Annotated in this window: 53 protein-coding genes and 1 tRNA gene (1 of these 54 running past the window's edge); 48 read left to right on the forward strand and 6 right to left on the reverse strand. The window is 32.5% G+C overall.

Going from position 1 to position 57671, the window contains the following annotated elements; translation table 11 throughout:
- Window positions 1–188: 188 nt before the first annotated feature.
- Window positions 189–617, forward strand: coding sequence for a ribose 5-phosphate isomerase B (rpiB, locus tag AC9UFV_RS02505; protein ID WP_509572436.1), 429 nt, complete (start codon window positions 189–191; stop codon window positions 615–617).
- 43 nt (window positions 618–660) lie between these two features.
- On the opposite strand, the gene tatA is transcribed toward rpiB, so the two are convergent.
- Complete coding sequence (gene tatA, locus AC9UFV_RS02510; protein ID WP_509520070.1) at window positions 661–834, reverse strand: twin-arginine translocase TatA/TatE family subunit; 174 nt, start codon at window positions 832–834, stop codon at window positions 661–663.
- 193 nt (window positions 835–1027) lie between these two features.
- Here tatA and AC9UFV_RS02515 point away from each other — a divergent pair, with 193 nt between their 5' ends.
- From AC9UFV_RS02515 to purD, 24 genes are all read left to right on the forward strand, one after another.
- Window positions 1028–1516, forward strand: a complete 489-nt coding sequence (locus AC9UFV_RS02515; RefSeq protein ID WP_509572438.1) for a peptidase — start codon at window positions 1028–1030, stop codon at window positions 1514–1516.
- 25 nt (window positions 1517–1541) lie between these two features.
- The gene (locus AC9UFV_RS02520) at window positions 1542–3029 is read left to right on the forward strand and encodes a GH3 auxin-responsive promoter family protein (RefSeq protein WP_509572440.1); all 1488 of its coding nucleotides are present in this window, start codon (window positions 1542–1544) and stop codon (window positions 3027–3029) included.
- Between the two features lie 7 nt (window positions 3030–3036).
- On the forward strand, window positions 3037–3912 hold the full coding sequence (locus AC9UFV_RS02525) for a carboxypeptidase-like regulatory domain-containing protein (RefSeq protein WP_509572442.1): 876 nt from the start codon (window positions 3037–3039) through the stop codon (window positions 3910–3912).
- Between the two features lie 43 nt (window positions 3913–3955).
- Window positions 3956–5635, forward strand: coding sequence for a DUF6909 family protein (locus tag AC9UFV_RS02530; RefSeq protein ID WP_509572444.1), 1680 nt, complete (start codon window positions 3956–3958; stop codon window positions 5633–5635).
- 8 nt (window positions 5636–5643) lie between these two features.
- A complete protein-coding gene (locus tag AC9UFV_RS02535) occupies window positions 5644–6654 on the forward strand; it encodes a hypothetical protein (RefSeq protein WP_509572446.1) in 1011 nt (336 codons plus the stop codon).
- Complete coding sequence (gene rfbA, locus AC9UFV_RS02540; protein WP_509572448.1) at window positions 6651–7508, forward strand: glucose-1-phosphate thymidylyltransferase RfbA; 858 nt, start codon at window positions 6651–6653, stop codon at window positions 7506–7508. The genes AC9UFV_RS02535 and rfbA overlap by 4 nt, the downstream gene beginning before the upstream one ends.
- Window positions 7509–8060, forward strand: a complete 552-nt coding sequence (gene rfbC / locus AC9UFV_RS02545) for a dTDP-4-dehydrorhamnose 3,5-epimerase (RefSeq protein ID WP_509572450.1) — start codon at window positions 7509–7511, stop codon at window positions 8058–8060. It begins immediately after the preceding gene.
- Window positions 8054–8911: a dTDP-4-dehydrorhamnose reductase gene (gene rfbD / locus AC9UFV_RS02550; protein ID WP_509572452.1), complete on the forward strand. Its 858-nt coding sequence runs from the start codon at window positions 8054–8056 to the stop codon at window positions 8909–8911. The genes rfbC and rfbD overlap by 7 nt, the downstream gene beginning before the upstream one ends.
- A complete protein-coding gene (locus AC9UFV_RS02555) occupies window positions 8908–9969 on the forward strand; it encodes an NAD-dependent epimerase/dehydratase family protein (RefSeq protein ID WP_509572454.1) in 1062 nt (353 codons plus the stop codon). Before rfbD ends, AC9UFV_RS02555 begins: the two co-directional genes overlap by 4 nt.
- A gap of 1 nt (window position 9970) precedes the next feature.
- A complete protein-coding gene (locus tag AC9UFV_RS02560; RefSeq protein WP_509572456.1) occupies window positions 9971–11878 on the forward strand; it encodes a hypothetical protein in 1908 nt (635 codons plus the stop codon).
- Between the two features lies 1 nt (window position 11879).
- Window positions 11880–12944, forward strand: a complete 1065-nt coding sequence (locus tag AC9UFV_RS02565) for an NAD-dependent epimerase/dehydratase family protein (RefSeq protein WP_509572458.1) — start codon at window positions 11880–11882, stop codon at window positions 12942–12944.
- Complete coding sequence (locus AC9UFV_RS02570) at window positions 12945–13670, forward strand: FkbM family methyltransferase (protein ID WP_509572460.1); 726 nt, start codon at window positions 12945–12947, stop codon at window positions 13668–13670.
- Complete coding sequence (locus AC9UFV_RS02575) at window positions 13667–14401, forward strand: glycosyltransferase family 2 protein (RefSeq protein ID WP_509572461.1); 735 nt, start codon at window positions 13667–13669, stop codon at window positions 14399–14401. Before AC9UFV_RS02570 ends, AC9UFV_RS02575 begins: the two co-directional genes overlap by 4 nt.
- 62 nt (window positions 14402–14463) lie before the next feature.
- Window positions 14464–15000 (forward strand): hypothetical protein, encoded by a 537-nt coding sequence (locus AC9UFV_RS02580; RefSeq protein WP_509572463.1) that lies wholly within the window; start codon window positions 14464–14466, stop codon window positions 14998–15000.
- Between the two features lie 60 nt (window positions 15001–15060).
- On the forward strand, window positions 15061–15720 hold the full coding sequence (locus AC9UFV_RS02585) for a class I SAM-dependent methyltransferase (protein WP_509572465.1): 660 nt from the start codon (window positions 15061–15063) through the stop codon (window positions 15718–15720).
- 27 nt (window positions 15721–15747) lie between these two features.
- Window positions 15748–17022 (forward strand): flippase, encoded by a 1275-nt coding sequence (locus AC9UFV_RS02590; protein WP_509572467.1) that lies wholly within the window; start codon window positions 15748–15750, stop codon window positions 17020–17022.
- Between the two features lies 1 nt (window position 17023).
- Complete coding sequence (locus AC9UFV_RS02595; protein ID WP_509572469.1) at window positions 17024–17836, forward strand: glycosyltransferase family 2 protein; 813 nt, start codon at window positions 17024–17026, stop codon at window positions 17834–17836.
- 33 nt (window positions 17837–17869) lie between these two features.
- Complete coding sequence (locus AC9UFV_RS02600; protein WP_509572471.1) at window positions 17870–19111, forward strand: O-antigen ligase family protein; 1242 nt, start codon at window positions 17870–17872, stop codon at window positions 19109–19111.
- 13 nt (window positions 19112–19124) lie between these two features.
- Window positions 19125–20240, forward strand: coding sequence for a glycosyltransferase family 4 protein (locus AC9UFV_RS02605; protein ID WP_509572473.1), 1116 nt, complete (start codon window positions 19125–19127; stop codon window positions 20238–20240).
- Window positions 20241–20303: 63 nt separating this feature from the next.
- Complete coding sequence (locus AC9UFV_RS02610; RefSeq protein ID WP_509572475.1) at window positions 20304–21410, forward strand: DUF1972 domain-containing protein; 1107 nt, start codon at window positions 20304–20306, stop codon at window positions 21408–21410.
- A gap of 172 nt (window positions 21411–21582) precedes the next feature.
- The gene (locus AC9UFV_RS02615) at window positions 21583–22683 is read left to right on the forward strand and encodes an O-antigen ligase family protein (protein ID WP_509572477.1); all 1101 of its coding nucleotides are present in this window, start codon (window positions 21583–21585) and stop codon (window positions 22681–22683) included.
- A gap of 65 nt (window positions 22684–22748) precedes the next feature.
- Complete coding sequence (locus AC9UFV_RS02620; protein ID WP_509572479.1) at window positions 22749–23732, forward strand: UDP-glucuronic acid decarboxylase family protein; 984 nt, start codon at window positions 22749–22751, stop codon at window positions 23730–23732.
- 1 nt (window position 23733) lies between these two features.
- Window positions 23734–25101: an undecaprenyl-phosphate glucose phosphotransferase gene (locus AC9UFV_RS02625; protein ID WP_509572481.1), complete on the forward strand. Its 1368-nt coding sequence runs from the start codon at window positions 23734–23736 to the stop codon at window positions 25099–25101.
- A gap of 127 nt (window positions 25102–25228) precedes the next feature.
- A complete protein-coding gene (gene purD, locus AC9UFV_RS02630; protein ID WP_509572483.1) occupies window positions 25229–26500 on the forward strand; it encodes a phosphoribosylamine--glycine ligase in 1272 nt (423 codons plus the stop codon).
- Window positions 26501–26518: 18 nt separating this feature from the next.
- On the opposite strand, the gene AC9UFV_RS02635 is transcribed toward purD, so the two are convergent.
- Window positions 26519–26749: a DUF6341 family protein gene (locus AC9UFV_RS02635; protein ID WP_509572485.1), complete on the reverse strand. Its 231-nt coding sequence runs from the start codon at window positions 26747–26749 to the stop codon at window positions 26519–26521.
- Between the two features lie 48 nt (window positions 26750–26797).
- Here AC9UFV_RS02635 and AC9UFV_RS02640 point away from each other — a divergent pair, with 48 nt between their 5' ends.
- Complete coding sequence (locus AC9UFV_RS02640) at window positions 26798–27727, forward strand: DUF6427 family protein (RefSeq protein ID WP_509572487.1); 930 nt, start codon at window positions 26798–26800, stop codon at window positions 27725–27727.
- On the opposite strand, the gene upp is transcribed toward AC9UFV_RS02640, so the two are convergent.
- Window positions 27722–28375, reverse strand: coding sequence for a uracil phosphoribosyltransferase (gene upp / locus AC9UFV_RS02645; protein ID WP_509572489.1), 654 nt, complete (start codon window positions 28373–28375; stop codon window positions 27722–27724). The two genes, AC9UFV_RS02640 and upp, sit on opposite strands and share 6 nt — an antisense overlap.
- 67 nt (window positions 28376–28442) lie before the next feature.
- On the opposite strand from upp, the gene AC9UFV_RS02650 reads away from it, so the two are divergent.
- Both AC9UFV_RS02650 and AC9UFV_RS02655 read left to right on the forward strand, forming a co-directional pair.
- Window positions 28443–29048: a DUF4254 domain-containing protein gene (locus AC9UFV_RS02650; RefSeq protein WP_509572491.1), complete on the forward strand. Its 606-nt coding sequence runs from the start codon at window positions 28443–28445 to the stop codon at window positions 29046–29048.
- Window positions 29049–29091: 43 nt separating this feature from the next.
- Window positions 29092–30093: a glycosyltransferase family 9 protein gene (locus AC9UFV_RS02655; protein WP_509572493.1), complete on the forward strand. Its 1002-nt coding sequence runs from the start codon at window positions 29092–29094 to the stop codon at window positions 30091–30093.
- A 42-nt stretch (window positions 30094–30135) separates the two neighbouring features.
- On the opposite strand, the gene AC9UFV_RS02660 is transcribed toward AC9UFV_RS02655, so the two are convergent.
- A complete protein-coding gene (locus AC9UFV_RS02660) occupies window positions 30136–31188 on the reverse strand; it encodes a 2Fe-2S iron-sulfur cluster-binding protein (protein WP_509572495.1) in 1053 nt (350 codons plus the stop codon).
- 175 nt (window positions 31189–31363) lie between these two features.
- Between AC9UFV_RS02660 and AC9UFV_RS02665 the strand changes: the two genes are divergently transcribed.
- The 15 genes from AC9UFV_RS02665 (at window position 31364) to AC9UFV_RS02735 (ending at window position 44571) form a co-directional block, all read left to right on the forward strand.
- Complete coding sequence (locus tag AC9UFV_RS02665; RefSeq protein ID WP_509572497.1) at window positions 31364–32848, forward strand: DUF5687 family protein; 1485 nt, start codon at window positions 31364–31366, stop codon at window positions 32846–32848.
- Window positions 32849–32890: 42 nt separating this feature from the next.
- The gene (locus AC9UFV_RS02670) at window positions 32891–33586 is read left to right on the forward strand and encodes an ABC transporter ATP-binding protein (protein ID WP_509572499.1); all 696 of its coding nucleotides are present in this window, start codon (window positions 32891–32893) and stop codon (window positions 33584–33586) included.
- 86 nt (window positions 33587–33672) lie between these two features.
- Entirely contained in the window at window positions 33673–34458 is a 786-nt protein-coding gene (locus AC9UFV_RS02675; protein ID WP_509572501.1) for a DUF2490 domain-containing protein, read from the forward strand.
- A gap of 47 nt (window positions 34459–34505) precedes the next feature.
- Window positions 34506–34754 carry a hypothetical protein gene (locus tag AC9UFV_RS02680; protein WP_509572503.1) on the forward strand — a complete coding sequence of 83 codons (249 nt, stop codon included), beginning with the start codon at window positions 34506–34508 and terminating at the stop codon, window positions 34752–34754.
- 301 nt (window positions 34755–35055) lie between these two features.
- A complete protein-coding gene (gene porW / locus AC9UFV_RS02685) occupies window positions 35056–37827 on the forward strand; it encodes a type IX secretion system periplasmic lipoprotein PorW/SprE (protein ID WP_509572553.1) in 2772 nt (923 codons plus the stop codon).
- A 4-nt stretch (window positions 37828–37831) separates the two neighbouring features.
- Window positions 37832–38191 (forward strand): bactofilin family protein, encoded by a 360-nt coding sequence (locus AC9UFV_RS02690; protein ID WP_509572505.1) that lies wholly within the window; start codon window positions 37832–37834, stop codon window positions 38189–38191.
- 3 nt (window positions 38192–38194) lie between these two features.
- A complete protein-coding gene (locus tag AC9UFV_RS02695) occupies window positions 38195–38425 on the forward strand; it encodes an AtpZ/AtpI family protein (RefSeq protein ID WP_509572507.1) in 231 nt (76 codons plus the stop codon).
- Window positions 38426–38430: 5 nt separating this feature from the next.
- Window positions 38431–38829 (forward strand): hypothetical protein, encoded by a 399-nt coding sequence (locus AC9UFV_RS02700; protein ID WP_509572509.1) that lies wholly within the window; start codon window positions 38431–38433, stop codon window positions 38827–38829.
- A gap of 116 nt (window positions 38830–38945) precedes the next feature.
- Window positions 38946–40079 carry a F0F1 ATP synthase subunit A gene (atpB, locus tag AC9UFV_RS02705; protein ID WP_509572511.1) on the forward strand — a complete coding sequence of 378 codons (1134 nt, stop codon included), beginning with the start codon at window positions 38946–38948 and terminating at the stop codon, window positions 40077–40079.
- Window positions 40080–40170: 91 nt separating this feature from the next.
- Window positions 40171–40365, forward strand: a complete 195-nt coding sequence (gene atpE / locus AC9UFV_RS02710) for an ATP synthase F0 subunit C (RefSeq protein ID WP_379757645.1) — start codon at window positions 40171–40173, stop codon at window positions 40363–40365.
- Window positions 40366–40488: 123 nt separating this feature from the next.
- Entirely contained in the window at window positions 40489–40989 is a 501-nt protein-coding gene (locus AC9UFV_RS02715; RefSeq protein ID WP_509572513.1) for a F0F1 ATP synthase subunit B, read from the forward strand.
- Window position 40990: 1 nt separating this feature from the next.
- A complete protein-coding gene (gene atpH / locus AC9UFV_RS02720) occupies window positions 40991–41524 on the forward strand; it encodes an ATP synthase F1 subunit delta (RefSeq protein ID WP_509572515.1) in 534 nt (177 codons plus the stop codon).
- Window positions 41525–41538: 14 nt separating this feature from the next.
- Window positions 41539–43116, forward strand: a complete 1578-nt coding sequence (atpA, locus tag AC9UFV_RS02725; protein ID WP_509522428.1) for a F0F1 ATP synthase subunit alpha — start codon at window positions 41539–41541, stop codon at window positions 43114–43116.
- An 80-nt stretch (window positions 43117–43196) separates the two neighbouring features.
- Window positions 43197–44057 (forward strand): ATP synthase F1 subunit gamma, encoded by an 861-nt coding sequence (gene atpG / locus AC9UFV_RS02730; protein ID WP_509572517.1) that lies wholly within the window; start codon window positions 43197–43199, stop codon window positions 44055–44057.
- Window positions 44058–44133: 76 nt separating this feature from the next.
- Window positions 44134–44571, forward strand: a complete 438-nt coding sequence (locus AC9UFV_RS02735) for a GNAT family N-acetyltransferase (RefSeq protein WP_509572519.1) — start codon at window positions 44134–44136, stop codon at window positions 44569–44571.
- Between the two features lie 10 nt (window positions 44572–44581).
- Here AC9UFV_RS02735 and AC9UFV_RS02740 read toward each other — a convergent pair whose 3' ends face one another.
- A complete protein-coding gene (locus AC9UFV_RS02740; RefSeq protein ID WP_509572520.1) occupies window positions 44582–45031 on the reverse strand; it encodes a 6-pyruvoyl trahydropterin synthase family protein in 450 nt (149 codons plus the stop codon).
- Between the two features lie 103 nt (window positions 45032–45134).
- Between AC9UFV_RS02740 and AC9UFV_RS02745 the strand changes: the two genes are divergently transcribed.
- The 5 genes from AC9UFV_RS02745 to AC9UFV_RS02765 all read left to right on the forward strand — a co-directional run bounded on the left by AC9UFV_RS02745 (window position 45135) and on the right by AC9UFV_RS02765 (window position 54398).
- Window positions 45135–45208, forward strand: a tRNA-Ala gene (locus AC9UFV_RS02745).
- A 287-nt stretch (window positions 45209–45495) separates the two neighbouring features.
- On the forward strand, window positions 45496–47649 hold the full coding sequence (locus AC9UFV_RS02750) for a T9SS type B sorting domain-containing protein (protein WP_509572522.1): 2154 nt from the start codon (window positions 45496–45498) through the stop codon (window positions 47647–47649).
- A gap of 22 nt (window positions 47650–47671) precedes the next feature.
- Window positions 47672–48595 carry a PorP/SprF family type IX secretion system membrane protein gene (locus AC9UFV_RS02755; protein ID WP_509572524.1) on the forward strand — a complete coding sequence of 308 codons (924 nt, stop codon included), beginning with the start codon at window positions 47672–47674 and terminating at the stop codon, window positions 48593–48595.
- Window positions 48596–48612: 17 nt separating this feature from the next.
- A complete protein-coding gene (locus AC9UFV_RS02760; RefSeq protein ID WP_509572526.1) occupies window positions 48613–50484 on the forward strand; it encodes an OmpA family protein in 1872 nt (623 codons plus the stop codon).
- Between the two features lie 29 nt (window positions 50485–50513).
- A complete protein-coding gene (locus tag AC9UFV_RS02765; protein ID WP_509572528.1) occupies window positions 50514–54398 on the forward strand; it encodes a PKD-like domain-containing protein in 3885 nt (1294 codons plus the stop codon).
- A 10-nt stretch (window positions 54399–54408) separates the two neighbouring features.
- On the opposite strand, the gene AC9UFV_RS02770 is transcribed toward AC9UFV_RS02765, so the two are convergent.
- Window positions 54409–57671 carry the 3' portion of a DUF8818 domain-containing protein gene (locus AC9UFV_RS02770; protein ID WP_509572530.1) on the reverse strand. It continues 148 nt past the right edge of the window, so the window shows 3263 of its 3411 coding nt (coding positions 149–3411); its start codon lies beyond the right edge, outside the window — the gene reads right to left on this strand; its stop codon occupies window positions 54409–54411.

Below are 57671 nucleotides of genomic sequence, written 5' to 3' on the forward strand. Positions count from 1 at the left end.
AATTAGTTACGAACTGATATTAACATTCTAAAATTTTAACATATTTATTAAATAAAATGAAGTGATAAAATAGAAATACTATTGATTTTTAAGTGTTTATAATTTATTTAATTAAAAATTAATTTCTAAATAAAATCCCAGTTAAGTTTTGGTAAATTTGTAAAAACTAAACACAACAAATTATACTTATGAAAATTTCTATTGGAAACGACCACGCTGGACCAGAATATAAAAAAGCAATTGTTGAAATGCTTAAAGCAAATGGATACGAAGTTACCAATTACGGAACCGATTCGGCTGATAGTGTAGATTATCCAGATTTTGCACACCCAGTTGCCTTAGATGTTGAAAACAAAGTTTCTGATTTTGGAATTATCATTTGCGGAAGCGGAAATGGAATAGCAATGTCTGCAAATAAACATCAAGGAATTCGTGCTGCTTTGTGTTGGACTAAAGAAATTGCGGTACTTGCGCGTCAACATAATGATGCTAATATTATAAGTATTCCCGCTAGATTTACTTCAGTTCCTCAAGCTTTAGAAATGGTTCAAACTTTTTTAAACACTGATTTTGAAGGAGGAAGACACCAGAATAGGGTAAATAAAATTAGCTGTTAATACTATAAATTAAAAAAGGCTTTTCAAATGAAAAGCCTTTCTTTTATTTTTTTTCTTCTTCCTTTTTTTCAGCAGTTGAATTATCTTTTGCTGCATTTTTGAATTCTTTAATTCCAGTTCCTAAACCTTTCATTAATTCTGGAATTTTTTTACCTCCAAACATTAACAAAATTACAGCAAGGATTAAAATTATTTCAGTTGGTCCGAATCTTCCCATAACACTATATTTTTATGCTTTCGCAAATTTATATTAAATTCTTCAACAAAGATAAATAGAAATATTGGTATTTCATTTCTCTCATTAATAAATATTTATGATTGTCAATTTTTTTAATAAAAATAACCCTTGAAAATCTTAATTTAGTTATGATTGTTTTATCATTATATTTGTAATAATAATATAAAGAACCATGTCAGAGAAAAGAAAAATATTAAAAAGGAAATTATTTACTAAAAACCGTTTGGTTATTTTAAATGAGGATACTTTTGAAGAAATTTTTTCCTTAAGATTAACCTTAATGAACGTTTTTGTTGTGGCCACTGTCGCCGCGATATTAATTATTACGTTTACCACTTATATTATTGCATTTACGCCTTTACGCGAGTATATTCCGGGATATGCTTCCACAAAATTAAGAAAAGAAGCTACCGAATTAGCTTTAAAATCCGACTCATTGGCATTGGCTTTGAAGAAAAACGATGCCTATTTAAAATCGGTGGTTAAGGTGCTGAATGGCGATTTAGAATACGAGCAAATTAACAAAGATTCCATTATGTCTTCGGACAACATTAGCAATACAATTGAAAATGACGCCCCTTCAAAAGCGGAATTGCAATTGAGAGAACAAATTTTGCAAGAAGAAAAACTACTTTCGAAAGAAAAGAAAAAAAAGGATTGAAATTAGCAATAAAAACAGCATCTAAATGTCTTTAAAATCGTTCTTGGCCAAACAATTTGCCAAATCAATTTATAAAAAAACCAAATCTTGGGCCGATAATCCTATTGAAACGCAGCGAAAGGTTTTTAAAGACATTATCCGTCAAGCGAAAAACACGCAATTCGGTATTGATCATCATTTTGATTCTATAAATACTTTTAAAGATTTTTCTAATAATGTTCCCGTTCGAGATTACGAAGCGCTTAAAACTTATGTTGATCGAGTGGTTCAAGGTGAAGAAAACATTCTTTGGAAAGGCAAACCGTTGTATTTTGCCAAAACTTCAGGAACCACTTCAGGCGCAAAATACATTCCACTAACCAAGGAATCGATGCCGTTTCATGTTGAAGCCGCTCGAAACGCCATTCTACATTATGTTCACGAAACCGGTAAAGCTGATTTTGTAAACGGAAAAATGATTTTTCTACAAGGAAGTCCTATTTTAGAAGAAAAAAACGGAATTCAATTGGGAAGATTATCCGGAATTGTAGCCCATTTTGTTCCTAAATATTTGCAAAAAAATAGAATGCCCACTTTTGAAACCAATTGTATTGAAGACTGGGAAACCAAAGTGGAGGCTATTGTTGATGAAACATTCCACGAAGACATGACGGTGATTTCAGGCATTCCATCTTGGGTGCAAATGTATTTTGAAAAATTACAGCAAAAAGCTAAAAAGCCTGTTGGTGAGTTATTCAAAAACTTCAATTTATTCATTTACGGAGGAGTAAATTTCGAGCCCTATCGTGCAAAATTCGAGAATTTAATTGGTCGAAAAGTCGATTCTATAGAATTGTTTCCCGCTTCGGAAGGTTTTTTTGCTTACCAAGATTCGCAAAATGAAAAGGGAATGCTATTGCTTTTAAACTCCGGAATTTTCTACGAATTTATAAAATCGGAGGAGTTTTTTAATGAAAGCCCAAGGCGATATACTATTGGCGAGGTCGAATTAAACGTCAATTATGTTTTGATAATTTCAACAAACGCAGGACTTTGGAGTTATAATATTGGCGATACCGTTCAATTTACTTCATTAAAACCATATCGAGTTATCGTTTCAGGCCGAATTAAACATTTCATTTCTGCTTTTGGAGAACACGTTATCGGAAAAGAAGTGGAACACGCATTGAAACAAGCTATGGAAAACACCTCAATTCAAATTAACGAATTTACCGTTGCGCCACAAATTACACCATCGGACGGTTTGCCTTACCATGAATGGTTTATAGAATTTGAAAACGAACCTGAAAACTTAGTCGTATTTGCGGAAGCGATAGACAACGCCATGCGAAGTCAAAACACCTATTATGACGACTTGATTGTGGGGAAAGTTTTGCGAAAACTGGTGGTTACCAAAGTCCCTAAAAATGGCTTCCAAGACTATATGAAATCGATTGGAAAATTAGGCGGACAAAACAAAATTCCAAGATTGAGTAACGACAGAACGATTGCCGATTTATTAAAAACAAAATAGAGAAAAGATGCAAAAAAAAAGGCTCTGGTTGTTATTGCTTTTAATAAATTTTTATGTTTCCGCTCAAACCAAAGGCGTTGTGGTTGATGAATCGGGGAAGCCCATTCCGTATGTGAATATTTGGGTTGAAAACGAAAATATCGGAACGACTTCAGAGGAAAATGGAGCATTTTCGATTGCCGCTTCCGCAAATAAGAACCTGATATTTTCTATTTTAGGATTTGAAAAAAGAATTTTAAAAGCGTCTGATGTTTCTAATGTAATTATGAAAGCGGTTTCATTTCAATTGGACGAAGTGGTAATTGCCAAACATTTTGAAACTAAAAAAATAGAAATTGGGCAAATTAACAATTCTGTTTTAGAGGCCTTCGACAACGGACCGCGAATTGACGTGAAGTTTTTCCCTTACGAAGCCGCTTATAAAAAGACCAAATTCATTAAGAAAGTTACCATTTTAACCGATAGCAGAATTGACAATGCCACCGTTAAAATTCATTTTTATAAGGCCGCTGTCAATGGTTTTCCGGGCGAGGAATTACTCACCAGAGATTATATTGTAAACATCCAAAATGGAGTAGTTCGAAACAGTTTTGACTTGACGGAATTGAATTTGAAAATGCCAAAATCGGGACTTTTTATTGGTTTTGAAAAGCTGTTGATTTCAAAAAACAAATTGGAAAAAACGATTGTCAATTCCAATACCCAAAAAACAACTATCCAAGTTATTTATTATCCGTTGGTGTTGTATAATTATGTCGAAAGGGACTATTTATTTACTTTTTCGGGAGGCAAATGGAGTCGACAAACGCACGATAAAAACCAATCTGAATCAGTTAAAATTAAGGTTTATGAGCCCGCCATAAATTTGGTTTTAACCAACTAAAACATAAAAACCTTACATTTGTTGGTTAGTAAATAAAATCCAAATGAAAGAAATCAAGAATATTGTCCGATCAAGAGCGCAAGAATCATCTAGTGCGGTTGAGAAATTATACATTACAATGCGCCATTTATTCAATAGAGGATTCTATAAACCAATGGGAGTTTCTGGCGAAACATTGCGCGAAGCATTATTGTCGTTACGCCCTGAAATATATGGCACAATTGCCGAAGATAAAGTAGAATTAAGCGGACTTTTATATGTAATTGAAAGACTTCCAATTGGGATTGAAGAATGCCGTTTTATCAATTTAACTTCGGACGAGGGCTACTCAAAATCCCATTTTCAAGCGATAATTCCACCAAAAAGAAGAAGAAATTGTTATCGAATTGATGATGAACAAATGAATGTGGAAATCACCCGCGGAAGATCCGACATTTATGATATTTTAACGCATTTAACCTTTATTTTCATAGAATCGCATAAAATAAAAAACAGAGTATTATTTGATGAAAATGCTGAGGTTTCACGTGATTGGAAAAAACTAGAACAAGCGGTTTTATCCAATAAAAAACTAACATTAGCTGATAAAGAGAAAACAATTTCGCATACCGCAAATATCTTAGGCAGAACATTTGTTGAGATTTTAGATATTTATGATGCTTTTGGTACAATTGAAAAACCAGATCGTTTTTTACATGTAATTTATTGGTTAGGAAAACTAGCGATTGAAGAAGTGGTTGAGAACAACAAAAGAACCATCACTTTTAGTCCGATTTTAAGAGAAAGATTGGGACACCATATTCACGGTGAAATTTGGGCAACCAATATAAAAGAGGTGCTTAAAGCAAATGATTTATTGGATCGACCAATACACATTATCAGCGCCAACATGCACTCGGTGATGAATTCTATATTTGCAACGACCGTATTAAAAACTAAATTCAAAGACAAATCAGATTTCTTTATTTTTGAAGAATTGAGTAAATCGGGTGCAGATGAAGTTAGAAATAAAGTGGAAGAATTTGCTAAATTGAACGGGATGATTTCGTTGCCAGATACTTCGGGAACCAACATCGATGTTCAGATTTTTGATACCGCGAAAATAGACTGGAAGAAATCGGCGTTTCCAAATGCGAAAATGCACAATAAAAACCCAGTAATTATCGTTATGGACTACGCTTTTGGAGAGCAAGCCTACGAAACAATTGACGAATTATTAAAACCATTCAAAAAAGACATATTTTTGAATGTAGAATCGGTTTCAATAATGGGAAAAGCAGGGATTCTTCAAGGCGGAAAAGGAGATATTATGATTCCGACGGCGCATATAAACGAAGGAACGGGAGACAATTATTTCTTCCATAATGAATTAACCGCCGAGATGTTGAAAGGAAATGACATTGCTGTTTTTGAAGGCCCAATGATTACAGTTTTAGGAACGTCATTACAAAATAAAGACTTATTAAAGTTTTTCCACGAGTCAACGTGGGGCGCAATTGGACTAGAAATGGAAGGGGCTTATTATCAAAAAGCAATTCAATCGGCATCAAAAATTAGAAAGAGTATCAACCCTGATGTAAAAGTTAGATATGCTTATTATGCATCAGACAACCCGCTGGAAACTGGAAGTACACTGGCTTCGGGTGGATTAGGAACATCAGGAGTAAAGCCAACATATTTAATTACAATTAAAATATTAGAACAAATTTTTAACGTAAAATAGTTTTTATCATGAGTCAAAACTCTACCAATTCAGACAATCAAGAAATTGATTTAACATTGATTTCAAATAAAATTAAAGGTTTTTATGATGGAATAGGGACTTCAATTTTTAGAGGGATATTATTCTTCAAAAGAAATTTATTGATAGTAGGAATTTTGTTTATTACAGGAGCCGCATTAGGAACTTATCTTGATGCGAACAGTGAAACCTTTGATTCTAAAATTATTGTAAGACCCAATTTTGGAAGTACCGATTATCTGTATTCAAAAATAGATTTATTGGATTCAAAAATTAAAAATAGAGATACTGTTTTCTTAAAATCGATAGGGGTTGAAAACCCAACAGATTTAACAAAAATTGAAATTGAACCCGTTGTGGATATTTATAGTTTGGTCAATTATAATGAAAAAAATGCTGCGGTTACACCAAATACTCAAAATTTCGAATTGCTAAAATTATTAGCCGAAGATGGTGATATTAATAAGGTAATAAAAGATAAAGCCACCAGTAAAAACTATTACACACACACGATTCACATCGCAACTAAAGGATTTGTGACAGATGATAAAACAATTGATCCAATATTAAATTATCTTAATAACAATTCTTATTTTAATAATTTAAAGAAAATCTATGTTGAGAATGTTAATTTAAATATTAAAAAGAATGAAGAAATGATCGTTCAGATAAATACTTTATTAGAAAAATTCTCTACCGCTTCTGTTCAAAAATCAGACAAATTAGTTTTCTATAATGAAAACACAGAGTTAAACGAAGTGCTTAAAACCAAGCAAGCATTGGTATATGAAATTGGAACCAAAAGAGAGCAATTGGTAAATTATGAAAATACTATTAAAAAAAATAGCAGTATACTTAATATTAAAAACACCAAAAGTATTAACGGTAAATTAAAATTAGTTTTTCCATTATTATTTATTTTTGGATTTGTATGCATTCGTTTATTCTTAAATTTCTATAAAAATCAAACATTAAAAGCCCAACAAAACCAATTATTATGAAAGGAATTATTTTAGCCGGAGGATCAGGAACTAGATTACACCCCCTTACACTTGCTGTTAGCAAACAATTGATGCCAATATATGATAAACCGATGATTTATTACCCACTGTCATCGTTACTCTGGTCTGGAATAAGAGAAATATTAATTATTTCTACACCCCATGACTTGCCATTATTCAGACAATTATTAGGCGACGGATCCCGATTAGGATGTCGTTTTGAATACGCTGTCCAAGAACACCCAAACGGATTAGCAGAAGCGTTTATTATAGGAAAAGAATTTATAGGAAAAGATAAAGTTGCATTAGTTTTAGGAGACAATATTTTTTACGGAACAGGATTATCAGATTTATTACAATCGAATAATAATCCGGAAGGCGGAATAATTTACGCCTATCATGTAAACGACCCTGAAAGATATGGAGTGGTAGATTTTGATGCCGATGGGAATGTGCTTTCAATTGAAGAAAAACCTTTAAATCCAAAGTCTAATTTTGCTGTTCCTGGGATTTATTTTTATGATAACGATGTGGTTGAAATCGCCGCAAACATTAAACCGAGTCACCGTGGAGAAATTGAAATTACCGACGTTAATAAAGAATACCTTCGAAGAGGAAAATTAAAGGTTAGTATTTTAGACAGAGGAACCGCTTGGTTTGACACGGGAACTTTTAATTCTTTAATGCAAGCCTCACAATTTGTTCAAGTAATTGAAGAAAGACAAGGATTAAAAATCGGTTCAATTGAAGAAGCGGCCTACAAAATGGGATTTATCAATGCGGAAAAATTAAAAGAATTGGCTCAGCCATTACTGAAAAGTGGTTACGGAAAACATTTATTAGAAATTATATAAATGAATTTTATACCTACAAAATTAGACGGATGTTTTGTTATTGAACCTAAAATATTCAATGACGAAAGAGGATATTTCCTAGAAAGTTATAACGAAAACACCTTTCAAAACGGAATTGGACAGCAAGTTCATTTTGTTCAGGACAATCAATCGTTTTCTACAAAAGGAGTATTGCGCGGATTACATTATCAAACCGGAGACCATTCGCAGGCCAAGTTGGTTCGTGTTTTGCATGGAGAAGTTCTGGACGTTGCGGTTGATATCAGACCCAATTCAAAAACCTATGGCGAACACTTTTCAGTATTGCTTTCAGCAGAAAAACAAAATCAATTTTTTATTCCTAGAGGTTTTGCACACGGATTTTTAGTGTTAAGCGAAACGGCGACTTTCTTCTACAAATGTGATAATTTTTACAATAAAGAAAGTGAAGGAGGAATAATTTATAACGATGGTTCTTTAAACATTGATTGGCAATTTCCAACTGAAAAACTGATTATTTCAGAAAAAGACGCAACATTACCCACAATTGAAAACGCCAAAAAAGTATGGTAGTTTTAGTTACAGGAGCCAGCGGCCAATTAGGTCAGGCAATACAATTTATTGCAAAAAACCATACCGAAATTAAATTTGTTTTTTGTAGTTCATCAGATTTAGACATTTCAAATAAGGAAAATTGTCATATAGTTTTTCAAAAAACAAAACCCGATTTTTGCATTAATGCCGCCGCTTATACTGCAGTAGATAAAGCGGAATCGGAACGGGATAAAGCCGAATTAATTAATGTAATAGGATCAAAAAACATCGCCGAAGCGTGTAACCAATTTGATGTTAAATTAATTCATATTTCAACCGATTTTGTTTTTGACGGATCAAATGTCAAACCTTACACCGAAACCAAAATTACAAATCCAAAAGGAGTTTACGGCCAAACAAAATTAGACGGAGAAAAAGCAATTCAACAAGTGTTTTCAGAATATTTTATCATTAGAACGTCTTGGGTTTATTCTCAATTTGGTAATAATTTCATGAAAACCATGCTCCGATTGGCATCAGAAAGAACGTCGTTAAGTGTTGTAAATGATCAAATAGGAACCCCAACCAACGCAGTTGATTTAGCGGAAGCGCTAGTTCAAATTATTTTGTTCAACAACCAACAACCAACAACCAACAACTTTGGAATCTACAATTTCAGCAATGAAGGCGAATGTTCGTGGTATGATTTTGCAAAAAAAATATTCGAAATCAACAATGTGAGCATTGATTTATCAGCCATTACAACGGAACAATTTCCCACTCCAGCTGAACGACCAAAATACAGTGTTTTGGATAAAAGCAAGATAAAAGCTACTTTTGGAATTACAATAAAAACTTGGGAAGAGAGTTTAAAATCGATTAAAATATGAAAATAGTAGTAACCGGAGGAGCAGGTTTTGTTGGTTCAACACTTTGTTTGCAACTAAAAGGCAACTATCCGTCATACGATATTGTAGCTTTTGACAATCTTAAAAGAAGAGGATCGGAATTAAACTTAGCTGATTTTCAAAAAAAGGGAATTCCATTTTTTCATGGTGATATTCGAAACAATGAAGATCTTTCAGCGCTTGGAAATTTTGATGTTTTAATTGAAGCTTCTGCAGAACCATCGGTAACTGCGGGAATTGATTCTGATCCAACATATGTGATAAACAACAATCTTTACGGTTCAATAAACTGCTTTAATGCTTGTTTAAAGAACAATGCAAAACTAATTTTTCTTTCTACTAGCCGAGTTTATCCAATTGAAACTATAGAAAAAGCAAATTATATCGAAGAATCCACTCGATTTTCATTTGATGTAAATCAAACCCATGAAGGGATTTCTAATAAAGGAATTTCAGAAAAATTAAGTCTTGAAGGAGCCAGATCTTTTTACGGAACAACCAAACTTTCTTCAGAAATGTTTATCCAAGAATATGCTGCTTTTTATGGTTTGAAAGCTGCAATTACAAGGTTTGGGGTTATTGCAGGACCTCGCCAAATGGGAAAAACAGATCAAGGTGTGGTTACGCTTTGGATGGCAAAACATTATTGGAATCAATCGTTGAAATATATTGGGTATGGAGGCGAAGGAAAGCAAGTTCGTGACCTTCTTCACGTTGACGATGTGGTAAATTTAATAGATTTACAAATTCACCAAATAGAAAAATTTGAAGGTAAAATTTACAATGTAGGAGGCGGGATTGAAAATAGTGCGTCCTTATTAGAAATGACTTCAATTTGTGAAAAAATAACAGGAAATAAAATCCAAATCGCTTCAGAAGTGGAAACTAGAACTGCCGATTTAAGAATTTACATCACCGATAATAGCCTTATTGAAAAAGAAATTGGCTGGAAACCAACGAAAAACGTAGAGCAAATTTTCACCGATATTTTCCATTGGATAAAAGAAAATGAAAATCATTTGGAACCCATTTTGAAGTAAGATGAAAGAAACGCTATTAAAATTTTGGAATGCGAAATCAGCTTATGTAGTGTTTTCACTTTTAGCCGCTTTTTTAGTTTTCCCTTCCTTTTTTGAATATAATGTTACGCCATTGGCCTCAGACAAGCACCTCTGGAATTCTTTAGATCCTTCATGGGCCCTCACTTTAAATTACATAAATAACCATCACTTTATTTGGGGAAAAGAATTTGTATTTACCTACGGTCCGCTTTCTTATTTATCAACCAGAATAGCATGGGGTTGCAACAAATATATTTTCTTTTTATACGACCTATTTTGCTATTTAAACTTCTTTTTACTTTTTTATTATAGCCTTTGTAATAACAAAAACAAAGTTTTAACACTCCTAAGTATTTTCATAATAGCAACTGTAGTTCCAACCTATTTGGGAGGCGCAAATGCCTTAGTTCTTTTTATGTTTTTAGTATTTTGGTTGGTTCGAAATATAGAAGAAGTCAAGCGAATCAATTATGTTTTTCAGATAATTCTATTGTGTTTACTTTTCTTCATTAAATTTAATACAGGACTAATTTCGATTATATTATACACAATAGTTTTTGCGTATATTATGATTAAAAGAACTGAAAACAGGGTAAAAACAGCCCTAATTTATTTAATTCCATTTGTATTAATTATTTTACTTTCTTATGTTTTAAATTTAGAAATAATAGGTTATGTAATTTCAGGAATTGAAGTTGTTTCGGGTTATAACGAGATAATGTTTAATAACGATTCCACTTTTATTTTCGATTTATCTTCGCAATTAATCCTGTTATTATCTTCTTTAATTTTAGTTATAAATTTATTTACTCAAATAAATAAAGAGCAATTTTTAAAGAACATTGCTTACTTCGGTATTTTCTCTATATCTGTTTTTATCTTGTATAAACAAGCTTTTGTAAGAGCAGACAACGGACATATTATGGAGTTTTTTAAATATGTTGTTTTGTTAATTTTATGTACAAAAATATTTTTTGATTACAAATGGTTTAATCCAAAATCGATTATTATTACAATAGCGGTATTGATTCCCTTTTCCATTTGTTTTAAAAATTATGGATCAACTTTATTTAATTACAAAGAGAAAACCAATAAAACAGTTTATTTTAATCAGTTTTCTTCATTTTCTGAAACCTCAGGATTTCAGTTGCATCCTAATAACAATCAATTACCTGAAACTATAAAACAAAAAATAGGAAATAACACGGTAGACGTTTTTCCTTGGGATATTTACATGTTGCTTGAAAACAAATTAAATTATTTGCCAAGGCCAATTATCCAGTCTTATTGTGTTTACACGAAATACCTTGAAGAACAAAATTTTAACTTTTATAATAGCGAAAAAGCACCCAAATTTGTATTGTATGATTATGTTTCATTAGATTACAGATATCCATTGTTTGATGAAGCCAAGGTAAATTTGGTTTTATTTAAAAATTATAGCGTCGCAGAGACATTTACTTTTAACGAAAGACAGATCATTTTATTGGAAAGAAAAGAGAATGCAAAGCCGGTAAAACTTATATTTAATAAAGAATATGCTATTATTTCAGGAGCGCCATTGATTCCTAAAAAAGACATTTTCTATGAAGTTGAATTTTTCTCAACATTGAAAGGAAAAGCGGTTTCTATTATAAATCATGCACCTGAAATTAAAGTTAGTATTAAGAAAAATAACAATGGTTCAAGTGAATACAGAACTTCAAATTCTCTATTAAAATCGGGCATTTTTTCGGATTATCAATTCAATTCCACCGAGGATTTTTTAAATTATTACGACAACGTATTTAATGAAGGAAATAAAATAAAATGTTATTCTTTTTTCCCTTTGCATGAAGGATATTATAACGAGAAAGTAAAAATAACAGAATATAAAATAACACAATAAAATGAATATTTGTATCATCACAGGTTCATCGGGATTAATAGGAAGCGAGTCGGTTTCTTTTTTCGCGCCAAAATTTGATAAAATCATTGGAATCGATAATAACATGCGCCAAGTCTTTTTTGGATCAGACGCATCGACGGAATGGAATACTAAAAAACTAACCGAAACTATCCCAAATTTTGAACACCACCACGCTGATATTCGAAACATCGAAGAATTAGAAAAAATATTCTCAAAATACGGTTCCGATATCAAATTAGTGATTCACACCGCAGCTCAGCCAAGTCATGATTGGGCAGCAAACGAACCAATTACAGATTTTACCGTCAATGCAAACGGGACATTAAATTTGCTTGAAGCAACAAGATTACATTGTCCAAAAGCAACCTTTATTTTTACGTCAACCAATAAAGTTTATGGCGATACGCCTAATTATTTACCTTTAGTAGAAATGGGAAAAAGATGGGAAATAGACGAAAGCCATCCTTATTTCGAAAATGGAATCGATGAAAAAATGAGTATCGATCAAACGAAACATTCTTTATTTGGAGCTTCAAAAGTGGCCGCCGATGTTTTGGTTCAAGAATATGGAAAGTACTTTGGGATGAATACAGGAATTTTCCGAGGAGGCTGTTTAACAGGCCCAAATCATTCAGGAACTAAGCTTCACGGGTTTTTGTCTTATTTAATGAAATGCTCCATTACAGGTGATAAATATACCGTTTTTGGTTACCAAGGAAAACAAGTTCGCGACAATATTCACAGTTGGGATTTGGTTAATATGTTTTGGCATTTCTATCAAAATCCACGACAAGGAGAAGTTTACAATGCCGGCGGAGGAAGACATTCCAATTGTTCAATGGCGGAAGCTATCGAAATGTGTGAGGCCATTACCGGAAAACCGATGAATTACGAATATTCTGAAGCCAACCGAATTGGCGATCACATTTGGTGGATTAGCGATGTGTCTAAGTTTAAAGCCCATTACCCAGAGTGGAATTGGAAATACAATATCAATGATATTTTGACTCAGATCTATGAGAATACCATAAAAAGACAAGAATAAATGAAGTTAAGAACTAAAATAATTCAAAGTCTGATTCATATAAACGAAGCAATTTTCTTTTATCCGAAACTAAAAAAGTTTTACAAAGATAATTTGAAAAATGCTTCCGTTTCAATTCTTGATGTGGGAGCCAACAAAGGGCAATCGATAGATTTTTTTCTTGGAATAAATCCAAATGCTAAGATTACGGCATTTGAACCAAACAAAAAATTGTTTCAATTATTACAAGAAAAATACAAGAACAACGGCAATATCATTTTGAATAATTTGGGCGTTAGCAACACCAATGGAGAATTGGAGTTCAACGAAAATATTTTAGACGAAACGTCTACTTTTGAATCTTTAAATTTAGATTCGAAGTATCTTGAAAAAAAGGCAAAAGTACTTGGCGTTACTAAAGAATCTATAATTGTAGATAAATATAAAGTAGCCGTAATTTCATTATCAGAATTTTTAAAATCTAATGAAAGCAGTTCTTTCGATGTGTTGAAAATTGATGTTGAAGGACATGAATTACAAGTTTTAGAAGGTTTATTTTCTGATGGAAATCAATTTAAAATCCGACTAATTCAATTGGAAAGTCACAACGACGACATGTATTTAAGTAATAGTAAACACGAAGACATTGATCAATTATTGAATAAAAACGGGTTTTTTGAAATTGCCAAAATCAAACATGGATTTGGGGATTTTGCAGAAATAATATACGAGAATAAAGACAGATGAAACTAAGTATTGTAATTCCGGCTTATAACGAAGAAGAGTCTATTACTGAAACAATAGATCAAATTGAAGAAGCTTTTTCACAGGTTTCAATCGATCATGAAATACTTGTGGTAAATGACAATTCGAAAGACAATACCGCGCAAGTTTTGGAGGAATTATCGAAAAAATATCCAGCTGTAAAATATGTAACCAATTTAGGTCCAAATGGTTTTGGATACGCAGTTCGATACGGATTAGAAAGATATTCTGGCGATTGTGTGGCGGTTATGATGGCGGATTTATCAGATTCTCCATACGATTTGATTCGTTATTATACCACGATGTTAGAAGGAAATTACGATTGTGTTTTTGGCAGCCGATTTATGAAAGGCGGAAAAGTAGTAGATTATCCATTTGTAAAAAAAGTGATTAATAGAATAGCCAATTTAATCATTAGAGTGGTGATGAGAATTAAATATAACGACACCACTAATGCCTTTAAATTATATAAAAGAGAAGTGATTGAAGGGATAAAACCGATTTTGTCTCCACACTTTAATTTAACTATCGAATTGCCGCTAAAAGCAATAATTAGAGGCTATTCTTATGCTGTAGTTCCTAATTCCTGGACCAATAGAAAGTATGGTGTTTCCAAATTAAAAATCAAAGAAATGGGGAGCCGTTATTTCTTTATTTTGGTTTATTGCTTTGTAGAAAAGTATTTTTCAAGGGGTGATTTTACCAAAAAATAAAATAATAATAAATTAACACTTAACTAAAAATAATAATTATTTTTGTAAAAAAAACGAAGAAAATGAGAACAAAAGTTATAATAGCTGTAGTATTATTAAGCATCCTATCAATTAGTTGCAAAAATGAAAAATCAGTTGACCAACTTCCAGTAGTTGAAGAAAAAGTTGCTGAAAGCAAAGTCAATGTAACTGTTGACATGGTTGTGCCTGTTGATGATTCATTTCAATTATTTTATACAGAAGACAACACACTTAATTTTAGTGAAGAAAAATGTGTTAGAGTGAATGTTCAAGGGAAAGAAAAAAGTCAAAAAATTGTTTTTGAATTACCAGATGACGTTGCTTTCACCTTCATGCGTTTTGATGTTGGAGAAAATAAACAACAAAAGGAAATGAAAATCGAGAATTTCGTGATTAAATATTACGACAGAAAATTTGAAGCAAAAGGGAATTTGTTTTTCCAATATTTTTCACCTAATAACCAACTTAAAGTGGATCTTCAAAAATCGACTTTTGTTGTAGATGAAAAAGAAACACACGATCCAGTTTTTTATCCTTTAGAGCCTTTAGGAGTTGAATTGAACAAGTTAATCAAGTAAGTAAAAATAAAGAAAAGTTATCTCAAAATAAGGTAACTTTTTTTATTTAGATTCTAAAATATGAACTACAACGAAAAAGCCCCAGATTATTTTTCTAATATTCGAAAAGATCTTATAAATTTAATCGACGCTAATGCAAAAGATTTAAAAATCCTAGAAGTTGGCGCTGCTTATGGGGAAACTTTATATTATTTAAAACAAAACGGAATTGCTGCTGAGGTTGTTGGAGTTGATATTTTTGAAGACAAAAAAAACAAACAAAATTACAAACCATTGGACCGATTTATTTTTGGGGACATTGAGAAAATTGAACTGCCAGAATACCTTCAACACTTCGATTTAATATTGCTTCCAGACGTTTTAGAGCACCTTTTTGAGCCTAAAAGCGTTTTAGAAACTTTGAAAAAATACTTAAAAGAAGACGGAAAAATAATAATTAGCATGCCAAATATTCGATATTATTCTGCACTATATAAAATAGTTTTTAAAGGCGATTTTAGATACGAAGAAAGCGGAATTTTTGATTATACTCATGTTCGTTTTTATTGCCGAAAAAATATTCAGGAGTTACTTGAAACAGCAGGCTATAAGGTTTTAAAACAAGAAAGTTCTATAAAAAACTATCAAGGGAAATCAATATCCAAGCTTATAAATTTAATTACTTTTGGAATATTTGAAGAATTTTTTAGCACCCAATATTTTTTTGTAGTTAAAAAATAAAAGAATTATTTAAGTAAATACTATAAAATGATTCAACTAAACAGTAGTTTAAAAAAGTTAATTTCATCATCGGGGCTAAATTTTATTTTTAGAATTTTTGGGCTAGGGACTTCATTTCTAACCACGGTTTTAATTACTCGTTTTTTTGGAGTTGGAACTTTTGGCGATTATTCTTTAGTCTTTGCGCTGTCGCAAATAATTGCGTTATTATTCACTTTAGGAATCCCAAATACCTTAATCAAAATTATAGGAAATAACGATTTCACTTTTTCACAAGCTAAAAAGCTATTGATAAAAGGGTTAAAAGGATCTTTAGTTTTCTCTATAATTCCAATTTTATTTTTCTATTTTGGTTCGGAATTTTTATCAGAAACTGTTTTTCACAACCCTCAATTAGTTAATCATTTTTTAATTGTATCCATTTCAATTCCGCTATTTATAGTTCACGAAATTTTCCTTTATTTTTTAATTGCAACCAAAAATTTCAATAAGTACAACTTATTCATGTTTGTAATTCCGAACCTATTATTATTACTTTTCTTGTTTCTTTTTTACACATTGGATAAAGATAATTACTTCACATTTATTGCTTTTTCCCTATCAATTTTAATAACAGTTTTGTTAGAAGCGTTTGCGATTTTTGAACTAAATCCCAAAAAAGAATCCATTTCAATTTCTACGTTATCGCTCCTAAAAACGGCTTCGCCACTTCTATTTAGCAGTTTGTTCATGTATTTATTAAACTACACCAATGTAATTTTGTTAGGGATAATGTCTAATAACACGCAAGTTGGTATTTACAATATCGCATACAAAATAGGGAGTGTTGGTTTTTTGGCGATAGTTTCTGTAAGCACAATAATGACGCCTAAAATTGCCGAACTTTATGGCAAAGGAGATTTTGATCAATTAAAAAAGTTGACACACAATTCAACTCGATTAATTGCCCTTTTTTCATTGCCAATAGTCCTTTGTTTGATTTTTTTCAGTGATTTTATTTTGTCTTTTTGGGGAACAGAAGCTATTTCCGGAGGAACTACATTAATCATAGTGTCAATTGGCGTGCTTTTTAGCGCTATAGCTGGTAATGTAGATCAAATTTTGAACATGACTGAAAATCAAAATATTTTTAGAAACATTACCATTTTTAGCTTCTTCGTAAACCTAATTTTGAGTTATCTGCTAATTCCAAAATACAACATTGAAGGAGCAGCAATTGCAAGTTTGATTACCAATATTTTAATTAATGTATTGTGTTTGTATTTTATTAAAAAGAAATTAGGGTTTTACACGTTATTTTAAAATGAAAATAGAATTATCAGTAATAATTGTCAATTACAATGGCGTTCAATACCTTAAAGGATGCTTGGATTCATTGTATCAAAAGTTAAACGACATTGCTTTTGAGATCATTGTATTGGATAATAATTCTATTGACGATAGCTGCAATTTTCTTCAAAATAATTTTCCAGATGTTAAACTAATTGAATCTAAAATCAATCTTGGTTTTGGAAAAGGAAACAACGAAGCTGTTAAAGCCGCGCTAGGGAGTTTTTTACTATTAATTAATAACGATACAATTGTATTGGACCCTATTTCACCCGTTTTAGAAATATTAAAATCCGACACTTCAATTGGAGTAATTGGAATAAATATGCTAAACGGGAAAAAGGAATATATTCCTGCTGCTGGTAATTTCCCTAATTTTAAAAATATGTTTCAAATGAAGAAATTACTTCAAATAGGAACTGAATTCAACTCAGGTAAATTTGCCAGTGAACAATACGAAGTTGATTGGCTTGGAGGCTCTTTTTTATTACTTAGGAAGGAAACTTATGACCAAATTAAAGGTTTCGACGAAGATTATTTCTTATATGTTGAAGATGTAGATTTTTCCAAAAAAATAGCAAATTTAGGTCTAAAGAGAATTTTCTTACCAAACTACAGTTATATCCACTTTGTAGGGTTTACCAAAGCTAAAAACCCGATGCTAATTAAAGGGTATGAAATATATATTTCAAAACATTTTAAAGGATTTGACAAATTAGCAGTTATGGTTGCGCTCAAAATAAATAAATTAGTGAAAACTATAAAAAAAGCTTTCAAAATAGATTAAATCTCTTATTTTTGAATACACTTAAAATGTAAAATGAAGGTCAAATCTAAAGAATTTTATTCGGCACTTTTTATAATTATAATTCTTTTACAATTATACTTGCCTTCATTTAAAGCAAATGTGCTTTTTCAAGTTTTTATTTTAGGGTTGTTTTTCCTGTTTGAAAAAGTACAAATCAATAAATTATTTTTCAAAACAATCTTACCAATTTTAATACTATTCCTTTTAGGTTTTGTTGGGTTTTTATTTAATAAAGTTACCTTTTTTGATGTTTTCAAAGACATTTTTCATTTTCTAAAACCCATCACCGGATTATTAATTGGGTATTTCTTCTATAGAAAAATTGATGATTTTAAAATGTTTGTAAAAACAATTGTCATCGTTGGATTGTTATCGGCAGTAATTCATTTTGGAATCTTATTTTTTATAAGTGGCTTTTCTTCGGTGAATGAAATACGAGAATTCGGAAGGGATAATTTCTTAGAACTCTTTTCATTGTTTTTCTTACTATTTTACAAGAAATTTCAAAACGACTCCCTCTTTAAGAGCCAAATTCAACACTTCTTTTTTGTTGTATTATTATTTACATCAAATGTTCTTTACTTTTCTAGAACCATGATTGTCGTAGCAATAATTTTATTAATTACAATTTATGGATATACCATAATTACTAAAAGAGGCCTTAGAATAATTGGAGTGGTATTCGTGTCCATTTTATTGTTTTATGGTTATTTATTTTCTATAAAAATATCAAGAAACCAAACGGGAATAGAATCGTTTTTATATAAAGTAAAAAATGCTCCATCTGAGATTTTCAAGACAAAAATCGACAGAGAAAACCACAAAGACCTTTGGGATCACTGGCGCGGTTACGAAGCCAAAAGAGCTTTTTCATTAATGGAAAAAGATCCAAAAAGTTATGTAATTGGAACAGGCTACGGGTCATTGGTTAACCTAAAGTTTTTTGCGCCATTAACAGAGAATTATAAAGACAAAGGAATTAAATACATATCCGAACTTCACAATGGCTATGTTTATATTTACTATAAAACGGGCATTTTCAGCCTCTTTTTGTACTTGTTTTTTTTAATTAATCTCTATATTAAAATTTATTATAATAAAAATTTTGAAACCTACTTTATTTCCGCAATTGGAGTAGCTTTTCTATTCACAACATTAACAATTACAGGAATGTATAACTCAAGGGATGTAATTGTTTTCCTACTTGGCGCCTTGTTATTTTTCGAAAAAAAGTCTAAAACCGCAACCAATTAATTTTCGGGTAAATATGAAAGTGCTTTTTCAAACAAGAACCAATTTATTTGATGCTCCCGGTGGAGACATGATACAATTGCTAAAAACCAAAGAACACCTTGAAAAACTTGGAGTTGAGGTTGATGTATCTTTAGAATTTGAACCCGATTTATCGAAATACGATTTAGTTCATTTGTTTAATTTAATGGAACCTCAAGACATTTATTTACAAATGTTAAATGCCAAAAAACAAAACAAGAAAATCGCTTTATCAACCATTTATGGGCTTTATACCGAATTCGAAAGAAAGGCGCGTGGCGGATTGTTTCAAAAACTTGCTAATGTACTTTCGTCATACCAAATTGCCTATATAAAAACAGTGATTAAACAATATTATGAAAATCGTTTTCACAAAGGAGTTTTCAAAATGTTGTACAAAGGTTATTATGGTTTAATGAAAGAAATAGTAGATAACACCGCTATTTTTTTACCGAATTCTGTTTCTGAAATGAATCGAGTTGCATCAGAATTCAAACTAAAAAACTACACTTTTGCAGATATTCCTAATGCAATAGACAAAACTGTTTTTTCAGATAATGAAAACAACAAAACCAACCAATTTTCTCAATATCAAGATTGCATCCTTTGCGCCGCAAGAATCGAAGGAAGAAAAGAAACTTTAAACTTAGTTCGAGCCGTAAAAAACACAAATTACAAGTTGGTATTAGTTGGAAAAGAGTCTAAAAACCAGAAAAAATATGTTGAGAAAGTGCATCAAGAAGCGGGCGAGAATGTGATTTTTTTAGGCGCAATCCCTCACGACGAATTGAAAGAATTATACAAGGTTGCAAAAGTCCACGCTTTGGTTAGCTGGATGGAAACGCCTGGTCTTTCCTCACTTGAAGCCGCCGCAATGGGTTGTAATATTGTAGTTACCAGAAAAGGTGATACCTACGATTATTTCGAAAATTACGCCTTTTATTGTGAGCCCGACAACGTTAACTCAATAAAGCAAGCAATAGACGAAGCATTTACATCTTCAGTAAATCCAAAACTAAAACAAAAGATTTTAGACAACTATACTTGGGAAAAAACGGCTGAAGAAACCTACAAAGCCTATCAAAAAATACTAAACATAACGATTAATTAATCTTTCGAAAAGCGTCTTACTTCCTTAAATTTCTTATTTTAGCCAACTGATTGTAATTATATAATGAAAATAGCCATTTTAGGAACGCGTGGAATCCCAAACCATTACTCGGGATTTGAGCAATTTGCTGAATTTTTCTCAGTATTTCTTGTTGAAAAAGGACACGAAGTTTATGTTTATAATTCCCACAACCATTTGTTTCAGGAAAAAATATTTCATGGAGTTAATATAATTCATCAATACGACCCAGAATATAAATTAGGCACTTTTGGTCAGTTTATTTATGATTATAACTGTATAATGGATTCTCGAAAACGAGATTTTGATATTATCTTGCAATTAGGCTACACTAGCAATTCAATTTGGTATTTCTTACTTCCAAAAAAACCAATTATCATTACCAATATGGATGGCTTGGAGTGGAAACGTTCAAAATATTCTAAACCCGTTCAACAATTCTTGAGATTCGCCGAAAGATTAGCAGTAAAAAGCAGCGATTTTTTAATCTCAGATTCTTTAGGAATTCAAAAATATATTGATAGCAAATACAATGTTTCTTCAACTTATATTGCCTACGGAGCCAAGGCATTTAAAAATCCAAACGAAGAAATATTGAAAGAATATAAAGTTGAAAAGCACAATTACAATATGATAATGGCTCGTTTTGAACCAGAAAATAATATTGAAACCATCCTTGACGGAATTGTGTTGGCGGGATATGAAACCACCGTTATAGTTCTTGGTAATCACAAAACAAAGTATGGCGAATACTTAAAAAATAAATTTAAATCGTTCAGTCCAATCCGATTTATAGGTGCTGAATTTGACATCAACAAACTAAATAATTTAAGATATTTCTCTAATTTTTACTTCCACGGGCATTCTGTTGGAGGCACCAATCCTTCTTTGCTCGAAGCCATGGCGTCTAACGCATTTATTATTGCACATGACAACCATTTTAACAAAGCAATTCTAAAAGAGAATGGTTATTATTTTTCAAATCCCGCCGATGTAAAAAATATTTTAGATACAATCAAAAAAAATGATAACTTGCAATTAGTTCAAAACAACTTTGACGCGATTGAAAATGAATTTAATTGGGATAAAATAAATGGAGAATATCTTCAACTTTTCGAAGAATGTATTTCAAAATCTAAAGCAGGAATATAACAACCACCCTTCGTTATTATTTGTTTTACTGGCACTATTGTGTATTCCCTTAGGATATGCATTTAATAGTCTTTCACTTGCGTTATTAATTTTAATTACGCTAATTAATTTTAAAAAAGCAGACTTTAGCTTCAATAATTATTTAATTTTTCCAATAGTTTTATATCTTTTAATGCTATTGTCTTTAACTTGGTCAATTGATACCGATAGAACGATAGCTGCAATTTCAAAAGAATTACCACTACTATTATTTCCAATTTGTTTTCTATTTTTTCGTACTTTTTCAGGTGATGAAAAACAAAAAATCATAAAAGGATTTAGTTACGGAATGGTAGCATTTGCTGTTTTTTATCTGATTAAAGCAATATTTAAATACCTTGAAACTCATGAAACCTCCGTTTTCTTTTACCATGAATTGGTTACAAAAGATGTAAACGCCATTCACGTTTCAGTTTATATGTCCGTTTCCTTTTTTTACTTTTTGGTTAAACCAATAAAAACAAATTGGGATAAATTGGCTTTAGCTGTATTATTTTTAATGGTTTTTCTATTGTCTTCTAAAAACATTGTAGTTGTATTTATAGGACTTTTAGGGTATTACTATTTGTTTTTTTCCAAAACAGCAAAAAAATTACGCCTTAGAAACTTAATTTTAGCTATCGTAATTTTATTGTCTCTCCCTTTTATTGGCAAAGTAAAAGAGCGTTTCAAGCAAGAATACGAAACCATAATGACCGACAGTAGTGTAAATGACGTTATCAATAAAGGCTCCGAAACGGTATATAACGTAAGTATAAAACAAGCTTGGAATAACGATACTTTTAAGCCAAATGATTTTTTCCCGGGAACCGCTTTTAGGGTTTATCAGTTCAGAATTTTCACTGAATTTCTTCAAGAAGAAGCTATTTTTTGGAAAGGGTTTGGATTGGACGCATCCTATACTAAAATTGAAGAAAAAGGAGTTCAACACAATTTGTTTTTAGGGAACGAAAATCAAGAAGGATACCAAAAAATGAATTTTCACAATCAATACATACAAGTTTTTGCAGAACTAGGGATTTTTGGATTCTTGTTATTGGTAATAATGTTAGTCCAAACAATTAGAAACGGAATCGCCTTGAAAAACTATTTTCACATCGCCTTTTCAGTATTAATGATATTCCTATTTATTACCGAATCGTTCCTCTGGAGGCAAAGAGGAGTAACCTTTTTTATCGTAATGTATTGTGTATTAAACACTAAAATAAAAACTGAAAAAACAATTGCTATTTAATATAATATTATAATAATTTTAACGTTTAAAATACAATATCAAGTAAAACGAAATCGAATCCAAATATGAAAAGAATTTTAATTACAGGAGCCGCTGGGTTTTTAGGCTCCCACCTATGTGATCGTTTTATTAAAGAAGGGTACCATGTTATCGGAATGGATAACCTAATTACGGGAGATTTAAGAAATATCGAGCACCTTTTTAAACTCGAACATTTTGAATTTTACCACCACGACATCACTAAATTTGTTCATATTCCTGGAGAATTACATTATATTTTACACTTCGCTTCACCAGCCAGTCCAATAGATTATTTAAAAATTCCAATTCAAACCTTAAAAGTGGGCTCTCTGGGAACACACAATCTTTTAGGTTTAGCGCGAGTAAAAAATGCTAGAATTCTAATCGCTTCCACTTCGGAGGTATATGGAGACCCTTTAATACATCCACAAACAGAAGAATATTACGGAAACGTAAACACAATAGGCCCAAGAGGCGTTTATGACGAAGCAAAACGTTTCCAAGAATCAATAACAATGGCTTACCACACTTTTCACGGTGTAGAAACAAGAATTGTAAGAATTTTCAACACTTATGGACCTAGAATGAGATTGAATGACGGAAGAGTTATTCCAGCATTTATTGGTCAAGCTTTAAGAGGTGAAGATTTAACTATTTTTGGAGATGGAATGCAAACCCGTTCTTTCTGTTATGTAGACGATCAGGTAGAAGGAATTTTTAGATTACTTCATTCCGATTATGTTTACCCGGTGAATATTGGTAATCCAGACGAAATTACCATTAAAGATTTTGCTGAAGAAATCATTAAATTAACGGGAACCAGTCAAAAGGTAGTCTATCATCCACTTCCTGTTAATGACCCGTTACAACGCCAACCAGACACTACTAAAGCGAAAAATCTTCTTGGGTGGGAAGCAAAAGTTTCCAGAGAAGAGGGAATGAAAATCACCTATGAATATTTCAAATCGCTTTCAAAAGAGGAGTTGTTGAAAGAAGAACACAAAGATTTTTCAGGTTATATAAAATAGCATGACGGCAGCTCAATCAAGTAGATATTCAAAATATATAAGACCAATAAGTATTGTATTTGACTTATTAGTAATAGCTGTTTTGGGGATTTATTTTTTTGAAGGATTGGTTTCTAAATTCAATGCTTATATAGCTTATTTACTAATTTCTTGGTCGGTAATTGCCTTCCTAATAAAATTTTATGACGTATATAGATTTACCACTCCCGTAGAAATAATCACTAAAATTTTAAAGCAATGTTCCCTGTTTTCATTATTGATAATTGCCTATTATCCGTTTACTCAAGAAGTTGTTTTTAATGAAAAAGCAGTTTTATTTTATGTGCTTTTTTTCACTATATTAATTACCATATTTAAATTTCTGTTATTTTATTATTTAAAAAAATACAGAATAATCACAGGAAGTAATTATAGAAACGTAGTAATTATTGGCCATACCGAAGAATCTATTCGGCTAAAAGAACTTTTTGAAGATAGAGTCGACTATGGATATCGATTTTTAGGCTATTATTCAAATAAAAGTAAATCGCCAGAGATTTCAGGAAATTTAGAAGATTTAAAAACGTATATTCTTAATAATAAAGTAGACGAAATATTTAGTTCTTTGGAAGAAATGACCAACGATCAAACCATAGATATGGTTGAATTTGCTGACACAAATAATATAAACATCAAATTTATTCCAGGCTCAAAAGAGATCTTCTCTAAGAATTTAAAAATAAATTACTTAGAAATGTTTCCGGTATTAACTATGCAAAAAACAATTTTGCACGAGCCTTCAATTAAAACTATTAAACGAATTTTTGATATTGTATTTTCATTATTGGTAATTATTTTTCTGCTTTCATGGATCGTTCCGATTTTGGCAATTTTAATAAAATTAGAATCAAAAGGCCCAGTATTTTTTAAACAAGGCCGACCTGGTTTAGAAGAAAATGAATTTTATTGCTATAAGTTCCGTTCTATGAAATTAAATGAAGACACGGAATCGGAAGCCTCAAAAAATGATCCTAGGGTTACCAAAACCGGTAAGTTTATGAGAAAAACCAGCATGGATGAATTGCCTCAATTTATCAATGTTTTGTTTGGAGACATGTCTGTTGTAGGCCCAAGACCGCATTTATGGTCACAAAATAAATCTTACGGAAGTAAAATAAAAAAATACATGGTTCGCCACTATGTAAAGCCAGGAATCACTGGATTAGCTCAAGTAAAAGGTTTCCGTGGCGAAATAGAATCGGATGAAGATATGATCAACCGAATTAAATTTGACGTTTTCTACATCGATAACTGGTCGCTAATTCTAGATTTAAAGATAATTGTCCAAACAGTTATCAATATCTTAAAAGGCGAAAAAAAGGCGTATTAAAGCTTTCCTTTTTACAAATTTCATTTAGTTTCAACAATTAATTTAAAAGACTTTTATTTTTTTGAGTTTTAATGCCAATTTAAACTCAAAAGAAATTATTTTTGCACCACACAACAATCACAACAAAATGACTATTTTATTACTAGGTTCAGGAGGAAGAGAACACGCACTTGCATGGAAAATGCTTCAGAGCAATAAGTGCACGAAATTATTTGTAGCACCAGGAAACGCTGGAACAAACAGTATTGCTACTAATGTGAACTTAAAAATCACTGATTTCGAAGCGATTAAATCATTTGCCTTGAGCGAAAAAATAGAAATGGTAGTTGTAGGCCCTGAAGACCCATTAGTTAAAGGGATTTTCGATTTTTTCCAAAACGATGCCGATTTAAATCATATACCCGTTATTGGACCTTCAAAAAAAGGTGCGCAACTGGAGGGAAGTAAAGAATTTGCTAAAGAATTTCTTGTAAAACACAATATTCCTACAGCTGGTTACGATAGTTTTACAAAGGAAACGGTGGAAAAAGGATGTGCATTTTTAGAGGCGCTCCAACCGCCATACGTTCTAAAGGCAGATGGATTAGCAGCTGGAAAAGGCGTTTTGATAATTAATGATTTAGCGGAAGCCAAACAGGAATTAAGAAATATGTTAGTGGATGCAAAATTCGGAGAAGCCAGTTCAAAAGTGGTAATTGAAGAATTTTTAGACGGTATAGAATTAAGCTGCTTTGTATTGACAGACGGTAAAAATTATAAAATTTTACCTACAGCAAAAGATTACAAGCGAATTGGCGAAGGAGATACAGGATTAAATACTGGCGGAATGGGAGCTGTTTCACCAGTTCCATTTGCGGATGCAATCTTACTTGAAAAAATCGAAAATAGAATTGTTAAACCCACAATTGAAGGTTTGAAAAAAGACAAAATTCAATACAAAGGGTTTGTTTTTATTGGATTAATTAACGTAAAAGGAGAGCCAATTGTAATTGAATACAATGTAAGAATGGGCGATCCTGAAACGGAAGTGGTAATTCCAAGATTAGAATCGGATTTAGTAGAATTGTTTCAGGCTGTTGCCAATGAAAAACTGAATGAAATTAATTTAAAGGTAACCGATAAAAGTGCAGCAACTATTATGGTAGTTTCTGGAGGTTATCCTGAAGAATATGTAAATGGGAAAGTGATTTCAGGAATAGAAAACGTTACTGATTCTATAGTTTTTCATGCGGGAACCAAGAAAGATGGCGAGACCATAATTACGAATGGAGGAAGAGTTTTGGCGGTAACATCATTGGGAGAGAATTTTGAAGAGGCCATAAAAAAATCGTATCAAAATATAGAAAAACTACATTTCGATACGATGTATTTTAGAAAAGATATCGGTTTCGATCTTTAATAAATCCTTTGTTGGATTTTATTTGAAGAAAGAATGAGCAGTTGTATCTTGATATTCTTCGTTATTAGCTTTGTGTAATTGCAATTGTTTGATCCAATAAACCATTGCAGCCGTGCAAATAATTAAGAAAATCCAATTAATTATATTGGCAGCAAACCAATTTTCTAATTCTAATTCTCTTAAATAATTTTGTGGAATGAAAAAAATGTTTTCAAATAACCATTGTATTCCTTCAAAAAATGCTTTCATCTTTGTTCAAGTATTATATTTACATTTGCAAAAGTATAAAATATCCATATGATTACAAGTCTTTTTAAGAAATCTACACCAATAAATTTTGCATTTGTTTTTTTAATGCTATTATTTTTCTTTTTAACTACTCAATTTCATCAAGTTGGAACTGTTTTTTCATTTGGTTTACTTGCTAAAAAAGCAATGTTATTTATATTGATTTTTGCCTGTTTTTTCATTGGAAATTTCATCATAAAAAAGAACGGACTCAGCAAAGACAGTGCTTTCATGATATTGTTTTATTTGCTTTTGCTGCTTTTCTTTCCTTCAGTAATGGATAATTCTAAGTTGTTTTTAGCCAACTTTTTTATTCTTTTAGCGCTCAGAAGACTTTTCTCGTTACAATCTTCAAAATCTCAAAAAGAAAAAATATTTGATGCTTCATTGTGGGTATTTGTGGCTTCTTTATTTCACTTTTGGAGTATTCTTTTTTTAATATTAGTTTTTATTAGCATTCTCTTTCACGCTGCGCGAGATTATCGAACGTGGTTTTTACCTTTTATTGCCTTCTTTATTTCGTTTGTGTTGTTGTTCTTTTTTGATTTAGTTTTTGAAGCAAATAATATTCAAAAAATAATTGCAAATTCTGAAAGTAATTTTGAAATCAATTATTTTATCAATAATTATCAAAACTTGGCGCTTTCCCTTTTTGCCCCAATTTCGTTATTTTTCATTGCTAATTTAGGTCTTACTATTTCCAGCCGACCAATAATTCTACACTCAACGTACAAGAAAATCATAGCCGCTTTTTTTATAGGACTATTGGTTTTTGTGTTTTCACCAAATAAAAGTAACGACATTTTGCTGTTTACATTTGTGCCGTTGGCTTTTGCAATGACTATTTTTGTAGAAACGCCGCAATCAAAAGCCAAGACTGAATTGTTTTTTTTGGCAGTGGTGGGTTGTAGTTTATTTTCGTTTTTCTCTCAGTTATAATTTAGTTCCAAAAGCCAAATCACCTGCATCGCCAAGTCCTGGAATGATATAATTTTTCTCGTTTAGCTTCTCATCTATAGAAGCAATCCAAAGGTGACAATTATGTGGCAATTGCGATTCTAAGTATTTTATACCTTCTGGTGCGGCGATAACTACAGCCAAATGAATTTCTTTAGGAGTTCCTTTAGTAATTAATTTATTAAACACTGCAACTATAGATTGTCCGGTTGCCAACATTGGATCTACCAAAATTAAATTGGAATCGTTGATCTCTGAAACGGCTTCGTATTCTACTTTTATTTCAAAGTTATCATCGTTATTTGGATGAAATCGATAAGCAGATATAAAACCGTTTTCTGCACCATCAAAATAATTCAAAAACCCGTTGTGTAAGGTTAAACCAGCTCTTAATATGGAGCAAATCACTATTTTATCATTTAACTTTGAGCTATTTTTAACTCCTAAAGGAGTGGAAATATCACAATTTTTGTATTGCAATTCCTTACTTATTTCGTAGGCCATAATTTCGCCAATTCGTTCTATGTTTCTTCTAAATCTAAGGCGGTCTTTTTGAATGTTTACATCTCTAATTTCTACTAGAAAATGATTTAGAACGCTATTTTTTTCAGATAAATGATGAATTTTCATAAAATTGGTATTAATATTTCAACGTTAAAAGTATAAAAAGTATCTTTGCCTTTTAAATAACAAAGATATGTTTTCAAAATTAGCTTATTCAGTATTTGAACAAAGTATTCAAGATTATCATCAATTTGATAATGTAGATCAACCAATTAATAACCCTTTTCCGAAAGATAAATTTGAGCATTTGTTGTATCACAAAAATTGGATTGATACTGTTCAATGGCATTTTGAAGACATTATTCGTGACCCAAATATAGATCCAGTTGCAGCGCTAACGTTAAAAAGAAGAATTGATGCTTCAAACCAAGAGCGTACGGACATGGTGGAATACATCGATAGCTATTTCCTACAAAAATACACCCATGTTACCGTAAAAACTGGTGCAAAAATCAATTCAGAAAGTCCCGCTTGGGCATTTGATAGATTGTCAATTCTAGCTTTGAAAATTTATCATATGAATGAAGAAGCAACTCGTGAAGAGGCTTCTGCAGAGCACCGTCAAAAATGTCAAGAAAAATTAAACGTACTTTTAGAACAAAGAACGGATCTTTCAACTGCAATTGAGGAATTGCTACTTGACTTTGAAAATGGTGATAAATTCATGAAAGTGTACAAGCAAATGAAAATGTACAACGACGATGATTTAAATCCTGTTTTGTATCAGAATAAAAAATAATTGACACTTTAAATTGTCAAAACCAATTGAACATATAGCCGTCATGAGACTCTCCGCAATGGGAGATGTTGCCATGACGGTTCCTGTTTTAAGGGCTTTTATCGAAAAATACCCCTACGTTAAAATCACCGTTATTTCAAATCCTTTTTTCCAACCTTTATTTAATGATATTCCGAATGTTACCTTTTTGTCATTCGATAAAAAAGGAAAACACAAGGGTTTTCTAGGATTATTTCGTTTTTTCCTAGAACTACGAAAAAGTAAAATCGATGCTTTTGCCGATTTACATAACGTATTGCGATCAAAAGTAATCAGAGGTTTATTTGCCTTGAGCGGAAAAAAAGTGGCTTTCACCGATAAAGGAAGAAAAGAAAAAAAGGAAGTAACTCGCCCGGTGAATAAAATTTTAAGACCACTTCCAACTGTTTTTGAAAGACATGCAAATGTGTTTTCAACACTTGGTTTTCCAATAGAGTTATTGAATCCAACTTTTCCTGAGAAATCGAAATTGGCATCAGAAATTTTATCTGTTGTGGGTGATAAAATTGAAAAATGGATTGGGATTGCGCCATTTGCTCAGCATGATTCTAAAGCGTATCCTTTGGATTTAATGCAAAAAGTTATTCATCAATTGGTTGAAAAAACAAACTATAGAATTCTACTTTTTGGTGGTGGAAAAAAGGAAATCGAAGCATTAGAATTGATTTCTAAATCGCATAAAAACGTAATTTCTGTTGCTGGAAAATTGAAATTCAACCAAGAAATTCAGCTCATCAGTAATTTAGACGTCATGCTATCCATGGATTCTGGCAACGGACATATCGCAGCTATTTTAGGAGTAAAAACAATCACTCTTTGGGGAGCAACGCATCCATATTTAGGATTTTCTCCGTTCCATCAGCCCGAAGAAAATAGCTTGGTTTCCGATAGAAATTTGTACCCAAAACTACCAACATCCATTTATGGAAATAAAAAAGTAGTAGGTTACGAAGACGCAATGAGAACTATTTCTCCGGAAAGTATAGTTGAAAAAGTCATTCAATAGCAAATTCAAAAATCAACTTTAGTTTTTAAAATCTGCAATCACTTAAACGTCGTCGAAGTCAACAAAAATCGTATCCGATGTGGGATGTGCTTGACAAGTTAAAACCAATCCTTCGGCCAATTCTTTATCGGTAAGAATAGAATTTTTCTTCATTTCAGCAGTTCCCACAGTTACTCTCGCCATACAGCTGCTACAAATTCCGCCTTGGCAAGAATAGGGAGCGTCAATTCCTTGTTTCAAAGCCGCGTCTAGAATGGTTTGCTTTTGCGACATTTCAAAAGTGGTTTCTTCATCGTCCACTAAAATGGTGATTTTAGAATGACCTCCTAATGATTCATGAATTTTATTTTCAGAAGTAGCACTGGTAAAAAGTTCGAATTTTATATTTTTTTCAGAAACATTTTGCTCTTTTAAAACAGTTGAAACGGTGTTGATCATTTCTTCCGGTCCGCACAAATAGAATTTATCAAATGTCAATTCTTTGTGTTTGTTGTTCAAGACAAAATTCACTGTCGATTTCTCAATTCGGCCAAAAAGTTCGTTTTCAACTTTCGCTTCTGTGTAAGAATAATGTACAAAAAAGCGCCCCACATATTGTGATTGTAAGTCGTTTAATTCTTGGTGAAAAATAGTTTCTTCAGGAGATTTATTTCCGTAAACCAATACAAAAGTACTTTTTGGCTCGCTGGTTAAAACGCTTTTTGCAATAGACATAATTGGTGTGATTCCGCTACCAGCTGCAAAAGCCGCGTAATTTTTTTGGCGATCGTGTTGAGGTTCGAAGGTGAATTTTCCTTCCGGACTTCCCACTTCTAGCACATCTCCCGCTTTTAATTTTGCATTAGCAAATTGCGAAAACAATCCGTTTTTAACTGCTTTGACTGCAATTCTCAATTCGCCACTTTCTGGTGAAGAACAAATAGAATAGGCACGACGAATTTCTTCCCCGTCTAAAGTTAGTTTTATGTTGAGGTATTGCCCAGCCACGAATTTATAGTTGGATTGTAATTCTGCGGGAACATTAAATAGAATAGAAACGGCGTCTTTAGTTTCGCGTTTTACTTCTTTAATGTTTAATTTATAAAATGACGACATTGATTTATTTTTTGGCAAAGATAGCAAACGAATTAGGTTTCTGAAAATGATATTTGTCAGTATTTATATACAGCACAAGTTTAGTGATATAAATATCTTAATTGCTTGATGAATTATCAATTCTCCAATCAATAATTTTCCTATATTTATCGAATTATTATAAACCTATAATTTTATGTTTAAACACTTTATCAATCTCCAATTAAAATCTTTTTTGCGCTCGGCAAGTGTTGGAAAGAGTATCGCGCTAAAAATATTTTTAGGATTTATTGCGTTGTATTTTATCCTTTCCTTTCTAGTTTTAGGGATAGCACTTTACCCACTTCTTCATGAAAGTTTCCCCAATCAAAAACCCATTCAATTGGTCAATAACGTAGTCATTTTTTGGTTGGCCATCGAATTAATTTTTCGTTTTTTCATGCAAAGCTTGCCGGTTATGAATATCAAGCCGTTATTAATTTTGCCTGTTAAAAGAGAAAAAGTAATCCATTATGTTTTACTGAAAAGCGTTTTTTCAATTTATAATTTATTCCCATTATTGGTGATTCTGCCCTTTGGAATAACCACTATAATTGAGGGAAATGCTGTCACTGCTTCGGTTTTAATTTGGATGTTCACACTTTATATTTTGGTTTTATGTGTCAACTATGCCAACTTTTTGATCAAAAAGAAATTTGCCGATAATATAATAGCCTTTTTAGTTTTTGCAATATTAGGTGGAACTTTTGCAGGTTTAGAATATTTCGAAATTTTCAAAATCAGCAGTTTCACGGGAACTATTTTAAATAGTTTATTGCTAAATCCAATTCTAGTCCTAGCGCCTATTTTGCTTTTGGCCGGTTTGTATTTTTGGAATTTTAATTATCTAAAAAGCAATTTTTATTTAGACAATACTTTAAAAACAAAAATCAAAGAAGCGAAAACCACCGATTTAAGTTGGACCAAACGCTTCGGAGAAATTGCACCCTTTTTGCAATTGGATTTAAAATTAATTTGGAGAAATAAAAGACCGCGAACAACAGTTTTTATGTCATTTATTTTTTTGCTTTACGGGCTAATGATTTACAACAATCCTATATATAATGATGTTTCCTTTATTTATGTTGTAGTTGGGCTTTTAATGTCGGGAATATTTATGGTCAATTTCGGTCAATTTATCCCCTCATGGGATTCTAGTTATTTTGGAATGATGCTATCACAAAACATTACTTTCCGAAAATATTTAGACTCCAAAGTAGGCTTAATGTCATTTTCGGTAGTTGTTTTAGCTTTATTAACCACGCCCTACGTTTATTTTGGCTGGAATGTATTAGCGACTAATTTGGCGTGCGCTGTTTATAATTTAGGAATCAACATTCCCGTTCTAATGTTTGCGGGTTCTTTTAATGTGAAGCGGATCGATTTGGAAAAATCACCTTTCATGAATTACCAAGGAACCGGTGCCGCTCAATGGATTGTTGGTTTGCCAATATTTCTAATTCCAGGACTTATTTTCTTTATTTTCTCGGAGCTATTCAATGCTGAAACGGCTATTATCGCTATTGCAGTCATTGGATTTATTGGGTTGCTTCTCAGAAATACGTTGATGAATTTCATCACCAAAGGATATCAAACTAGAAAATACGCCACTTTAAACGGATTTAAACAAGAAGAAAATTAATCGATTAAACAAATTATCAAACAACCGAATAAACTTTTTTTAATGATACAAGTAACTCAACTTTCAAAAACATACAACGGAACTACCGTATTAAACATACCAAATTTAGAAATCCCAAAAGGCCAAAGCTTTGGTTTAGTAGGAAACAATGGCGCTGGGAAAACTACTTTTTTCAGTTTGCTTTTGGATTTAATCCAACCTACCACTGGGACATTAACAAATAATGAAATTCAAGTGAGCACCAGTGAAGATTGGAAGCCGTTCACCGCTGCTTTCCTTGACGAATCGTTTTTAATTGGTTACCTAACCGCAGAAGAATACTTTTATTTTATTGGCGACATCCGCGGGCAAAACAAAGCCGATGTGAATGCGTTGCTTTTAAAACACGAAGAATTTTTCAATGATGAAATCTTAAGAAATAAAAAATATTTACGCGATTTATCAAAAGGGAATCAGAAAAAAGTGGGCATTATTGCGACGCTAATTGGCAACCCCAAAGTGGTCATTTTGGACGAACCGTTTGCCAATTTAGACCCAACAACGGTAAGTCGATTAAAGAAAATCATTAAAGAATTGGCCGAAAATCCTGAGATTACGGTTTTGGTTTCTAGCCATGATTTGCAACACACCGTTGAGGTTTGCGACCGAATTGTAGCTTTAAACAAAGGGGAAATTGTAAAAGACATTGTGACTTCGGCAGAAACTTTAAAGGAATTAGAAGCTTTTTTTGCAGTTTAATTTTGACGTGCCCTCGTTACACACTTAACTTTAAACCTGACAAGTTTTCAAAACCATTTAAGAGTAGCCTTTTGAAAAATGAATATATGAAATTGAGAATCTTTTTCTTTTTTACGGCTTATTTACTCATTGGCGTTCCTGTCTATGGGCAAAGCAACCGATTGAATACAAGTAATAGCATCGGGTGGTATAACTATTTTGGAACATTTAAAGTGTCTGAAAAATTTGGCATACATACCGAATACCAATGGCGTAGAGACAACACAGTTACAGATTGGCAACAAAGTCTTTTAAGAGTTGGCTTAAACTACAATTTAAATCCGAGAATACTTTTCAGAGTAGGTTATGCTTGGATAGAAACTTTTCCGTATGGTGAATACCCAATCAATGGATTAGGCAGGGATTTTACAGAACATAGAATTTTTGAAATGGTTCAACTTTCGCATAAAGAAGGAATAATAGACTTCTCTCATCGATTTATGTTAGAACAAAGATTTGTAGGTAGATATAGTTCAACAAATCAAATTACCGAGGATGAATTTCCGCTTTTAAACAGATTAAGATACCTATTTAGGCTTCAAATGCCATTAATTGGCAAGGAAACGAAAGATAAAACTCCTTATGTTGCTCTTTATGATGAAATTTTTATTGGCTTTGGGGAAAATGTAAGCGCTAATATTTTTGACCAAAATAGAATAGGCGCATTAATAGGTTTTCGTTTTAACAAAAATGTGAGAATTGAAGGCGGATATTTAAATCAAACACTACAGTTTGGCAGACAAATAAATGGACAAAGTGTTTTCCAAAATAATAATGGATTAATCATTAACGCAAACTTTAACATTGACTTGACAAAGCGACCAAAAGAGTAAAAAGCACAGTCGTTCCAATTGAAAAAAGCAACTAAAACCTAATCAAGATGAAAAAAACATTAAAAATAATTTCTACTCTGGCACTTATATTATTTGGAGTTTTATGGGTTTCAAGCAAATTAAACTTCTGGAATGAATTTAATTCTATTCAAATAAGAAATGTATTGATCTTAATATATTTATTTACAAGTTTAAAATATTTTCAAATGGAGGTCAAAGATAAAAATTCTGAAATTCAAGAATTAAAATTAAAACTTGAAAAAGTGACTAAATTAGAACATTTGACAGATATATAATCATCAAAGTTTTAGGAAATCCAACCGAAAAAGAAACTACAAAAGCAAAAAAAGGCCTTCAAGAAACCTTCGTGAATTAATTTAAACAAACCAAAGCGTTTTCAAAACCTGTAAGGTTAATACTTATTCTAATGCACAATTAGTTTTCCAAAAAACCCACCGAACCTTTTCTAGTATCAAAAAGAAGTGTATTTTTACGTGTTATATACTAAAATCAAGATTTTTTAGTTAAAGAATAAAACATTTCAAATTGAAAAACACTATATTTAAATATTCGTTCACCCTAGGTTTTCTGCTTTTATTGATAGCTTGTTCTACCAAAAGGGACACATTTGTATCTAGAAATATGCACGCCCTAAGCGCTCGAGACAATATTTTATACAATGGTCAAATCGCATTAGATAAAGGGATTGCAGATGTTAAAGGGACTTACAAAGACAACTTTTGGCAATTATTACCTATAGAAAGAATGCAGGTTACCAAGGAAGAAGACAAACCTGAAACTGCAAAAAACACCAATTTTGAACGCGCCGAAACCAAAGCTACAAAAGCCATTCAAAAACATTCCATGAATATCAATGGAATTGAGAGAAACTACCAGATGGACGAGGCCCATTTATTGTTAGGTAAAACAAGGTATTACGACCAAAGATTTATTCCCGCACTTGAAGCTTTTAATTATGTTTTGTACAAATCGCCAACCAGTGATAAAATCCTTGAAGCAAGAATTTGGAGAGAGAAAACCCACATGCGATTGGAAAACGATGAATTGGCATTAAAAAATCTAAAGTATATTCTTAAAGATGTCAGACTAAAAAAGCAGGTTTTAGCAGATGCAAATGCTACAATTTCTCAGGCGTTCATCAATGTTGGAAAAAAAGACAGTGCAATTGCAAGCCTGAAATTAGCAACTCAGTTTACAAAATCGAAAGAGGAAAAAGCAAGATACCGTTTTATTTTAGCCCAAATTTATCAAGAACTAGGTTATAAAGATAGTGCGTCTATTGCATATCAATCAGTTATTGATATGAAAAGAAAATCTCCAAGAATTTATGTAATTCATGCGAAAGTCAATCAAGCGCAATTGGCTGGATATGAAAAAACAGATTCGATTTCGTTTCTAAAAACATTTAACAAACTCCTTGCTGATAGAGAAAACCGACCATTCTTAGATGTACTTCACCATCATTTAGCGCTTTATTATGATAAAAATAATAAAATCGGAAGTGCGAAAAAAGAATACAACAAATCTTTAAAGCTAAAAACAGGAGACACCTATACCATTGCCTCGAATTATAGAAACTTGGCAGATATTTATTTTAAGGAAGCAAAATACCCAATTACAGGGAAGTATTTTGATAGTACATTAGTTCATTTAAAACCAAGATCACGTGAATTCAGATTTATTAAAAAGAAGCGTGAAAATTTAGATGATGTAATAAAATATGAGGGAATTGCCAATAGAAACGACAGCGTGATTAACGTATTTAAAATGTCGGAATTAGACAGAATTGCCTATTATGAAAAGTACATTTTTAAATTAAAAAAAGAAGACAATCTGAAGAAAATGTTAGCCGCAAAAACAGACGAAAAGAACAAACAAAACAATAATTCAGCCGGCGGTCCGCCACTAAGTGGAACAGACGCGAAAAATGCAAGTCAAAAAGCAGAAGCTCCGCCAATGAATTTTCAAGCATCAGCAAGTGTTGGCAAAGAAAGTGATTTTTATTTCTACAATTCAAAATCGGTGGCTTATGGAAAACTCCAGTTTAAGAAAACTTGGGGGAATCGCGCATACAAAAATAACTGGAGATTGTCATCGGATGCTGCTACGAATTCTAATACTGACCCAAATTTAAATATGGATCCAACTTTAGACCCTTCAATAGCTAAAGAGGATAAAATCGAAGAAAAATACACCGCTTCGTTCTATTTAAAAGGCCTTCCAACCAGCCAAAAGGTGATTGACAGTATTACAAGAGAAAGAAACTTTGCTTACTACCAATTGGGGTCGATTTATAAAGAAAAATTCAAGGAATACCAGCTAGCAGCAAATAAATTAGAGCAATTATTGAATTACGATCCTGAGGAGAGATTGGTGCTTCCGTCGATGTATAATTTATACAAAATTTACGAAATCATCAAAAAAGAAAAGGCTTTAGCGATGAAGGCAAAAATTATTAGCCTATATCCAAATTCAAGATATGCTCAAATTTTAGGAAATACGAATCCTGAAATTACAGCTCTTGATACGCCTGAAGCTGCTTACAACAAACTCTATAAATTATATGAATTGGGAGATTATAGAACCGTAAATGATGAATTAGAAACGGCAATAGATCAATATGACGGCGAAGAATTAGTTGCAAAATATGAATTACTGAAAGCCAACACCACAGGGAAACTAAAAGGAGTTGCAGAATATAAGAAGGCTTTGAATTTTGTGGCTTTAAATTATCCAAACAATATTGAAGGCAAGCAAGCCGAAGAAATAATTAAGAAAGATATTCCTGTTTTAGAGAGTTTTAAATTCTATGCCGTTGCACCTAAATCCTGGAAAATACTTTACAGAATTCCTTATAACGATGATAAGAATAAAAAGGAATTAAGTGATAAAATTAAAAAATTTGTGGCCGATCATAAATTAGATCGGTTGACTTTTTCAGACGATATTTATAATTCAGAAGATAATTTTATTGTAATTCATGGAATTATTTCAGAGCAATTTTCAAAAGCAATAACAGATTCTTTAAAAATCAAAAAAGAGTATAAGATTCAACAAAAACCTATTATAATAACTAATTATAATTATCAAGTTGTACAAATCAATAAGAACATTGAAGACTATTTAGTAGCGCCAGTAGTTGCTCCAAGTCCTATTGTAAAAACGCCTGTAACCCCATCTATTGAACCTGCAAAAACACCAAGTAAGGAAACTTCGATACCTGTAGATTTACCAGTTCAAAAAAACGAAGGTATTCCTCCGCCAGATAATAATAACAGCGGGAACAACACTCCGATTTTAAATAATACGCCTATAAATAAAGAAGAATTTAAAAAGCCTAAAAAGTAAATTTATGTTTAGTAAAACCCCAAAGCCGTATACCGATTTATTAGGGAAAACCAACAGAATTGTTGAAGGAACTACCATAAATGGAGATATTATTTCCCCTGCAGATTTCAGACTTGATGGCCATTTAATTGGAAATTTTCAATCTAACGGGAAAATTGTAATTGGCCCAGCAGGAAGTGTAAAAGGAGATATTATTTGTATAAATGCCGACATTGAAGGAAAATTTGAAGGTAAGATTCAAGTGACAGAATTACTAAATTTAAAAACAAATGCGAGCGTTCGCGGAGAGGTAACATGTAGCAAACTTTCGGTTGAACCTGGCGCAGACTTCAGTGCAACTTGCCTGATGAATTCAATAGAGTAATTTATGCCATCCAACAAAGATTCAAAAAAGCAAAACAACAGCAAGTGGCTTGCTTTAATTAATATCCCAATCCAAATGGGAGTTATTGTTTTTTTGTTTTCTTATCTTGGAAATTGGCTGGATGCCAAATACCCAAACTCAAATACAATTTATGTAAAAATCCTTACATTAGTAGGAGTTGCAATTGCTTTTTACAATATAAATAGGCAATTGAAAGATATTAATAAATCATGATTGTTATGAAATTAAAGAAATTCCAACCACTGCTTGAAGTATTTATTGCCGCAATTTTGTGCTTTGGAATTCATAATTTAATTTTTTATTACAACCAAAACAATCCAAATTATCAGCATTTTAATTTTAGTTTAACCACAGTTTATTGCTTCTTTTTATCTTGTTCGGTAGTGATAATTTTGTTATTGCTATTTGTAAAACAAAGAAGTATTGATAACGTTGGATTTACCTTCTTGTTTGCAACTTGTTTAAAAATCGGAATCTCATTTGCGCTTTTGATGCCAATTTTGAATTCTAAAACTTCTAATATTGGATACGAAAAAATAAATTTTTTTATTGTTTTTGCTATTTTTTTAACCATAGAAACCGTCGTAACCATTAGAATTTTAAACAATAATCAATAAAGATGCTTTTAATTCTGAAAGACATCAAAAAAAGTTACTTAAATTCTTGAATTATTAAGAAATAATGTACCTTTGCACCAAATTTTAGAAAGTAAATAATAAGACAACAATAAGATATGGTGATTTCACACAAACCACTTAAATTAATAATAGCAATATTAATTGCTTTTCTTCCAACATTTGGTTTTTCAAATACCCCTATTGATGCCGCTCATACTAACACAGAAAAAGCGGTTGTAGCTCATGAAACGGAAGCAAAACCTACGGATGAAAAATCAGAAGTTAAAGCTGAAATTTTAGAAGTTATAGGGCACCACGTTTTAGACGGTCACGACTTCTCATTATTTGAATACGAAGGAGAACACATTGGTTTTTCTTTACCAATTATTTTATGGGATAATGGCGTTCACTTTTTTTCTTCTTCAAAATTCCACCACGGTGAATCTGTAGCAGAAAGCAATGGCAATTACTATGTTTTACACCACGAAAAAATTTATAAAACAGATGCTTCTGGAACTTTAACAGGAGATGAGCACCATCCTACAAATCTTCAACCAATTGATTTATCTATCACAAAAGGGGTTTTAACAATTATGATTGTAGCTCTTTTAATGTTTTTTATATTCACTAGTTTAGCGAGATCTTATGCCAAAAATGGAGGAATTTCTTCAGGTTTTGGAAGACTTTTCGAACCAATTGTGATTTACATTCGTGACGAAATTGCTATTCCAAACATTGGTAAAAAACACTATAAAAAATACATGAGTTATTTATTGACCATCTTTTTCTTTATTTGGTTTTTAAATATCTTCGGATTAACTCCGCTAGGAATTAACGTAACAGGAAACATCGCAATCACATTTGGATTAGCAGTTGTAACCTTTATTATTACCAATATTACAGCAAACAAAAATTATTGGGGACACATTTTCTGGATGCCAGGTGTGCCGTTGCCAATGAAAATAATATTAGCACCTATTGAATTATTAGGAGTATTTATCAAGCCTTTTTCATTAATGATCCGTTTGTATGCAAATATTTTTGCAGGTCACATCGTATTAATGAGTTTAATTGGTTTGATGTTTATTTTTAAAAATTGGTTGGGAAGTAGCTTGTCATTTATGTTGTCATTTGCTATTTCTACAATTGAAATTTTAGTAGCGCTATTGCAAGCGTATATCTTTACGATGCTTTCTGCTTTGTACTTCGGTTCAGCAGTAGAAGAACACCATCACGAAGAAGCGCATTAATTGTTTAATCGTTTTTGTTTAATCGATTACCGAATAAATAAATAACCGAATAAACGTAAAGAAAGAATGTTTAATTTTAATACATATTTTTATGGAAATTCCTAAAATCGTTGGAGCAGGATTAGTAGTAATTGGAGCTGGTATTGGTATCGGTAGAATCGGTGGTTCTGCAATGGATGCTATTGCTCGTCAACCAGAAGCTACTGGAAAAATTCAAACAGCTATGCTTATTGCAGCTGCGCTTATTGAAGGTATTGGTTTTGCAGCGTTATTCGCAGTAAACTAGTAAAAACAAAACAAAATGCTGTAACGGTTGGTTGCAGCTTTTGTTTACTTTAAATTAAAGATTAAATCTTGACCTTATAATTAAGGTTGAACAAAAAAAGTACATTATACATTAATATATACTATGGAAAAGTTAATAAGTGATTTTTCGTTTGGTTTGTTTGTTTGGCAATCAATAATATTCATTGGATTAATATTATTATTGAAAAAATTTGCATGGAAACCAATACTTGATGCAGTTAATGAAAGAGAAGAAGGAATTAAAAATGCTTTGCTTTCTGCTGAAAATGCAAGAAAAGAAATGCAAAACCTTCAATCTGATAACCAACGTATTTTGCAAGAAGCAAGATTAGAGCGCGATGCCATGTTAAAAGAAGCTCGTGAAATGAAAGAGAAAATGGTTGCTGATGCCAAAAACGAAGCTCAAGCTCAAGGATTAAAAATGATCGAACAAGCGAAAGCGGCTATCGAAGGAGAAAAAAATGCAGCATTGGCTGAATTGAAATCTCACGTAGCTACATTATCATTAGAAATTGCTGAAAAATTATTGAAAGAAGAATTATCTAACAAAGAATCCCAAGTGAAATTGGTTGAAAAAATGTTAGGCGACGCTAAATTAAACTAATATGTCAGGAATTAGAGCAGCAATTCGTTATGCGAAAGCCATTTTAGAAATCGCCAACTCAAAAGGCGTGGCTTCTGAAGTGAGTGCCGACATGACATTAATCGCAAAAACAATTACTGGGAATGCTGAATTGACTCATTTCATTCAAAACCCATTAATTAAAACAGACACTAAAAAAGACGTGGTTGCTGAAGTATTTGCTTCAGTTAATCCCGTAACTCAAAGTCTTTTCCATTTATTATTGGAAAACAAAAGATTTGAAATTTTAGCTGCAATTGCAGTTGAGTACAATAATTTGTTTGACGTAATGAACGGAGTTGAAGTTGCAAAGGTAACTACTGCTATCCCAATGGATTCAGCATTAGAAGCTAAAGTATTAGCAAAAATTGCTACTTTTTCAGACAAAAAAGTAACCATTGAAAACACCGTAGATGCTTCAATTATTGGAGGATTTATTTTAAGAATAGGCGATAAGCAATACAACGCTTCTGTTGCCAACAGATTAAACGTATTAAAAAGAGAATTAAGTAACTAGTTATTTATATAATTATGGCGGAAATTAAACCTGCTGAAATATCAGCAATATTAAAGAAACAAGTAGAAGGTTTTGAAACTGGTGCTACATTAGAAGAAGTAGGTTCTGTACTTCAAGTTGGAGACGGTATTGCTCGTGTTTATGGGCTTTCAAATGTTCAATACGGGGAGTTAGTAGAATTCGAAAACGGATTGGAAGGTATCGTTTTGAACCTTGAAGAAGATAATGTTGGGGTGGTACTTTTAGGACCGTCAACTGGAATTAAAGAAGGTTCAACTGCAAAAAGAACTCAACGTATTGCCTCTTTAAAAACTGGTGAAGGAATGGTTGGACGTGTAGTAAACACTCTTGGTTTCCCTATTGATGGAAAAGGACCAATAAGTGGTGAGTTATACGAAATGCCATTGGAAAGAAAAGCTCCTGGAGTAATTTTCCGTCAACCGGTAACTGAACCATTACAAACAGGTATTAAAGCGGTAGACGCTATGATCCCAGTTGGTCGTGGACAACGTGAGTTGGTTATTGGTGACCGTCAAACAGGTAAATCTACTGTTTGTATAGATACAATATTAAACCAAAAAGAATTTTACGATGCTGGAAAACCAGTATTTTGTATCTATGTTGCAATTGGGCAAAAAGCATCAACTGTAGCAGGAATTGCAAAAACATTAGAAGAAAAAGGAGCAATGGCATACACCATTATCGTTGCTGCAAACGCTTCTGATCCAGCTCCAATGCAAGTTTATGCTCCTTTCGCAGGTGCTGCAATTGGAGAATACTTTAGAGATTCAGGTCGTCCAGCTTTAATTGTTTATGATGATTTATCTAAACAGGCAGTTGCTTACCGTGAGGTTTCTCTTTTATTAAGAAGACCACCGGGACGTGAGGCATATCCTGGAGACGTTTTTTACTTGCATAGTAGATTATTAGAAAGAGCTTGTAAAGTTATTGCTAACGATGACATTGCAAAAAATATGAACGACTTGCCAGATACCTTGAAAGGAATCGTAAAAGGAGGAGGATCATTAACAGCTTTACCAATTATTGAAACTCAAGCGGGAGACGTTTCTGCTTATATCCCAACGAACGTAATTTCGATTACTGACGGACAGATTTTCCTTGATGGAGATTTATTTAACTCTGGGGTTCGTCCAGCAATTAACGTAGGTATTTCGGTATCACGTGTTGGAGGTAATGCTCAAATTAAATCGATGAAAAAAGTTTCAGGAACATTAAAATTAGATCAAGCTCAATTCCGTGAATTAGAAGCTTTCGCTAAATTTGGTTCTGATTTGGATTCGGTTACATTAAACGTAATTGAAAAAGGAAAAAGAAACGTTGAGATATTGAAACAAGGATTAAATAGCCCTTACACTGTTGAAGATCAAGTAGCTATTATCTATGCTGGTTCAAAAAACTTATTGAGAAACGTACCTGTAAATAAAGTGAAAGAATTCGAAAAAGACTTTTTAGAATTTTTAAACAACAAACACAGAGATACTCTTGATGCTTTAAAAGCTGGAAAATTAGATGACAACATTACTGCTGTTATCGAAAATGTAGCAAAAGAAGTTTCAGCGAAATATAACTAAAAACAATTTGAAAATTTGGAAATTTGGAAATGTAAAATTGCATTTTCAAATTTTCAAATTATCTAATTTTCAAATTTAATATGGCAAATTTAAAGGAAATCCGTAATAGAATTAGTTCCGTTTCATCAACGATGCAGATTACTTCTGCGATGAAAATGGTTTCTGCAGCAAAGCTTAAAAAAGCACAAGATGCTATTACAGCAATGCGACCTTATGCCGAAAAATTAACGGAATTATTACAAAATCTTTCTGCAAATCTTGATGGCGATGCAGGCGGAGAGTTTACTACTCAACGTGAAATTAAAAAAGTATTAATTGTAGCAATAACTTCAAATAGAGGTTTGTGTGGTGCATTTAATTCTAATATAATTAAGGAAGTAAAAAATAGAGCTTCATTATACGAAGGTAAACAAGTAGATGTTTTTGCAATAGGTAAAAAAGGAAATGACGCTTTAAGCAAAACCCTTAGTGTTGTGGAAAATCAAAGTTCAATATTTGACGATTTATCATTTGAAAATGTTGCTATTATTGCCGATGTTTTAACTCAAAAATTCATTACTGGAGAGTACGACAAAATCGAATTGGTTTATAACCAATTTAAAAATGCTGCTACTCAAATAGTTCAAACAGAGCAATTCCTGCCATTAGAATCATTGAAATCGGATAAAACAGCTTCAACGGGAGATTATATTTACGAGCCTACAAAAGAAGATATTGTTTTAACTTTGATTCCTAAATCATTGAAAACGCAACTATACAAAGGGATTAGAGATTCATTTGCCTCAGAGCATGGAGCTAGAATGACAGCAATGCATAAAGCGACAGACAATGCAACTGAATTGAGAGACCAATTGAAATTGACTTATAATAAAGCACGTCAAGCGGCAATTACAAACGAAATCTTAGAAATTGTTGGTGGAGCAGAAGCTTTAAAAGGATAAAATAAAAAATTATTTTTATATAAAGAGTCACGTTATGCGTGACTCTTTTTTTTAATTTTATAATTAAATTTTTATAATGGAAATACTACAATTAGAAACAGTTTCAGAAATGGTTGCGCAAATTGAAACCATTCATTTTTTGTACCCAAACATGACCGTTGAAACCTATGAATCGTACTTAAGTAATATGTTACCAAATGGTTACAAACAAGTAGCTGTTTTCGAAAATGATCAGTGTATTGGGCTATCTGGTTTCTGGTACAATACTAAGTTATGGACTGGGCCGTATTTAGAAATCGACAATTTCATTGTACATCCAAATCACAGAAAAAAAGGAATTGGTAAAATAATTACCGATTTTATTGATTCTAAAGCAAAAGAACTTTCGTGTACTTGCATTGTTTTAGATGCTTTCACAGGCAATTTCCCTGCCCATCGATTTTATTACAATCAAGGGTATGAACCACGAGGATTTCATTTTATCAAAACAATAGATGAAAACGGATTTTCGTAATTAAGTTAAATTAATTATCGGATTGGTACCATTCCGCAAATGAAGTTTCTGTTTCTTGCAGTTTTAATGAATGCAATTCAATTCCTTGAGGCAATCTATTTTTTATTCTATTAGCAAAATCGACAACCATATTTTCGCTTGTAGGTTGATAATCCACTAGAATAACATGGTGATCACGAGATTGTAATTCCTTTGCCAACTCAATGTGAGGCGTATTTTTATTAAATACTGTTGCATGATCAAATTGATCTACGATTTCCTCTTTTACAATTTTTTTTAAATCGGTGAAATCGATAACCATTCCGAATTTAACATTTGAATTATCGGTAATTGGTTTTCCAATAACCGTTACAGACAATTTATAGCTATGCCCATGCACGTTTTTGCATTTCCCATCATAGCCATATAAAGCATGACCGGTTTCAAAATTAAATTGTTTGGTAATTCTGATATTGCTCATTTATAAAGTATTTGAATGCAAATTTAGTAAATTGTAACCATTCTGCTTTCAAAAATAGAAGTTGCTTTATATAAAAGTAAAATAATGTATATTTGTGCAAGCAGGGGGATTAGCTCATTTGGCTAGAGCGCTACGCTGGCAGCGTAGAGGCGATCGGTTCGAATCCGATATTCTCCACAACATATTTGGCTATTTATTAAATTTTCACTTATAATTTATCATTTCAATAAATTAAATAAGCCAATACAATTATTCTAATATCTTATTAGCTATACAACACCACAACATTTTTTTTAAAATATTTACAATTTTCCAATTGCAAGTATTTTCTAAAGATAATATTGCTTATTTTATTGGTTTGCTTTGTTAAGTACATAAATATGTATAGTTTTTATATAATTCAAATCAATTCAAATCATAGATTAGTTTCCTAAATTAGACTTTTTAATTATTATTATCATTTTATGAAAAAAGTTATTACACTACTCTTTTTGATTTTATCTGTTTCATTGTATTCTCATAATACCTCAAAAACACCCATTCTTCCCCCAGCTTTAGTATTAAGTTATACCGCTACAAATCCTACATGTCCTGGGTTGAATAATGGCGCAATCTATGGAACAGTAACGGGAGGGAATTTGCCGTATTCCAATTTTTCATTATCAAATGGTACAACCACTTTAACAAGCGCTACAGGAGTTTTTTCTAATTTAGCTCCGGGGACTTACACGCTTTCTATATCAGATGTTTTTTCAACGGTTACTCAACCCAACATTATCCTAATTGCTCCTGGTGATTTATCGATAAGCGCACCGGCAACAATTTGTTCTGGAACACCAACTACTCTTTCTGTAAGTGGAAATGCAACTGGTTTTCTTTGGACAGCATCGCCACCAGATGCTAGTTTAACCTCTGCCAATAATACAAGCGCATCTCCGGTGGTTAGTCCTACGCAAACCACAACCTACACGGTTACTTCTGCAGGGAATTCACCGTCAGCAAATATGGTTACAAATGGTAATTTCTCACAAGGAAATCTAGGGTTTACTTCTGACTATTTGTATATTGCAAATGCCGGAACTTCGGGAGTTCAACGCGCCTATGGAGTAGTAACTACTGCCAATGCTTGGTTTCAGTTTTTCCCGAGTTGTAATATTGAGCATACTACCGGAACAGGGAAAATGATGGTTATTGATGGCTCTACAATTAATGCTGGAACTGATAAAGTTTGGGCTCAAACAATTACTGTACAGCCCAATCAAACTTATACTTTTTCCTATTGGGTGCAAACCGTGGCATTGCCGAATCCAGCTAATTTAGAAGTAAGAATTAACGGTGTAGTTGTTGGAACCGACCTAGCTCCTTCTTCAGAATGCAATTGGTCTTTAAGAACATATACTTGGAATTCAGGGACTTCAACTTCAGCTCAAATTGCTATTTATGACAAAGTGGTAGCATCTGCAGGTAATGATTTTGCACTTGATGATATTTCATTTACAACCAATGTAGTTTGTAATTTATCAAAAACAGTTGTAATCACAGTTACACCAAGAATAACGCCAACATTTAACGCTGTAAACCCTATATGTGTTGGAGCTACATTATCCCCATTACCTACAACCTCCAATAATTCAATAACAGGAACATGGTCGCCAGCGCTTAATAATTTAGCAACTACAACCTATACATTCGTTCCAACTTCAGGGCAATGTATTGCAAATGCAACCTTAACAATTACGGTGAATCCAATAGTAACGCCATTATTTACTTCGATAAATCCAATTTGTTCAGGCGCCACATTATCGCCATTACCTACAACTTCTAATAATTCAATTACAGGCACATGGTCGCCAGCGTTAAATAATTTAGCAACTACAACCTATACTTTTACTCCATCAAACGGTCAATGCGCAACAAATGGAAGTATTATTATCAGCGTGATTCAAAATGTAACTCCAACATTCACCCAAGTTCCTACTATTTGTTCAGGAGCTGCATTGTCGGCTTTACCTTCAACTTCCAATAATTCAATTATTGGAAACTGGTCACCAGTATTAAATAATTCGTCAACGACCACATATACTTTCACGCCAAGTAGCGGACAATGTGCTACAACCGCCACGATGACAATTACCGTAACCCCTTTTCCTGAGTTTACAATTACTAAGGGTTGCGACGGGAGTAATTTTGTACTGAGTGCTGTGGGAATTGGAACTTTAAATGCTAGTTACATTTGGTACAATAATTTGCGTCAAAATATTGGAACTTCACCTTCAATTAGAATTACAAATGAAGGGAATTATAGTTTAGAATTATCAAATAATGGATGTAGCGAGGAAAAACCAATTTCAGTCAATAATATTAAATGCACCATTCCAAAAGGAATTTCTCCTAATGGCGATGGCAATAATGATATTTTTGATTTGAGTAACTTAAATGTTCAAAAACTTCAAATTTTTAATCGATATGGAATTGAAGTCTATTCTAAAAGTGATTATACCAATGAATGGACCGGAAAATCAAATTCTGGAGCCGAATTGCCCGACGGAACCTACTATTTTGTAGTTCAATATACAAATGGGAAAACCAAAACGGGTTGGGTTTATATCAATAAATAATCATAGCAATTACTTCTTCGAAATGAAAAAAATACTTTTAACAGCGCTACTACTTTTCTTGACTTCTATAAATGTCAATGCACAACAATCACCACATTATACACAATACATGTATAATATGAACATAATTAACCCAGCTTATGCAGGATCAAAGGAGAATTTGTCTTTTGGATTACTTTACAGAAAACAATGGTTAGATATTGAAGATGCCCCAACAACTTTTTCACTTTCAGGATCGGCACCTGTTGGGAAAAATGTAGGAATAGGATTGTCTATAATTTCAGATAGAATTGGTCCAGTTGACGAAAATAATATTTATGGTGATTTTTCATATACTTTGAATTTAGGTGGCGAACACCGATTGGCTTTAGGATTAAAAGCTGGAGTTACTATTCAAAAAATAGGTTTGTTTAGCGACATTAACAGTTCGCTTCAACAACAAGGAGATGGTGCTTTTGCGCAAGATTCAAACACATCAAATCTTAATTTTGGAACGGGAATTTTCTATTATACCAACAAATATTATTTTGCAGCTTCAATTCCAAATATGCTAAATAAACCTCATTTAAATAACGATGGTAATTTTTATCTTGAAAAGAAAGTGCCACATTATTTTATTACCGGAGGCTATGTATTTGATTTAAATCCAAATTTAAAATTCAAGCCTTTTACAATGGTAAAATCGGCATATAATTCCCCAATATCACCTGATGTTTCTGCCAATTTCTTATATGCAGAAAAATTTGAAATGGGCGCTACTTATAGACTACAAGACTCGTTTGGCGCTATGGTAAATTACACAATCACGCCTTCTTTAAGAATAGGATACGCCTATGATCATATTATTTCAAATTTGAAAGTAACCACGCCTTCATCCCATGAAATCATATTATTATTTGATTTAAATTTCCCAAACAAAGTATCTCAGTCTCCTAGATTTTTCTAACCTTAAGCATCCAAATAATGAAAAAAATATATATAATATTAATTTTAGTTTTAGCGAGTCCCCAAATTTCTGCTCAAAACAAAGACACACAGATTGCGGATAAGCTTTTTAAAAAATTTGAATTTATTTCAGCGGCAGAATCCTATCTTAAATTAGTTGCTTCAAATAATGCAGATGGATATGTTTATAGACAATTAGGAGATTGTTATTTTAATATTTATAATACTAAAGAAGCGGCTAAATGGTATGCGAAAGCAATTGCAAAAAAGCAAGATTCTGAACTTTATTATCGTTTCGCACAGATGCTTAAAGCAAATGGTAATTATGCGGAATCAAACAAGCAAATGCAAAAATTTGCTGAAATGCAGCCTAATGATTCAAGATCCAAAATATTCTATGAAAACCCAAATTATGTTCCAGTTTTATTAGACCAGCGAAAATTTTTTGATGTTAAATCAATTGATATTAATTCTGATAAATCTGATTTTGGAGCTAATTTAATTGACAATACTATTTATTTTACAAGCGCCAGAAATTCAAATAGCAAAATTTACAGCTGGACAAAAGAACCCTTTTTAGACATCTATAAAGCCAATTTAAATGAAGATGGAACTATTAGCAACATTCTACTAATTAAAGAGATAAATTCAAAATACCACGATGGCTCAGTATCAATAAGCCAGGACGGAAGCACAATGTATTTTACAAGTGATAGTTTTAGAGAAAACTCTTTTGAAAAAGACAAAGCCAGAAAGTTAAAGTTGGGCAGAAACAATATTTTCAGCGCAAAATTCGTTAATGGTAAATGGGATGAAATTACATCATTGCCATTTAATAGTAAAGATTATTCTACAGGAAACCCTAGCATAAGCAAAGACGGAAAAACGCTATATTTTTCATCAAATATGCCCGGTAGTATTGGAGGTGTAGACATTTGGAAAGTAGCAATTTCTGAAACAGGAAGTTATGGGACCCCTGAAAATTTAGGCAAAAGTGTAAATACAGAAGGAAACGAGAGCTTTCCATTTATTACATCTGATAATGTACTTTATTTTTCTTCAGATGCCAAACAAGGATTAGGAGCGATGGACGTTTATAAAATCGATTTAACTAAAAATTTAGAGGCAAAAAATCTTGGGAAACCGGTAAATAGTGAAAAAGATGATTTTGCCTTCACAATCAATGAAAACAAAAACATTGGGTTTGTTGCAAGTAATAGAAACGGAAATGACGATATTTTTAAATTAATTCCTGTTTGTAATTATGAAGTAAATGCGATTGTGACCAATGCTAATTCGGGCGAAATTTTAGCTGAAGCCAATGTTTCTATTTTAGATGATAAAAGCAACATAATTTCAAATATAAAATCGAATAACAAAGGAGAAGTTTCATACACTGTAGATTGTGAAAAAACCTATACGATTCAAGCGATTAAAGACGGTTTTGAAGGCAACTCATTTGCAGTAACAGCTAGTAACAAAAAGGGCGGGAGTATTAAAATTGACGCTGTATTAAAGCCAATTTCAGAAATAATTACTGAAAAAGAAGTGAAGCTGAATCCAATATTCTTTGAATATAATAACAGCAATATTACTCTACAAGGCGCATTTGAGTTGGACAAATTAGTTCAAATAATGAAAAATAACGAAAAGTTAATTATATTTGTAAAGTCACACACCGATAATAGGGGTACTGATGAATTTAATTTACTTTTGTCAGATAAGCGTGCAAAATCAACTATTCAATATGTAATTTCTAATGGGATTGATCCAAATAGAATTTCCGGAAAAGGATTTGGCGAAACAGAACCAAAAGTAGATTGCAAAGAAAATTGTACTGAAGAAGCGCATGAACAAAATAGACGTTCAGAATTCTTAATAGTGAAATAATATAAACAACCAGAATGCAACCCAATAAAATGAAAAAAAATATTAAGCTTTTACTTTTTTCAATTTTAATATCCTTTTTCACTACTATTTCAGCGCAAACACTGATAAACGGTAATTTTGAATCAGGAGGAAACGGGGTTGGGTTTTTAATTAATGGCGCTGGATACACCCAAATTAACCCTACAACTGGCTCAAGTACTTCGGGTAATTATGCAATTACTACTAATCCTCAATTATTAAATAGCAACTTTATTTCCGGTGGAGACCATACTTCGGGATTTGGAAGGATGTTAGTTATAGATGGCAATACTGTCCCAAATTCGAGACTTTGGTCATCAACTTCAACCGGTGGAGCATTGACAGGTTTCACAGCAGGAAGTGTTTATACTTTTAGTTATTGGATAAAATCGGTTTCAAATGATGTAACCAATAATGCAACACAAGCAAATATTAATGTGTTTTTTGTAAATGCCTCTAATGTAAATCCCGCAAGTACCAATAGTTATGCGCCACTTCCAAGTCAAGGGTGGACTCGAGTAAGTTATACTTTTACAGCCACGGCAAATAATGCTTTAATAGAATTAAGAAATAATAATTTAAGTGTATTAGGGAATGACTTTGCACTAGATGATTTTGCTATTACACCAGGAGCACTTCCTTTAACATTATCACAAACTTCCATTAATCCAACTTGCCCAACGTCATTAAACGGGTCAATTAGAGGAGTTGGTGCCGGAGGAATTTTTCCATATTCTTATTCGTTAGTATCAAGTTTAGGCACAACTTCAAATGGAACGGGAGTTTTTAGTAATTTACCTGCAGGAACTTATACACTTTCAATTCAAGACGCAGCTGGAGCAACGGTTGCACCAATTATTGTGATATTGACCCCGCCAAATGATATTGTTATTAGTGCACCAGCCACCATTTGCGAAGGCACCTCAACCAATTTATCTGTTGTTGGAAGCCCAGACCCCTATTTTTGGACCGCAAACCCTCCTGATCCAAGTTTAACAGTACTGAACAATACAAGCACAAACCCAACAGTGAGCCCTACTACAACTACCACCTATACTGTTACTTCTGGAATACCTGCCAATCCAACAAATCTCGTTATTAACGGAGATTTTTCTATGGGAGATTTTGGATTTATAACTGATTATATAAATTACCTTCCTGGAACCGTACCTGCTTCAGGAGTTCAGGGTGCTTATGGAGTGGTAACCAATCCAAGAAGTTGGTTTACTCCATTTTCTCCATGTACAGACCACACTTCTTCAGGAGGAAATATGTTAGTTGCCGACGGTTCTACAACAGGAACAGCTAGAATTTGGTATTCACCAGCGCCTATTACAGTTATACCTGGAAAAAATTATACATTCAGTTATTTTTTAACAGCAGTAGTTAGTGGAGGCCCAGCAAAATTGGAAGTATTAATTAATAATGTTCCCATAGGCCCTATAGCAACCGCTCCATCTAGCCCATGTGTTTGGGATGAACATTCTTATGTATGGAATTCAGGAGCCAATACCTCCGCAATAATTAGTATTATTGATAGAGAAACTTTTGGTAATAATGATTTTGCAATTGATGATCTTTATTTTAGAGAAACACCGACATGTACCTATCAAAAATCAGTAACTATTACTGTTAATCCAAATCCTGCTCCTACAATTGGGACAATTACTCACCCAACTTGTTCTACAACTGGAAGTGTTGTATTAAGTGGATTACCATCAGGAAACTGGACCATAAATCCTGGAGGAATTACGGGAAATACTTCTTCAGTTACAATATCAAATCTAACACCAGGAACCTACAATTATACTGTTACCAATGCTGCAAATTGTACTTCTCTTCCAGTTAGAGTAGTTATAAATCCAATTCCAAATATCGTAACACCAACATTTAATACAATTGCACCAGTTTGTGTTGGCACTACTATTGTGCTTCCTTTACTTTCCGCAAATGGCGTTAACGGGACTTGGTCACCAGCATTTAATCCTAATGTTACTACAACCTATACATTTACACCAAATCCTGGAGAATGCGCAACTACCGCAACAATACAAGTGGTAATTACTCAGATTCCTTCGGTTGTAGCTACTCCTATTACGGAAACAATTTGTTCATTACAGTCTACAGGAATTTCATTATCAAGTTCAATGTCTGGAACTACTTTCAGTTGGACTACAACCGCAACTGATGTTTCTGGGGACGCTTCTGGAACAGGGAATGTTATTTCACAAGTATTAACCGCAACAGGAACTTTAGTTGGAAATGTTCAATATACAATTACCCCAACAAACAATAGTTGTTCAGGTTCGCCAATAAATGTCACTGTATTGGTAACTCCAAAACCAACATTAACAGCGACTGCAGTTTCCAATTCAATTTGTTCAGGGAGCGCAACAGCTATTAATTTAGTTGGATCAATGCCCAACACTAATTTTAGTTGGAATTTAATTCAAAACAATGTAACCGGCGGAACAATTGGAAATGGAAATGTAATAGCTCAAACATTAAACACGATTACCAATTCTTCTGGTGAGGCGGTTTATGCAATTACTCCAATAGTAAATGGATGTCGAGGAATTACTACCACTGTTTCTATAATTGTAAATCCAATTCCGGCAGCAATAATCAATCCTGCAGCAGGACAAACACTTTGCTCAGGAGAAACTACCGCGATATCTTTTTCGAGCCCTGTTATAAATACCACTTTTAATTGGACGGTGAATCAAACAAATTTAACGGGAACCTCTCTAGGTACTGGAACCTCGATTGCTCAAATTCTATCGGTGGTATTACCATCTGTAGGTACCGCAATCTATGAAGTTACACCAACCTCAAACGGGTGTGTTGGAACTCCAGTTCAAGTATCAGTAAACGTAAAACCAATCCCGGACTTTTCATCTGTTCCAACTCAAGCCCCAATTTGCTCAGGAGATAGTACTTCAATTGCCTTGACACCAAGTTTAACCGGAACTGTATTATCATGGACAGTAGTTCAAAACGGAGTTAGGGGTGCTCTAGCAGATTCAGGAACTTCAATAGTTCAAGTATTAGAAACAACAGGATCTAATGCTGGAGATGCAATTTATACCATTACCCCTGAATTAAACGGATGTGTGGGTGCTCCAATTTCGGTATCTGTAATTGTAAATCCATTGCCGCGACCTTCATTAACAGGAGGAAATATTTGCGTTGATGCATTAGGAGTTGCCTTTACAACTTATACATTAAATAGCGGTCTAAATAATACCGATTATACCTTTCAGTGGTTTTTAAATGGTGTTTTACAAAATTTCTCAAATGGGAATACTTTTGTAGCATCAGCGGCGGGTAATTATTCTGTAATTGCAACGAATGTATTAACGGGTTGTTTTTCTTCTAGTGTTTTTGCAACAGTTACTTCATCACTTCCAGCAACAACTATTTCTGCAGTAGGAACCTTTGCATTTGATCAAAACGCTTCAATAACAGTAACTGCATTAGTTCCAAATCCAAACTATCAATACTCACTAGATTATGGTGCTCTACAGTTTTCAAATGTATTTACTAATGTAAATCCTGGAAGCCATTTAGTAACCGTTACCGATACAAATGGTTGTACTAATTTAAGCACCAATGTATTTATTATTGGTTATCCAACTTTTTTTACTCCTAATAGCGATGGGTTTAACGATTATTGGAATGTGATTGGAATGGAGAGTCAACCTACCGCCAACATCTATATTTTTGATCGTTATGGAAAGCTCATGAAACAAATAAGTTCTAAGAGTTTAGGATGGGATGGCACCTATTTAGGCTCACCAGTTCCTTCCTCAGATTATTGGTTCACCATTGAATACATTGAACCATTAACCACTGATGTTAAAGTATTTAAATCCCATTTTTCATTAAAAAGGTAAACTCAAATTACTAAAAATAAGCTCTAAGCTGAATGTTTCCTGTGTGGATTGCAATGCTGCTTTCGCTTTTTCTACCTTGATAATTTAAATTAATATCTAAATAATCAGTTAGATTTTTCTGAATCAGTAAGCGCCAAGTAATATTAGAACCCGGCTGTAAACCTTCCAACATTTCATAGGCAACCGGAGTTAAACTACTTCCTACAAAACTATTTTCATACATAGAAAATTCGCCGTTCATGGTTAGTTTTTTTTCTGAAGCATAGTTAAAAGAAGTCCCAAATCGGCTTTGCGCCAATGTTTCTAAGGATCCAATTTTGTTTTTCTTACTTTGATATTCATAAAACAAATCCCAACTCGCATTTTTTGAAAACAAATAGGAAATTTTTGGAGCCAACTGATACCCATTTAAGAGATAGTTTCTTGCTGAATAATTTTCCGATGTCATTTCTGAATTTATAGTTTTCGAACCCAAATTTAGAAGCCAATTTTTTTCATATAAATGAGTGTATTGCAATTGATGCGATTGATTTGAATTTTCTTGTGATCCTACCGAAAGCAAGTTTTTAATTCTACCCATTAGATAAGTATAGGTCATAGAATGCTTTTGTTTGCCCCTGTTAAAAAACAAACTATTTCTAAAACTTGAATTTAATCCCAATAAATTAGTATCATTGGAGCTAAATGGATTAAAATCGAAATCATCACCAAGACGTTTTATTTTTCGTTCACCTACAAAGGCAGTTTGATTGTAGAAATAAGATAAAAAGCGTTTCAGTCCAGTTTCATTTTGCCATTGGCTCATATTAATTGTCACCGATTGAGAGAATTTATTTTGATGGGTTTTTAGGTAAACTTGGTTCGGCAAAAAGATTCTAATGTATTTTGCTTGGTCTATAAAAACGGCTACTTGAAACTCTTCTAAGTCTTGAATTCCATTGTTGTTATAATCACTCCAAGAGTAAATCCCGCGTCCTGGCTCAACCTCAAGGTAGGTAAATTCTTGTTGGGCAATCGCCCCTGAATTGGTTTCATATGCTGTTGTGAGCTGAATTAATTGATTATAAAAACGATCATTATATAACACTCTAGAGTTTAATGAAGGCTCAGCAGTTCGTGATAAATCAGTAAATTTTAAATTTCTATAATTCACAAATACCGATAAATCACGGGTGTCTGTTTTTATTAATTTGGATTTTAAAAAATAGGATTGTGAGTTATTCACTCGTTTTAAAATTCCGCTTTGGATACTATCATTCGACCTATTTAAATAACCCAATTCCACAAAAACTTTCGTGCTATCTCCACGACCAATAAACCCGCCAAATTCAGTAAATTTTTGACTCAATGAAGAAAACAAGTTGGTTGACTTCAATTTTTCCTGATTGTCTTCTAATCGTATTGTTGCTCCCGCCCAATTTTTCTTAAAATGATATTTTATCTGGGTTTGATTTCGAATAAAAACCGAAGTTGAATAATTACTTTCACTTTTCAAAAAGCTGCCTTTATTTTGAATGTTCCATTTTTTCAAATTGACATTTCCACTCAATACTTGACGAGTCCCTGAAAAGCTATCTTTAAATCCTAAATTTTCAAATTGATAGGTAATTGCTCCTTTTTCGGGAAGGTTAAAATTCAATCCTGAAACAAGGTAACTCTGCGTTCCAAATGGATTATTTAAATTCCAATCTCTATCAAATTCAATGGTAAATAATCGCTCAATAGTTCTATATTGCTTTTGAATTAATTGATAATTTGTAAAAAAATCCAGCTTCCATTTTTTAGAAAACAAGCGTTGTTTGAAGTTTATTTTTCCTGCAACACCATGATTGTCAGAATCATCAATGGAAGAAAATAAGTTATTATCGTTATTGCTCACGCCAATTTCAAAATCCACACTAGTTTTTTCAGACGGGTTAAATTTTCCTAAAACAGTTGCAATTTGAAGCTCTGTTGGTGCAATTAATTTTACAATTGGTTCATAATTTCCCTGTGGAATTCCATTTAAAGGAGCTACATAACGATATATTTTCCCAATTGCCGAAGAACTTGATAATTCATAGTTTCCCAAATTATTTCCTACAAGTGAAAATTTCACATTGTACAATTCATCAGTTGAAACGTTAGAATATACAAACACAGAAATTCCATTAACGATCGTTTTTTTATAAAGAATTTTATTTTCCGAATAGCTGTCTAGATAAGCGGATGGAGCCGACATTAAATTTTGGTTGTCACCAGCATTTGCTAATGTTTGAACTTGATCTGTAGATAAATTTTGCTGTAAAGGTTGGTTTTTCATATCATTTTCAGAATATAAAAAACCTCCAATACTCCATTTTTCATGCTCTTGTGTAGCTCCCGCATAAGTAATAAAACTGGTGTAATTTCTATCTGAATATTGGTATTCTATAGAAATTCTCATTTCCGATGTAATAGGAAATATGGAAGTAAATTTAATTTCACCGGCGTTATAATCGATAATGTAATCGCTATTTTCCCCTCGAGTTAGTAGAATTCCATTTACAAAAACGCGTTCAGAACCCGAAACTACCAAAACGTATAATTCTCCATTTGCACCCCGTAATTTATAGGGCCCTTGGTTTCCTTCTTGACCTACAAAAGTGCTTTTTGCATATTTCCCCCTTACTAATGCAGCCGCACCAAACACCGTAGTTTTCGAACTGGTGTTCCCAAATTCAAAACGTGACGACAAACCCTGAACTTTTTTATTGAAATTTAAAAATTTCGAATTTCTATTTTCTAAAAACAAATCTCCGGCTCTAACATTCCATTTATCCGAACTTAATTCGATAAATATTTGATCAAATTCATCTAGTCTCTGAGAATATCCTCCCTCTTGCAACGGAATATTGTTGTCTTGAATGGAAGCTCTTAAAGTAACTTTATCGGATATTTTCCCCGAAATTTGAAGGTCAAGGGCAGAATTTAAAACAGAGTTTTGGTTGTTACCAATAGTTATTCCACGAGTTAAACTTCCGGAAGTTGTCAATCCGTCAAAAGGGACATATTTTTTTTTGTTGGCAAAATTTACTTTGTATAAATCTCCTAAAGTTGCATCGTTACTAACCACTCTACTTCTATCGTATATACTGTATTCTTTAGTTAAAAAATCAGGAAATTTTAGAAACCGAACGGTTAAAGTGTCATTATAATTGGGAAAATCGGGACTAAATGTAAGAAGACTTTTTTGGAAATTGATCTTATAAAATGAAGTATCAATGGATTTTCCTTTGTTATTTTCTAATTTAA

It is taken from the genome of Flavobacterium sp., from assembly GCF_044349645.1.
In the GTDB taxonomy this organism is placed as follows: domain Bacteria; phylum Bacteroidota; class Bacteroidia; order Flavobacteriales; family Flavobacteriaceae; genus Flavobacterium.

Excerpts from the sequence above, each read along its gene's own strand:
- rpiB (WP_509572436.1), top strand. The coding sequence starts at position 189 with ATGAAAATTTCTATTGGAAACGACCACGCTGGACCAGAATATAAAAAA.
- tatA (WP_509520070.1), bottom strand. The coding sequence starts at position 834 with ATGGGAAGATTCGGACCAACTGAAATAATTTTAATCCTTGCTGTAATT.
- AC9UFV_RS02515 (WP_509572438.1), top strand. The coding sequence starts at position 1,028 with ATGTCAGAGAAAAGAAAAATATTAAAAAGGAAATTATTTACTAAAAAC.
- AC9UFV_RS02520 (WP_509572440.1), top strand. The coding sequence starts at position 1,542 with ATGTCTTTAAAATCGTTCTTGGCCAAACAATTTGCCAAATCAATTTAT.
- AC9UFV_RS02525 (WP_509572442.1), top strand. The coding sequence starts at position 3,037 with ATGCAAAAAAAAAGGCTCTGGTTGTTATTGCTTTTAATAAATTTTTAT.
- AC9UFV_RS02530 (WP_509572444.1), top strand. The coding sequence starts at position 3,956 with ATGAAAGAAATCAAGAATATTGTCCGATCAAGAGCGCAAGAATCATCT.
- AC9UFV_RS02535 (WP_509572446.1), top strand. The coding sequence starts at position 5,644 with ATGAGTCAAAACTCTACCAATTCAGACAATCAAGAAATTGATTTAACA.
- rfbA (WP_509572448.1), top strand. The coding sequence starts at position 6,651 with ATGAAAGGAATTATTTTAGCCGGAGGATCAGGAACTAGATTACACCCC.
- rfbC (WP_509572450.1), top strand. The coding sequence starts at position 7,509 with ATGAATTTTATACCTACAAAATTAGACGGATGTTTTGTTATTGAACCT.
- rfbD (WP_509572452.1), top strand. The coding sequence starts at position 8,054 with ATGGTAGTTTTAGTTACAGGAGCCAGCGGCCAATTAGGTCAGGCAATA.
- AC9UFV_RS02555 (WP_509572454.1), top strand. The coding sequence starts at position 8,908 with ATGAAAATAGTAGTAACCGGAGGAGCAGGTTTTGTTGGTTCAACACTT.
- AC9UFV_RS02560 (WP_509572456.1), top strand. The coding sequence starts at position 9,971 with ATGAAAGAAACGCTATTAAAATTTTGGAATGCGAAATCAGCTTATGTA.
- AC9UFV_RS02565 (WP_509572458.1), top strand. The coding sequence starts at position 11,880 with ATGAATATTTGTATCATCACAGGTTCATCGGGATTAATAGGAAGCGAG.
- AC9UFV_RS02570 (WP_509572460.1), top strand. The coding sequence starts at position 12,945 with ATGAAGTTAAGAACTAAAATAATTCAAAGTCTGATTCATATAAACGAA.
- AC9UFV_RS02575 (WP_509572461.1), top strand. The coding sequence starts at position 13,667 with ATGAAACTAAGTATTGTAATTCCGGCTTATAACGAAGAAGAGTCTATT.
- AC9UFV_RS02580 (WP_509572463.1), top strand. The coding sequence starts at position 14,464 with ATGAGAACAAAAGTTATAATAGCTGTAGTATTATTAAGCATCCTATCA.
- AC9UFV_RS02585 (WP_509572465.1), top strand. The coding sequence starts at position 15,061 with ATGAACTACAACGAAAAAGCCCCAGATTATTTTTCTAATATTCGAAAA.
- AC9UFV_RS02590 (WP_509572467.1), top strand. The coding sequence starts at position 15,748 with ATGATTCAACTAAACAGTAGTTTAAAAAAGTTAATTTCATCATCGGGG.
- AC9UFV_RS02595 (WP_509572469.1), top strand. The coding sequence starts at position 17,024 with ATGAAAATAGAATTATCAGTAATAATTGTCAATTACAATGGCGTTCAA.
- AC9UFV_RS02600 (WP_509572471.1), top strand. The coding sequence starts at position 17,870 with ATGAAGGTCAAATCTAAAGAATTTTATTCGGCACTTTTTATAATTATA.
- AC9UFV_RS02605 (WP_509572473.1), top strand. The coding sequence starts at position 19,125 with ATGAAAGTGCTTTTTCAAACAAGAACCAATTTATTTGATGCTCCCGGT.
- AC9UFV_RS02610 (WP_509572475.1), top strand. The coding sequence starts at position 20,304 with ATGAAAATAGCCATTTTAGGAACGCGTGGAATCCCAAACCATTACTCG.
- AC9UFV_RS02615 (WP_509572477.1), top strand. The coding sequence starts at position 21,583 with ATGCTATTGTCTTTAACTTGGTCAATTGATACCGATAGAACGATAGCT.
- AC9UFV_RS02620 (WP_509572479.1), top strand. The coding sequence starts at position 22,749 with ATGAAAAGAATTTTAATTACAGGAGCCGCTGGGTTTTTAGGCTCCCAC.
- AC9UFV_RS02625 (WP_509572481.1), top strand. The coding sequence starts at position 23,734 with ATGACGGCAGCTCAATCAAGTAGATATTCAAAATATATAAGACCAATA.
- purD (WP_509572483.1), top strand. The coding sequence starts at position 25,229 with ATGACTATTTTATTACTAGGTTCAGGAGGAAGAGAACACGCACTTGCA.
- AC9UFV_RS02635 (WP_509572485.1), bottom strand. The coding sequence starts at position 26,749 with ATGAAAGCATTTTTTGAAGGAATACAATGGTTATTTGAAAACATTTTT.
- AC9UFV_RS02640 (WP_509572487.1), top strand. The coding sequence starts at position 26,798 with ATGATTACAAGTCTTTTTAAGAAATCTACACCAATAAATTTTGCATTT.
- upp (WP_509572489.1), bottom strand. The coding sequence starts at position 28,375 with ATGAAAATTCATCATTTATCTGAAAAAAATAGCGTTCTAAATCATTTT.
- AC9UFV_RS02650 (WP_509572491.1), top strand. The coding sequence starts at position 28,443 with ATGTTTTCAAAATTAGCTTATTCAGTATTTGAACAAAGTATTCAAGAT.
- AC9UFV_RS02655 (WP_509572493.1), top strand. The coding sequence starts at position 29,092 with ATGAGACTCTCCGCAATGGGAGATGTTGCCATGACGGTTCCTGTTTTA.
- AC9UFV_RS02660 (WP_509572495.1), bottom strand. The coding sequence starts at position 31,188 with ATGTCGTCATTTTATAAATTAAACATTAAAGAAGTAAAACGCGAAACT.
- AC9UFV_RS02665 (WP_509572497.1), top strand. The coding sequence starts at position 31,364 with ATGTTTAAACACTTTATCAATCTCCAATTAAAATCTTTTTTGCGCTCG.
- AC9UFV_RS02670 (WP_509572499.1), top strand. The coding sequence starts at position 32,891 with ATGATACAAGTAACTCAACTTTCAAAAACATACAACGGAACTACCGTA.
- AC9UFV_RS02675 (WP_509572501.1), top strand. The coding sequence starts at position 33,673 with ATGAAATTGAGAATCTTTTTCTTTTTTACGGCTTATTTACTCATTGGC.
- AC9UFV_RS02680 (WP_509572503.1), top strand. The coding sequence starts at position 34,506 with ATGAAAAAAACATTAAAAATAATTTCTACTCTGGCACTTATATTATTT.
- AC9UFV_RS02690 (WP_509572505.1), top strand. The coding sequence starts at position 37,832 with ATGTTTAGTAAAACCCCAAAGCCGTATACCGATTTATTAGGGAAAACC.
- AC9UFV_RS02695 (WP_509572507.1), top strand. The coding sequence starts at position 38,195 with ATGCCATCCAACAAAGATTCAAAAAAGCAAAACAACAGCAAGTGGCTT.
- AC9UFV_RS02700 (WP_509572509.1), top strand. The coding sequence starts at position 38,431 with ATGAAATTAAAGAAATTCCAACCACTGCTTGAAGTATTTATTGCCGCA.
- atpB (WP_509572511.1), top strand. The coding sequence starts at position 38,946 with ATGGTGATTTCACACAAACCACTTAAATTAATAATAGCAATATTAATT.
- atpE (WP_379757645.1), top strand. The coding sequence starts at position 40,171 with ATGGAAATTCCTAAAATCGTTGGAGCAGGATTAGTAGTAATTGGAGCT.
- AC9UFV_RS02715 (WP_509572513.1), top strand. The coding sequence starts at position 40,489 with ATGGAAAAGTTAATAAGTGATTTTTCGTTTGGTTTGTTTGTTTGGCAA.
- atpH (WP_509572515.1), top strand. The coding sequence starts at position 40,991 with ATGTCAGGAATTAGAGCAGCAATTCGTTATGCGAAAGCCATTTTAGAA.
- atpA (WP_509522428.1), top strand. The coding sequence starts at position 41,539 with ATGGCGGAAATTAAACCTGCTGAAATATCAGCAATATTAAAGAAACAA.
- atpG (WP_509572517.1), top strand. The coding sequence starts at position 43,197 with ATGGCAAATTTAAAGGAAATCCGTAATAGAATTAGTTCCGTTTCATCA.
- AC9UFV_RS02735 (WP_509572519.1), top strand. The coding sequence starts at position 44,134 with ATGGAAATACTACAATTAGAAACAGTTTCAGAAATGGTTGCGCAAATT.
- AC9UFV_RS02740 (WP_509572520.1), bottom strand. The coding sequence starts at position 45,031 with ATGAGCAATATCAGAATTACCAAACAATTTAATTTTGAAACCGGTCAT.
- AC9UFV_RS02750 (WP_509572522.1), top strand. The coding sequence starts at position 45,496 with ATGAAAAAAGTTATTACACTACTCTTTTTGATTTTATCTGTTTCATTG.
- AC9UFV_RS02755 (WP_509572524.1), top strand. The coding sequence starts at position 47,672 with ATGAAAAAAATACTTTTAACAGCGCTACTACTTTTCTTGACTTCTATA.
- AC9UFV_RS02760 (WP_509572526.1), top strand. The coding sequence starts at position 48,613 with ATGAAAAAAATATATATAATATTAATTTTAGTTTTAGCGAGTCCCCAA.
- AC9UFV_RS02765 (WP_509572528.1), top strand. The coding sequence starts at position 50,514 with ATGAAAAAAAATATTAAGCTTTTACTTTTTTCAATTTTAATATCCTTT.